Annotated in this window: 54 protein-coding genes, 1 tRNA gene and 1 pseudogene (1 of these 56 only partly in view); 30 read left to right on the top strand and 26 right to left on the bottom strand. The window is 60.5% G+C overall.

Annotated elements, in window-relative coordinates; genetic code table 11:
* Nucleotides 1-422 carry the 3' portion of a DMT family transporter gene (locus tag GDN47_RS29765; protein ID WP_113389985.1) on the top strand. Its footprint begins 10 nt before the window's first position, so only the last 422 of its 432 coding nucleotides appear in the window; its start codon lies off the left edge, out of view; the stop codon is at nt 420-422.
* 8 nt (nt 423-430) lie between these two features.
* Complete coding sequence (locus GDN47_RS29760) at nt 431-1,762, top strand: class I SAM-dependent methyltransferase (protein WP_371864876.1); 1,332 nt, start codon at nt 431-433, stop codon at nt 1,760-1,762.
* Here the strand turns inward: GDN47_RS29760 and GDN47_RS29755 are convergent.
* Nucleotides 1,703-2,551 carry a MipA/OmpV family protein gene (locus GDN47_RS29755; RefSeq protein WP_113352939.1) on the bottom strand — a complete coding sequence of 283 codons (849 nt, stop codon included), beginning with the start codon at nt 2,549-2,551 and terminating at the stop codon, nt 1,703-1,705. The two genes, GDN47_RS29760 and GDN47_RS29755, sit on opposite strands and share 60 nt — an antisense overlap.
* 402 nt (nt 2,552-2,953) lie before the next feature.
* Between GDN47_RS29755 and GDN47_RS29750 the strand changes: the two genes are divergently transcribed.
* Nucleotides 2,954-3,700, top strand: a complete 747-nt coding sequence (locus GDN47_RS29750; protein ID WP_145635933.1) for a phosphatase PAP2 family protein — start codon at nt 2,954-2,956, stop codon at nt 3,698-3,700.
* 21 nt (nt 3,701-3,721) lie between these two features.
* Here the strand turns inward: GDN47_RS29750 and GDN47_RS29745 are convergent, their stop codons facing one another.
* Nucleotides 3,722-4,363: a DUF1007 family protein gene (locus GDN47_RS29745; RefSeq protein ID WP_152094824.1), complete on the bottom strand. Its 642-nt coding sequence runs from the start codon at nt 4,361-4,363 to the stop codon at nt 3,722-3,724.
* A 194-nt stretch (nt 4,364-4,557) separates the two neighbouring features.
* On the opposite strand from GDN47_RS29745, the gene GDN47_RS29740 reads away from it, so the two are divergent.
* Nucleotides 4,558-5,172: a LysE family translocator gene (locus GDN47_RS29740; protein WP_152094823.1), complete on the top strand. Its 615-nt coding sequence runs from the start codon at nt 4,558-4,560 to the stop codon at nt 5,170-5,172.
* Nucleotides 5,173-5,298: 126 nt separating this feature from the next.
* On the opposite strand, the gene GDN47_RS29735 is transcribed toward GDN47_RS29740, so the two are convergent.
* Nucleotides 5,299-5,373 (bottom strand) — tRNA-Gly (locus GDN47_RS29735).
* Between the two features lie 244 nt (nt 5,374-5,617).
* On the opposite strand from GDN47_RS29735, the gene GDN47_RS29730 reads away from it, so the two are divergent.
* From GDN47_RS29730 to GDN47_RS29715, 4 genes are all read left to right on the top strand, one after another.
* Nucleotides 5,618-6,127 (top strand): prolyl-tRNA synthetase associated domain-containing protein, encoded by a 510-nt coding sequence (locus tag GDN47_RS29730; protein ID WP_113330885.1) that lies wholly within the window; start codon nt 5,618-5,620, stop codon nt 6,125-6,127.
* Nucleotides 6,128-6,286: 159 nt separating this feature from the next.
* Entirely contained in the window at nt 6,287-7,258 is a 972-nt protein-coding gene (gene trxA, locus GDN47_RS29725) for a thioredoxin (RefSeq protein ID WP_152094822.1), read from the top strand.
* Between the two features lie 253 nt (nt 7,259-7,511).
* Nucleotides 7,512-8,171: an LON peptidase substrate-binding domain-containing protein gene (locus GDN47_RS29720; RefSeq protein WP_113330883.1), complete on the top strand. Its 660-nt coding sequence runs from the start codon at nt 7,512-7,514 to the stop codon at nt 8,169-8,171.
* Nucleotides 8,172-8,180: 9 nt separating this feature from the next.
* Complete coding sequence (locus GDN47_RS29715; protein ID WP_037154712.1) at nt 8,181-8,369, top strand: Trm112 family protein; 189 nt, start codon at nt 8,181-8,183, stop codon at nt 8,367-8,369.
* Nucleotides 8,370-8,378: 9 nt separating this feature from the next.
* Here the strand turns inward: GDN47_RS29715 and GDN47_RS29710 are convergent, their stop codons facing one another.
* Nucleotides 8,379-9,629 (bottom strand): MFS transporter, encoded by a 1,251-nt coding sequence (locus tag GDN47_RS29710; protein ID WP_210386780.1) that lies wholly within the window; start codon nt 9,627-9,629, stop codon nt 8,379-8,381.
* Nucleotides 9,630-9,863: 234 nt separating this feature from the next.
* Here GDN47_RS29710 and GDN47_RS29705 point away from each other — a divergent pair, with 234 nt between their 5' ends.
* On the top strand, nt 9,864-10,742 hold the full coding sequence (locus GDN47_RS29705) for a LysR substrate-binding domain-containing protein (RefSeq protein ID WP_152094821.1): 879 nt from the start codon (nt 9,864-9,866) through the stop codon (nt 10,740-10,742).
* A gap of 39 nt (nt 10,743-10,781) precedes the next feature.
* On the opposite strand, the gene GDN47_RS29700 is transcribed toward GDN47_RS29705, so the two are convergent.
* Complete coding sequence (locus tag GDN47_RS29700) at nt 10,782-11,996, bottom strand: ubiquinone biosynthesis hydroxylase (RefSeq protein ID WP_233790190.1); 1,215 nt, start codon at nt 11,994-11,996, stop codon at nt 10,782-10,784.
* Between the two features lie 83 nt (nt 11,997-12,079).
* On the opposite strand from GDN47_RS29700, the gene tesB reads away from it, so the two are divergent.
* From tesB to GDN47_RS29670, 6 genes are all read left to right on the top strand, one after another.
* Complete coding sequence (tesB, locus tag GDN47_RS29695) at nt 12,080-12,964, top strand: acyl-CoA thioesterase II (RefSeq protein WP_152094819.1); 885 nt, start codon at nt 12,080-12,082, stop codon at nt 12,962-12,964.
* Nucleotides 12,965-13,177: 213 nt separating this feature from the next.
* Nucleotides 13,178-13,528: a P-II family nitrogen regulator gene (locus GDN47_RS29690; protein WP_015341499.1), complete on the top strand. Its 351-nt coding sequence runs from the start codon at nt 13,178-13,180 to the stop codon at nt 13,526-13,528.
* A gap of 27 nt (nt 13,529-13,555) precedes the next feature.
* Nucleotides 13,556-14,923 (top strand): ammonium transporter, encoded by a 1,368-nt coding sequence (locus GDN47_RS29685; protein ID WP_113330874.1) that lies wholly within the window; start codon nt 13,556-13,558, stop codon nt 14,921-14,923.
* Nucleotides 14,924-15,196: 273 nt separating this feature from the next.
* Nucleotides 15,197-17,866, top strand: a complete 2,670-nt coding sequence (locus GDN47_RS29680) for an FtsK/SpoIIIE family DNA translocase (RefSeq protein ID WP_152094818.1) — start codon at nt 15,197-15,199, stop codon at nt 17,864-17,866.
* Nucleotides 17,867-18,002: 136 nt separating this feature from the next.
* Nucleotides 18,003-18,671 carry an outer-membrane lipoprotein carrier protein LolA gene (locus tag GDN47_RS29675; RefSeq protein WP_145635958.1) on the top strand — a complete coding sequence of 223 codons (669 nt, stop codon included), beginning with the start codon at nt 18,003-18,005 and terminating at the stop codon, nt 18,669-18,671.
* Between the two features lie 202 nt (nt 18,672-18,873).
* Nucleotides 18,874-19,677 (top strand): exodeoxyribonuclease III, encoded by an 804-nt coding sequence (locus GDN47_RS29670; protein WP_145635961.1) that lies wholly within the window; start codon nt 18,874-18,876, stop codon nt 19,675-19,677.
* A gap of 119 nt (nt 19,678-19,796) precedes the next feature.
* Here the strand turns inward: GDN47_RS29670 and GDN47_RS29665 are convergent, their stop codons facing one another.
* Both GDN47_RS29665 and GDN47_RS29660 read right to left on the bottom strand, forming a co-directional pair.
* Nucleotides 19,797-20,252, bottom strand: coding sequence for a cyclic nucleotide-binding domain-containing protein (locus GDN47_RS29665; protein ID WP_145635963.1), 456 nt, complete (start codon nt 20,250-20,252; stop codon nt 19,797-19,799).
* A 7-nt stretch (nt 20,253-20,259) separates the two neighbouring features.
* Nucleotides 20,260-20,943, bottom strand: coding sequence for a response regulator transcription factor (locus GDN47_RS29660; protein WP_092717256.1), 684 nt, complete (start codon nt 20,941-20,943; stop codon nt 20,260-20,262).
* Nucleotides 20,944-21,091: 148 nt separating this feature from the next.
* Between GDN47_RS29660 and GDN47_RS29655 the strand changes: the two genes are divergently transcribed.
* Together GDN47_RS29655 and GDN47_RS29650 are read left to right on the top strand one after the other, a co-directional pair.
* Complete coding sequence (locus GDN47_RS29655) at nt 21,092-21,640, top strand: L,D-transpeptidase family protein (RefSeq protein ID WP_145635966.1); 549 nt, start codon at nt 21,092-21,094, stop codon at nt 21,638-21,640.
* A gap of 143 nt (nt 21,641-21,783) precedes the next feature.
* The gene (locus GDN47_RS29650) at nt 21,784-22,614 is read left to right on the top strand and encodes an aldo/keto reductase (RefSeq protein ID WP_145635969.1); all 831 of its coding nucleotides are present in this window, start codon (nt 21,784-21,786) and stop codon (nt 22,612-22,614) included.
* Between the two features lie 188 nt (nt 22,615-22,802).
* Here the strand turns inward: GDN47_RS29650 and GDN47_RS29645 are convergent, their stop codons facing one another.
* Complete coding sequence (locus GDN47_RS29645) at nt 22,803-23,462, bottom strand: NADPH-dependent F420 reductase (protein ID WP_267904852.1); 660 nt, start codon at nt 23,460-23,462, stop codon at nt 22,803-22,805.
* Nucleotides 23,463-23,528: 66 nt separating this feature from the next.
* On the opposite strand from GDN47_RS29645, the gene GDN47_RS29640 reads away from it, so the two are divergent.
* Nucleotides 23,529-24,425, top strand: coding sequence for a LysR family transcriptional regulator (locus GDN47_RS29640; RefSeq protein WP_145635976.1), 897 nt, complete (start codon nt 23,529-23,531; stop codon nt 24,423-24,425).
* A gap of 42 nt (nt 24,426-24,467) precedes the next feature.
* Here GDN47_RS29640 and GDN47_RS29635 read toward each other — a convergent pair whose 3' ends face one another.
* On the bottom strand, nt 24,468-25,922 hold the full coding sequence (locus GDN47_RS29635; RefSeq protein WP_233790189.1) for an MFS transporter: 1,455 nt from the start codon (nt 25,920-25,922) through the stop codon (nt 24,468-24,470).
* Between the two features lie 137 nt (nt 25,923-26,059).
* Between GDN47_RS29635 and GDN47_RS29630 the strand changes: the two genes are divergently transcribed.
* Nucleotides 26,060-26,989, top strand: coding sequence for a LysR family transcriptional regulator (locus GDN47_RS29630; RefSeq protein ID WP_145635983.1), 930 nt, complete (start codon nt 26,060-26,062; stop codon nt 26,987-26,989).
* Here GDN47_RS29630 and GDN47_RS29625 read toward each other — a convergent pair.
* A complete protein-coding gene (locus tag GDN47_RS29625) occupies nt 26,962-27,450 on the bottom strand; it encodes a MarR family winged helix-turn-helix transcriptional regulator (RefSeq protein ID WP_113330864.1) in 489 nt (162 codons plus the stop codon). The genes GDN47_RS29630 and GDN47_RS29625 overlap by 28 nt on opposite strands.
* 81 nt (nt 27,451-27,531) lie before the next feature.
* On the opposite strand from GDN47_RS29625, the gene GDN47_RS29620 reads away from it, so the two are divergent.
* On the top strand, nt 27,532-28,434 hold the full coding sequence (locus GDN47_RS29620; protein ID WP_145635986.1) for an EamA family transporter: 903 nt from the start codon (nt 27,532-27,534) through the stop codon (nt 28,432-28,434).
* Between the two features lie 139 nt (nt 28,435-28,573).
* Here GDN47_RS29620 and GDN47_RS29615 read toward each other — a convergent pair whose 3' ends face one another.
* From GDN47_RS29615 to ffh, 10 genes are all read right to left on the bottom strand, one after another.
* Nucleotides 28,574-30,454, bottom strand: coding sequence for an ABC transporter ATP-binding protein (locus GDN47_RS29615; protein ID WP_152094817.1), 1,881 nt, complete (start codon nt 30,452-30,454; stop codon nt 28,574-28,576).
* A 257-nt stretch (nt 30,455-30,711) separates the two neighbouring features.
* The gene (leuC, locus tag GDN47_RS29610) at nt 30,712-32,121 is read right to left on the bottom strand and encodes a 3-isopropylmalate dehydratase large subunit (RefSeq protein WP_069614781.1); all 1,410 of its coding nucleotides are present in this window, start codon (nt 32,119-32,121) and stop codon (nt 30,712-30,714) included.
* Nucleotides 32,122-32,389: 268 nt separating this feature from the next.
* Entirely contained in the window at nt 32,390-33,268 is an 879-nt protein-coding gene (locus GDN47_RS29605) for an amino acid ABC transporter permease (RefSeq protein WP_113352922.1), read from the bottom strand.
* Nucleotides 33,269-33,302: 34 nt separating this feature from the next.
* The gene (locus GDN47_RS29600; RefSeq protein WP_145635992.1) at nt 33,303-34,100 is read right to left on the bottom strand and encodes a transporter substrate-binding domain-containing protein; all 798 of its coding nucleotides are present in this window, start codon (nt 34,098-34,100) and stop codon (nt 33,303-33,305) included.
* Nucleotides 34,101-34,422: 322 nt separating this feature from the next.
* Nucleotides 34,423-34,959: a 50S ribosomal protein L19 gene (gene rplS, locus GDN47_RS29595; RefSeq protein ID WP_069614778.1), complete on the bottom strand. Its 537-nt coding sequence runs from the start codon at nt 34,957-34,959 to the stop codon at nt 34,423-34,425.
* Between the two features lie 268 nt (nt 34,960-35,227).
* Nucleotides 35,228-35,920: a tRNA (guanosine(37)-N1)-methyltransferase TrmD gene (trmD, locus tag GDN47_RS29590; protein WP_145635995.1), complete on the bottom strand. Its 693-nt coding sequence runs from the start codon at nt 35,918-35,920 to the stop codon at nt 35,228-35,230.
* A gap of 24 nt (nt 35,921-35,944) precedes the next feature.
* Nucleotides 35,945-36,526 (bottom strand): ribosome maturation factor RimM, encoded by a 582-nt coding sequence (rimM, locus tag GDN47_RS29585; RefSeq protein WP_145635998.1) that lies wholly within the window; start codon nt 36,524-36,526, stop codon nt 35,945-35,947.
* A 185-nt stretch (nt 36,527-36,711) separates the two neighbouring features.
* Nucleotides 36,712-37,071 (bottom strand): 30S ribosomal protein S16, encoded by a 360-nt coding sequence (rpsP, locus tag GDN47_RS29580; RefSeq protein WP_069614776.1) that lies wholly within the window; start codon nt 37,069-37,071, stop codon nt 36,712-36,714.
* Between the two features lie 124 nt (nt 37,072-37,195).
* Nucleotides 37,196-37,498, bottom strand: a complete 303-nt coding sequence (locus GDN47_RS29575; protein ID WP_069614775.1) for a chorismate mutase — start codon at nt 37,496-37,498, stop codon at nt 37,196-37,198.
* A gap of 15 nt (nt 37,499-37,513) precedes the next feature.
* Complete coding sequence (gene ffh, locus GDN47_RS29570) at nt 37,514-39,094, bottom strand: signal recognition particle protein (RefSeq protein ID WP_145636001.1); 1,581 nt, start codon at nt 39,092-39,094, stop codon at nt 37,514-37,516.
* 378 nt (nt 39,095-39,472) lie between these two features.
* Here ffh and GDN47_RS29565 point away from each other — a divergent pair, with 378 nt between their 5' ends.
* The gene (locus GDN47_RS29565; RefSeq protein WP_145636004.1) at nt 39,473-40,462 is read left to right on the top strand and encodes a hypothetical protein; all 990 of its coding nucleotides are present in this window, start codon (nt 39,473-39,475) and stop codon (nt 40,460-40,462) included.
* Nucleotides 40,459-41,476, top strand: a pseudogene (locus GDN47_RS29560) (MBL fold metallo-hydrolase). Before GDN47_RS29565 ends, GDN47_RS29560 begins: the two are co-directional and overlap by 4 nt.
* A 172-nt stretch (nt 41,477-41,648) precedes the next feature.
* Here GDN47_RS29560 and GDN47_RS29555 read toward each other — a convergent pair.
* Nucleotides 41,649-42,092 carry an SRPBCC family protein gene (locus GDN47_RS29555; RefSeq protein ID WP_162746327.1) on the bottom strand — a complete coding sequence of 148 codons (444 nt, stop codon included), beginning with the start codon at nt 42,090-42,092 and terminating at the stop codon, nt 41,649-41,651.
* A 429-nt stretch (nt 42,093-42,521) separates the two neighbouring features.
* On the opposite strand from GDN47_RS29555, the gene dapF reads away from it, so the two are divergent.
* The 5 genes from dapF to GDN47_RS29530 are packed head-to-tail and all read left to right on the top strand — an operon-like array spanning nt 42,522 to nt 47,567.
* On the top strand, nt 42,522-43,427 hold the full coding sequence (dapF, locus tag GDN47_RS29550; protein WP_145636009.1) for a diaminopimelate epimerase: 906 nt from the start codon (nt 42,522-42,524) through the stop codon (nt 43,425-43,427).
* The gene (gene mtaB / locus GDN47_RS29545) at nt 43,424-44,698 is read left to right on the top strand and encodes a tRNA (N(6)-L-threonylcarbamoyladenosine(37)-C(2))-methylthiotransferase MtaB (RefSeq protein ID WP_152094816.1); all 1,275 of its coding nucleotides are present in this window, start codon (nt 43,424-43,426) and stop codon (nt 44,696-44,698) included. The genes dapF and mtaB overlap by 4 nt, the downstream gene beginning before the upstream one ends.
* An 18-nt stretch (nt 44,699-44,716) precedes the next feature.
* Complete coding sequence (gene ftsY / locus GDN47_RS29540) at nt 44,717-46,264, top strand: signal recognition particle-docking protein FtsY (protein WP_152094815.1); 1,548 nt, start codon at nt 44,717-44,719, stop codon at nt 46,262-46,264.
* Nucleotides 46,261-46,980 (top strand): septation protein A, encoded by a 720-nt coding sequence (locus GDN47_RS29535; RefSeq protein ID WP_145636016.1) that lies wholly within the window; start codon nt 46,261-46,263, stop codon nt 46,978-46,980. The genes ftsY and GDN47_RS29535 overlap by 4 nt, the downstream gene beginning before the upstream one ends.
* Nucleotides 46,977-47,567: a DUF2585 domain-containing protein gene (locus GDN47_RS29530; protein WP_152094814.1), complete on the top strand. Its 591-nt coding sequence runs from the start codon at nt 46,977-46,979 to the stop codon at nt 47,565-47,567. Before GDN47_RS29535 ends, GDN47_RS29530 begins: the two co-directional genes overlap by 4 nt.
* Before the next feature lie 201 nt (nt 47,568-47,768).
* On the opposite strand, the gene GDN47_RS29525 is transcribed toward GDN47_RS29530, so the two are convergent.
* The 5 genes from GDN47_RS29525 to ccmA all read right to left on the bottom strand — a co-directional run bounded on the left by GDN47_RS29525 (nt 47,769) and on the right by ccmA (nt 51,037).
* Nucleotides 47,769-48,380, bottom strand: coding sequence for a DsbE family thiol:disulfide interchange protein (locus GDN47_RS29525; RefSeq protein WP_145636021.1), 612 nt, complete (start codon nt 48,378-48,380; stop codon nt 47,769-47,771).
* Nucleotides 48,377-48,550: a heme exporter protein CcmD gene (gene ccmD, locus GDN47_RS29520; protein WP_145322009.1), complete on the bottom strand. Its 174-nt coding sequence runs from the start codon at nt 48,548-48,550 to the stop codon at nt 48,377-48,379. Before ccmD ends, GDN47_RS29525 begins: the two co-directional genes overlap by 4 nt.
* 1 nt (nt 48,551) lies before the next feature.
* Nucleotides 48,552-49,310, bottom strand: a complete 759-nt coding sequence (locus tag GDN47_RS29515) for a heme ABC transporter permease (RefSeq protein WP_145322012.1) — start codon at nt 49,308-49,310, stop codon at nt 48,552-48,554.
* A 79-nt stretch (nt 49,311-49,389) separates the two neighbouring features.
* Nucleotides 49,390-50,049, bottom strand: coding sequence for a heme exporter protein CcmB (ccmB, locus tag GDN47_RS29510; RefSeq protein ID WP_145636023.1), 660 nt, complete (start codon nt 50,047-50,049; stop codon nt 49,390-49,392).
* 340 nt (nt 50,050-50,389) lie between these two features.
* Nucleotides 50,390-51,037, bottom strand: a complete 648-nt coding sequence (ccmA, locus tag GDN47_RS29505) for a heme ABC exporter ATP-binding protein CcmA (protein WP_145636025.1) — start codon at nt 51,035-51,037, stop codon at nt 50,390-50,392.
* Nucleotides 51,038-51,300: 263 nt separating this feature from the next.
* Between ccmA and acnA the strand changes: the two genes are divergently transcribed.
* The 3 genes from acnA to GDN47_RS29490 all read left to right on the top strand — a co-directional run bounded on the left by acnA (nt 51,301) and on the right by GDN47_RS29490 (nt 55,724).
* Nucleotides 51,301-53,991, top strand: a complete 2,691-nt coding sequence (gene acnA, locus GDN47_RS29500) for an aconitate hydratase AcnA (protein WP_113354348.1) — start codon at nt 51,301-51,303, stop codon at nt 53,989-53,991.
* Between the two features lie 256 nt (nt 53,992-54,247).
* Nucleotides 54,248-54,991, top strand: a complete 744-nt coding sequence (locus GDN47_RS29495; RefSeq protein ID WP_145636028.1) for a DUF1223 domain-containing protein — start codon at nt 54,248-54,250, stop codon at nt 54,989-54,991.
* A gap of 331 nt (nt 54,992-55,322) precedes the next feature.
* Entirely contained in the window at nt 55,323-55,724 is a 402-nt protein-coding gene (locus tag GDN47_RS29490) for a DUF2794 domain-containing protein (protein ID WP_145636030.1), read from the top strand.
* Nucleotides 55,725-56,079 lie beyond the last annotated feature (355 nt).

Here is a 56,079-nt window from a genome sequence, read left to right as displayed (position 1 = left end):
TGCGGTTTTTCTGGCTTGCCGTGCCGGTGTTGAGCACCCTGTACCAAGTCCTCATCAAGCTCGGTGCCGGGCAATTGCACGATGAAGGCATGCAGGCATGGCTGTGGCAGGCTCTCTCCTCTCCATGGATATTGGTGGCTATCGCCATCGAGATCGTCGGCTTCTTCATCTGGATGAATGTGCTGGCTGAGCTCGATCTAAGCCGTGCCTTTCCGCTGACGGGCATCAGCTATGTGCTGATCGTCGCGACCGGCTGGTTCGTCTTCGGCGAGCGGGTGGTCGCCCTGCAGATGGTCGGCAGCGGCTTGATCCTGACGGGCGTCTGGCTGATTGCAGGCGCCGGTGTCGAGACGGAGGAGCATCATGAGGAATTGGAGCCGAAGCAGGAGGAACTGCGTACGGGGACCGGTAAGGATAGGTGATGTCCAACATGCAAGCTGACAACCGCCCCAAGGGCAAAACCCCCGCCATTTTCTCCAGCCTTGTCGACTGGTGCCTGAAGCGTGGACTTTCCTCCATCGTCACGCGGGGCGCGCTGACCGTGACGACGGCCAGCGGCCGTGTGCTGACCTTCGGCGACGGCACGGGTGCGCCGGTCCATGTCCGTTTCACCGATGACCGTGCTGAATGGGCACTCCTCATCGACGCCGATAAGCGGCTGGGCGAACTCTATATGGATGGTCGCTTTATTGTCGAATGCGGCACGCTTTACGATTTCGTGGCGATGATGCTGCGTGAGGGGCAGAACAGCACCCACCCCCTTATTGCCCGCATCATCGATCATATCCGGACCAAGCTCAGGATCTTCCGCCATCGTAACCTGCCCGGGCGCTCGAAAGCCAATGTCGCCCATCATTACGATCTCGACGGCCGGCTCTACGAGCTCTTCCTCGATCCGGACCGGCAATATTCCTGCGCCTATTTCGAGCATGCCGACCAATCGCTTGACGACGCGCAGATCGCCAAGAAGCGGCATCTCGCCGCCAAGCTTTTGATCGAGCCGAACAACAGCATCCTCGATATCGGCTGCGGCTGGGGCGGCCTCGCGCTGCATATGGCCGAACATGCGCCGGGCGGTTACGTGCTCGGCGTGACCCTGTCAGAGGAGCAGCACGACTATGCCTCCAAGCGGGTTGCCGACAGGGCCAGGGGAACGCCGGCTGAGGTGCAATTTGCGCTGAGGGACTATCGCAGCCTGACCGGCCGCTTCGACAGGATCGTTTCCGTCGGCATGTTCGAGCATGTCGGGCTTGCGTCCTATCGCACCTTCTTCCGCAAGTGTGCTGAGCTGCTGGAGGATGACGGCATCATGGTGCTGCACACTATCGGCTGTTCGGCGACACCGGGCTTCACCACGCCGTGGCTCGACAAATACATCTTTCCAGGCGGTTATATTCCGGCCCTGTCGGAGATCGTGCCGGAGATCGAGGCGGCGGGGCTTGCCATCACCGATGTCGAGGTGCTGCGGCTGCACTATGCCAAGACGCTGGAGGCATGGCGGGAGCGTTTCATGGCGCGCTGGGATGAAGCCGCCAAGCTCTACGACGAGCGCTTCTGCCGTATGTGGGAATATTATCTTTCGACGGCGGAGGCCGCCTTCCGCTACGAGGATCTCGTCGTCTTCCAGATCCAGATCGCCAAGCGAAATGACATCATTCCGCTGACGCGCAATTATATCGCCGAGAATGAAGCGCGCAGCGCTTCAAAACTTGACGTTGAAGGTTCTATTGAGCGTAAAGCCGATGATGTTCTGGTCGGGTGAGCCGAAGCGCGAGGTGATCGGGCTGTCGGCCGCATCGCCCACCAGACGGTTATATTTTCCGTAAACCTGTACGCTCCATTCCGGCGAGATCGTATAGGTCGCAGCCACGGTGAAGCCGACCGATTTCACGCCGGCACCGGCATCGAAGGCATTGATATGGCCATGCCTCGCGGCTTCACTTTCCGAGATGCCGAAGTTGGTGCGCATATAGACCGAATTTGCCATCGACAGGCGAGGGCCGGCGGACAATAGCCATTTGTCTCCGAGCGGCTGGAACCAATCGAGGGCGAAATCGCCGACCAGTCCATCGCCGCCCCAAAGCGACTGGCGGATCTCCGTGCGGAAGCGGAGCCGATTATCCATGAGCCAATATTGGGCGAAGCCGCCCGCATCGAAATTCCAGCGCACCTTGCGCTGGCTTTGCAGATGCAAATCATTGAGATCGAAGCGATCGTCTCTCAAGCCGACCACAGGGCCGATTTCGAGGCCTCCGAGATCGAAGAGCTGGTAATCGAAATTGTCGTCCGGGGCACTGTATTCCTGCGCCTCACCCAAACGGTGAATATCGAAGGACGGCAGGGCACCGAAGGTATAATGCTTCGATCCCTCATAGCTCGGGCCATATTCCACGGTTGCGCCAAGCGTCACGACCCAGGTATCGGATGAGGATTTGGCTGCATCGTCCGCCCTGGATGAGGCGGGAAACATGCCGACAATAGACGCTGCCAGCAGCCCCGTTCCGGCCAGCGCAGACAGCCGGGCGGAGAAAGATGTCCCAACATTTAACACTCTGAAAACACCTGATGCCTGATCGCCCCTGCAGCACTACTAGCACAGCTCGCGGCCTGGAAAATAGCGGAAAGTTCGAAAGCAAACACGTCGTCTAACCTGTTGCCGAATTGCCTTTTGCACGGCTCGTGGAGGCGATGCTGGTCTGGTTCATTGACGGTATCCTTTATCGTGATCCTTGAGCAGGAAACGACGCCGACCACATCCTCCCTGCGCCGGCTGCAGCAAATTCGCGTCAAGATAGAGACAGTTTATTTCACGAACCTGAAGCGCCTGCGGCACCGAACATATCATCGCGGCTTTGATCGATTGGAACCCGCGCATTTTATTCCTAGATAGGGTTTGTCCGGGCTTTGTTCGTGGACGAAACGATATGAGAGCAGGCAAGGCGGGTTTTAGCGCATGAAGGATCGGCCGTTAGGCACATCGGGTATTCCTGGATGGTTGAACCGCTATGAGCCCTTGCTGCTTGTAATGTTCGCCGCGCTTTCGGGCGGAATTCTTCTTTTCATCTATCTCACAGGAGAGGTGCTCGAAGGCAGCACGAAGGGATTCGACGAGGCGATCCTGCTGGCGCTTCGTCAGCCCGGCGATCTCTCTGTGCCGATCGGTCCGGGTTGGCTGACCCATGCGGTCAAGGACATAACAAGCCTCGGCGGAACGACTGTGCTTGCGCTGATGACGGCACTGGTGACGATCTATCTGTTGCTCGACCGGCAGCGCGCCATCGCCATCTTTGTCCTCGCTTCGGTGCTGGGCGGATGGGCGCTGAGCACAGCCTTGAAGGTCGGTGTCGCGCGGGCGCGGCCCGATATCGTGCCGCATCTGGTCGAGGTTCACGATCTAAGCTTTCCGAGCGGCCATGCGATGGTGTCCGCCGTGACCTATCTGACCCTTGCCGCGCTGATCTCGGGCACGCGAAGCTATCGCTCGACGCGGGTCTTCACCGTCGCGGCCGGCATCCTGCTGACATTGATGATCGGCGCGAGCCGGATCTATCTCGGCGTGCATTACCCGACCGACGTCCTCGGCGGCTGGTGTGCCGGCGCGAGCTGGGCGCTCGCCTGCTGGATCATCGCCCGCCGCTATATATCGCCTGCCGTAAGCGGCAAGAGGCCTTCCGAAGACGACGGTCCGCCTTTCAAATGAGGGAAGGTGTCCTTGGCAGGATCAGCACTGGACTTCGAGCCGCGTCGCCACCAGCAGCGAGTAGTCCGTGCCCTTCGGATCGCTGAAGAACATGCTTGTCAGCGCGGCCTGGTTTTCCGCCATGACTTCCTTGGGATTGGGTCTGATGACCTTGCGCTTGCAGCGGCCGAAGGCCGGTCCCGATGTGCTCAAATCGTTGTCGGTGGCGAAATCGACCGCCGTATAGAGCGTCTTGTCGTAGATCCCGAAGATGGTGGTTCCCTTGAGGAAGGTCTTCTGCTCCGGCTTGAGCGAAAAGGTCAGCGTCAGCGAACCATCCTTGTAGTCCGCCTGGATCGCATCCGGCTTGGCCATCGGCACTGTTTTGCCGTTGCTGGTGACGTTCGTGTAGTAATCATACTGCGCCAGCGAATCCCGAACCGTCTTTCCCACCGCCTTGAGCTCGGTTGCGCTCAAAGCTTGGTCGCCGCTCTTGCCGTAATCCATAAGGACGGAAGAGGTGAACACTTCGTCGAAGCTCCAGACATTGCGCAGCTCGCTGATCGAGCCATCGGGCGCCGAGACGACCTCGAATTTGGCATCGATGAAGATATGCGGATGGGCAAATACGGGAACGGGCAGAAGCAAAAGCATCGCCATCAGCAGGGAGGTTTTTCTTTTCATGCGTGCAATACCAAGTTCCATAAGCCCATCCGATGCTCAGACCTGAACGTTAAATGAGACTGATTTGAGACCCGGCGCTTCGGCCGCCGGGCGAAGGTGGGTGAGGGGAGAAACATGCTTGCCGCCACCTCTGAGCATGTTTACGAATTAAGAGTTAAAATCGGTTTCCGGCATCGAAGAGGAACGGGAAGCAAATGACTCAGTCCGGATTCATCGCATATTCCAGTGCGCTGGCGATTGCAGCAATCATTCCGGGTCCGCAAATCGTTGCCATAGTGGCGCAAGCTTTGAAGAGCGGCTATCGGCGTGCAGCATGGATGACGGCCGGTATGGTGTTCGGCGACGTATTGTACCTCGCCGCGGTTCTTGCCGGACTGGCATTCATCGCGGAAACCTTCAGCTATTTGCTGATTGCGATCAAATGGGCAGGCGTCGCCTATCTTTGCTGGCTGGCTGTGCAATTCTGGCGATCCGGCGAGACCTTCGATGAAAGCCATGTGGCCCAGCCGGAGAGTAGCGCAAATGCATTCATTTCGGGCGTTCTGGTCACGCTCGGCAATCCCAAATCGATCCTGTTCTATATCTCCATCCTGCCGACGGTCGTGGACATCCGGGCGCTATCGGCCACCGACGTTCCGATTCTTCTGGCGATAACCGCCGTCATCCTGACCGCCGTGCAGTTCCCTTTCGCCATTCTCGGAGCGAAGACGCGCCGGTCCCTGCAATCGCCTCGGGCGATGCGCCTGATGAATCGCGGCGCAGCCTTCTGCATGGGAGGCGCTGCCGCGACGATCGCGGTTCGTAACTAGCACGAGTGCATTGCGCGGAGCGCGAGAGGAAAAGAAAACAGGCGCGTGAAAAATGCGCCTTCCAGTCGGAAAGACGCTTTTACGGCCAAGCCGTAGCGTCTTTATTCCATAGGAAAATTTGAAAACTGGAGCGGGCGAAGGGATTCGAACCCTCGACCCCAACCTTGGCAAGGTTGTGCTCTACCCCTGAGCTACACCCGCTCATTCCCGTCGCGATCCGGGGTAGTGTGTTGGACCGCTGGGCGTCGTCTTGCGGCGACGGGCGCTATATGGCCTAACCATTTTTCAAATGCAACAGGGAAATGACGAGTTCGCGAAGAAAAATTGCATCTTCTTTTCGCGAGCCATCGGAAAGCCCGGAAACGCCGGGCTTTGTCGTCTCGAAGATTGCAATGAAATTGTGGGCGACGTATCAGGGGCGAACCATTTTCGATTGCGAGACGCCATGACCGAGACCAGCCCGAAAAACCGCGACGATCTTTTCCGATTCCTGGATGGGCTCGGTATCAGCCATACGACCAAGGATCATGCTCCGGTCTTCACCGTCGCCGAATCGGTATCGCTGCGCGACGAAATTCCGGGCGGCCATACGAAAAACCTCTTCGTGAAGGACAAGAAGGACAATTTCTTCCTGCTGACCGTCGAGGAAAACGCGACGGTCGACCTGAAGACCGTGCACACGCTGATCGGTGCCGCAAGCAAGGTGTCCTTCGGCAAGCCGGAAAAGCTGATGGAATATCTCGGCGTCATCCCGGGCTCTGTCACGGCATTCGGCGCGATCAACGACGCAGGCAAGAATGTTACCTTCGTGCTCGATGCCGAGCTGATGGCGCATGACATCGTCAATTGCCATCCCTTGTCGAACGATGCGACGACGTCGATTGCCAGCGGCGATCTCCTGCGCTTCATGGAGGCGACGGGTCATACGCCGCTAGTCTTGAAAGTGACGAGCTAACGTACGATTTTAGCGCTAAGATTATAGCGGTCGGCTTCTCTTCGGATTGTCCGGTCGCTTTGGCCACTTCATGGAGCGTGCTGGCAGGCGAACCTCGTCGTCTCGTCTGGAGATCATGCTTCTCACAAAATCAAGGATGCCGGCAGGCGGGAGACACTCATGAGCGGTTCGAACAATCCCTATAACGCTTCCTTCGGCGGGCAGATGTCGGCCTCGGCATCCTTCGGCGCCACGCCAGCCGCTGGCGGCGCTTCGCCGATCAAGGATACGACGACAGCGACCTTCGCCAAGGACGTTATCGAGGAATCGCGCAACCAGCCGGTGCTGGTCGATTTCTGGGCGCCCTGGTGCGGCCCGTGCAAGCAGCTGACGCCGGTGCTCGAAAAGGTCGTCACCGAAGCCAAGGGCCGCGTCAAGCTGGTCAAGATGAATATCGACGATCATCCCTCGATCGCCGGCCAGCTCGGCATCCAGTCGATCCCGGCCGTCATTGCCTTCGTCAATGGCCGTCCGGCCGATGGTTTCATGGGTGCGGTGCCGGAAAGCCAGGTTCGCCAGTTCATCGATCGCCTCGGCGGTCCGGCAGGCGGCGACGATCCGGCAGCCGAGATTGCTGCCGTTCTGGAAGAGGCAAGCGGCCTGCTTGCCGCTGGCGACGTCAATGGCGCGGCCGAGCTTTTTGGCGCTGTGCTGCAGGCGGACCCGGAAAATGCTAAGGCGCTCGCCGGCATGGCCGAATGCATGATCGCCGCCGGCCAGAGCCAGCGTGCCCGCGAAGCGCTGACTGATCTGCCGGAAACGCTCGCCAACGATGCCGGTATCCAGGCCGTGGTCAAGAAGCTCGACCAGATCGACGAAGCCCGCAAGCTCGGCGATCCCGTGGCGATCGAACGGGAGCTGGCATCCAATCCCGACAATCACGAGCAGCGCATCAAGCTCGCCAAGATCCGCAATGTCGAAGGCAAGCGCGAGGAGGCGGCCGAGCATCTTCTGACCGTCATGCGCAAGGACCGCAGCTACGACGATGACGGCGCGCGCCGCCAGCTGCTAGAGTTCTTCGAGGTATGGGGTGCCAAGGATCCCGCCACGATCGCGGCACGGCGCAAGCTTTCCTCTATTCTGTTTTCATAACGGGTCGGTTGTCCTACGAGCATGGCGATCGCGCGGAACCTTCCGGGCGATCGCTTGTTAGACGGTCGTCCTATGTATCCGGCAAACGGCTCCCATCGGCGTTTTCATCGAAAATACTCTTGTGTTTTCGGCAGACGGGCTCACATTGTCGGTGACGCGGCGCGAAAAGGGGCGATGACCGCGAATGTGTGTCGTTCCTGCGCGGCTCACTGCGGCGCGCAGCGCGTCGGGGCGATCTAGCGGGATGGAAAAGATGCAAGTCGGCAATGCGAGATATCTGAAGCCGGGCGATCTGCCCGAATCGGTGGTCGTCTTTCCCTTATCCGGCGCGCTGCTGCTGCCCGGGGCGCAACTGCCGCTCAATGTCTTCGAGCCGCGCTATCTCGCCATGTTCGATGCGGCGATCGCCGGAAATCGTTTGATCGGCATGATCCAGCCGGCGCTGGGAGAGCCGCCGGATTCGTCCAATCTGGCGCATGTCGGCTGCCTCGGACGCATCACCTCCCTCTCGGAGACCGGCGATGGGCGTTATATCGCCGCGCTGACGGGCATATGCCGTTTCCGGCTGATGGATGAAATCACTGCCCACCAGCCCTATCGCACATTCCGCATCACCCCCTTCATCTCCGACCTGAAATCCCATCATGAGGAAGGCACGGTCGATCGCCCGGCACTGCTTTCGGCTTTCCGTGCCTATCTGGAGGCCAACAGGCTGGAGGCGGATTGGGAAAGCGTCGAGCGGGCCGACAACATGATGCTGGTCAATTCGCTATCGATGATGGCGCCCTTCGATCCGGCCGAGAAACAGGCCCTTCTTGAGGCGCCCGACCTGAAGACCCGGGCAGAAACCTTCATCGCCATCGTCAAGATCGTGCTCGCCGGCTCCGGCGACACCGATTCCCTGCTGCAGTAGGAGTTTCAGATGGATGTCACCGTCAGCAAGGTCGACCCGAAACTGCTCGATCTGCTCGTCTGCCCGCTGACCAAGGGGCGGCTGAGCTACGACCGGGAAAAGAACGAGCTGATCTCGGAAAAGGCGCGTCTCGCCTATCCGATCCGCGACGGCATTCCGATCATGCTGATTTCGGAGGCAAGACGTATCGAGGATTGAAGGGCAGTTTCAGTGCTGATGTGATGCGCGCTTCATTCGGCGGTGTACCAGCAAAAGACCGAGAAGCGCGCAATATGCAAAAATCGAGATTGCAAGGGCCAGCCACAGGGCGGCGTGGGCACCCGCTAATGTCATGATGGCGGTGAATGCCGGTGGCGCGGCCGCAAAGGAAAGATTGAGCGGCACGGCCAGCCGAGCAGATGCACGTGCATAGGTGTCAGCCGGGAAAATCTGCAATGGCAGCGTTGCGCGGGTGCCGGCGGTGATGCCGCTCGCCATGCCGTAGAGTGTGGCGAAAAGCATGGCGCCGGCGAAATTGCTGGTTAGCAGAAGAACGATGAAGCTCAGCGGAAACAAGGCAGAGGCCGCGAGGCCGGTGACGAAGCCCGACCAGTGCCGGCCGCCGAGGAAATCGACCATGCGCCCCGCCCATTGGGCGATACCAATGAAGGCCGCCGCTGCTAGCGCGCTGGCGTGATCGAGACCTGCAGCCTCGAACAGGACGATGATGGTGAGGGCAAATCCCCAGGTCACGAAGCCGTTGGCGGCGAAGCTTAAAGCCAGTAAAGTGAAACTCGGCCTGTCGATAGGGTTGGGTTCGGCTGTCGCTGTCACGGGCGATCGTTCCCTAGGGTGGCGGCCAAGCGCAATCCAATGCAGTGGAAGACAGACAAGCAGCATCAAAGCGGCATAGGTCAGGCTTGTCATGCGCCAGCCCCATTGCGCCTGGAGAAGCCCCGTCGTCGGCCAGACGATGGTCGATGTCAGCCCGCCGGCCAGTATCAATACCCCAAGTGCCTGGTGTGTTTTCTCGCCGGCGACCTCGCTCACCGCGATCTGCGCCGGCGTCGTCAGCATGCAGGCGCCGGCAAGGCCGAGAATGATCCACGGTAGGACATAAGACACCGGACCGTGGGCTAGGCTTATCAGCAGCAGGCCGATTGCGCCCATAGCAGAGCCGAAAGCCATGATCGGCCGCGCGCCGTGGCGTTCGATGATTGAGCTCAGCGGCAAGGACACCATCGCCATGACAATGAGCATGATCGTCGGTCCCGCCATGACCATGGGCAGACCAATGTCCAGCTCGCGAGCTATGGCAGGCCCAATCACCGCCGGCAGATAGAAGGTTGAGCCCCAGCCGATGAGCTGTGTGAGTGACAGCGCGGTAACGGCACGGACTATGGGCGAGTGGAATGGCATCCACGTAATCGGTGCGAAAAGCGTGATCGGGTCGCGGTAGCGATGTCGAAGAGGAGGCATCAAGGACCTTTGGTGGAGCAGCTTTTTGTTTCTGGCGGAATGAGAAAGATGGGCAGGTTGGTTAGTCGGTAAAATGAAAAGAAAGTAATGCTGCCTTAACCGGCAGCCATGCTATGGATTTGGACGGCTTGGTTTGGCCACGCCGCAGATCTATCGGCATTTTATGCGTATGCTTGTGCTGGATTTTCGCGTGATGCGCAAACGAGGAATTTGAGGGGAACCTGAGGAAAATTCATGCAGGGAAGGCATCGTGTTTCTCTCAACGCCATCCGGGTGTTTGCGATCGTTGCGCGTACCGGAAGCCTGACGGCCGCCGGCGCTGAGCTTGGTGTGACGTCCGGCGCGGTGAGCCACCAGCTCAAAAAGCTTGAGGACGAGTTGGAAGTGAGCTTCTTCCGCCGAGGTAACAACACCATCTCTCTTACCGAAATAGGGCGGCGGTTCTATCAGGAGGTCGCGCCGGCGATCGGGCTCATCGAGCGCTCGGCCGAGGCGCTTTATCGCGACGAAAACGAAATCGGCGTCCACGCCACCACGTCGCTTGCGCTGCGCTGGCTCATTCCGTCACTGGATCGCTTTCGCGCTCTCTGCCCACAGGTACGCGTCCGAGTGGAAACGAGTTCCGCACGCGGTTTTCCGGTCATTCCCGACTCGGATGTCAGCATTCGACATTTCCGGATAGGGGAAGTCGCCGAAGGATGGGAGTTCCTTGCGCGCGACTTGCGCCGCCCGGTCGTTTCCCCTGGCTTGCTGGCGAAAGATGCTAATCGTCGGGAGATTGCCGTTCCGCGCCTGCCGGCTTTGCAATGCTGTGTGGGTAACTGGGACTGGCGGCTCTGGTGCGAGGCGTTCCATCTTTTACCGGCAGATCTTTCCTTCGGCCATGCCTTCGACACGGACGACGCTGCGCTTCATGCCTGCGTCGCCGGTCTTGGCGTGCTGCTCGCACCGACCATCCTGACGGGCCGGGAAATGAAATCGGGTGCACTGGTAAACTTGCCTGGCTACGAACCGGTTGAAACCGGCACGTATCGCTACCGGCGCCGTTCGGAATCGAGAGCGGTCCGGCAATTCTGCAGCTGGATGGATGCCGAGATGCGGAACCTCGAATAGAGGTTCCGCTTCAGAGATTGTCGATTCGACCCCGACTCTTCAGATCGCCTCACCAGCCAACAGCCGCGGATTATCCCTTGCAGTCGTCCCCGCTGCCTGGCCGATGAAAAAGGATTTGAGGCTGGGCAGGCGGTCGACGATCCCCAGCCCGAAGTCGCGGGCGATGCGCAGCGGCGTGTTGTCGTTGGAAAACAGCCGGTTCAGCACGTCGGTCGTCACCCCCATGCGGAAGGTGTCGAAGCGGCGCCAGGTCTGGTAGCGTTCGAGGGTGTTGATCGAGCCGATATCGAGGCCGAGGCGGTCGGCCTCGACGATGGTTTCGGCAAGGGCCGCCACATCCTTGAAGCCGAGATTGAGGCCCTGGCCGGAGATCGGATGAATGCCGTGGGCGGCGTCGCCGGCCAGCGCAAAGCGCGGCGCGACGAAAGCGCGGGCAAGCGTCAAGCCGAGCGGGAAGGCGCGGCGGTCGCCGATCGTGCGCAGTGCGCCGAGCTTGTGGCCGAAGCGGCGCTCCAGTTCCTCTTCGAACAAGAGATCGTCGGAAGCCACGAGCCGTTCGGCGTCGGGGGTGCGCTCCGTCCAGACGAGCGAGGAGCGGTTGTTCTTCAAGGGCAGGATGGCGAAGGGGCCGGAGGGCAGAAAATGCTCCTCGGCACAGCCGCCATGCGGTCGCTCATGCTCGACGGTAACGACAATGCCGGACTGGCCGTAATCCCAATTGACGGTCTTGATACCCGCCATGTCGCGCAGCTTGGAGCGCACGCCGTCGCAGGCGACCAGAAGCCGCGTTTCCAGCGTGCTGCCATCCGATAGGGTGAGGGTGGTCTTGTTCTCTTCGGTTGTGAAGCCGGTGGCGCTGAGGCCATGCTTGATCGGTATGCCCAAGCGCTCGCAGGCGCCGCGAAGCGCCCCGACCATGGTGAGGTTCGGCACCATATGGGCGAAGGGCTGGCCGTCGGCCACTTCGCCGTCGAAGGTGAGAAAGACCGGGCGGACGGGATCGCCTGTGCGCGAATCGGTGACGATCATGCGGGTGATCGGCTCGGCCTCCGGCGCGATCTCGTTCCAGACACCCAGAACTTCAAGCATCTTGGAGGCGGCGGCGATGATCGCCGATGCGCGCATATCCTTCTTCCAGGCGGATTCCGGTGCGGCTTCCACGATCATGACATCGAGGTGGGGGGCTGCCTGCTTGACTGCGACCGCTGCGGCAAGACCCACATATCCGCCACCCACTACCAGCATGTCCAACATAGCGCTTCCCTGTGTCTTACTGTCACGTCCTGCTTTATATAGAGCATCCTGTTGACGGTTCCTACCATGGGAGTTCAAGCAAAATGTCGCGAGAGACCGAGAAGCTCACCCCGATGGACACCGTACTGGCGACCCTCGATCTCGAAACGATCGAGATGAACCTGTTTCGCGGCAATAGCCCGCAGGTCGGCTGGCAGCGCGTCTTCGGCGGGCAGGTCATCGGCCAAGCCTTAATGGCGGCGCAGCGAACGGTGGATGGCGATCGCTTCGCGCATTCGCTGCACGCCTATTTCATGCTGCCCGGCGATCCCTCGGTTCCGATCCTCTATCAGGTCGATCGCCTGCGTGACGGTTCGAGCTTCAATACGCGGCGTGTACTGGCCATCCAGCACGGCAAGGCGATCTTTGCGCTGACGGCGTCCTTCCAGGTCGACGAGCCAGGCTTCGATCATCAGGGCGACATGCCCGACGTGCCGATGCCGGAAGAACTGATGGACGAGGAGCAGGTGAAGCAGCGCTATCTTGCTCACGCGCCGGAGAATGTCCGCCGCTATTGGGAGCGCAAGCGGGCAATCGAGATCCGGCCCGTTTCGATCGAGAGCTATTTCTCGCGCGCGCAGCCGAGCCAGCGGCAGAATATCTGGGTTCGCCTCACGGGGCCGGTGCCGGATGACCGGCTTTACCAGAATGCCGTGCTCGCCTATCTCTCCGACATGACGCTGCTCGATGTTTCCCTGAATGCGCATGGCACATCGGTACTGGATCCGACCGTCCAGGTGGCGAGCCTCGACCATGCCATGTGGTTCCATCGTCCCTTCAAGCTCGACGACTGGCTGCTCTACAGCCAGGAGAGCCCGAGTGCCTCCGGCGCCCGCGGATTTACCCGCGGCAGCCTGTTTACGCGATCCGGTATCCTGATTGCGTCGGTAGCGCAGGAAGGGCTGATTCGTAAAAAGGCAAATGCTTAAATTTGTGGCAAATTTATAAATTTGCACTTTATTTGTGCGGCTCTCACAATGAGAAATGCCGCTTTATTGGGTCTGTGCAATAAAACTGTTTTATTTCAACACGTTATAAATGTGTCACGAATCTGGCACGTCCTTTGAATGTATATGGCCAGTCGCTGCAGAAACACTCGTCGGCGGCAAGGAGAGTCGGCTCCGTGCCGAGGCTAACAAAGGATGGGAAACCAGATGAAAATTGTGATGGCCATTATCAAGCCGTTCAAGCTCGATGAGGTCCGTGAGGCCCTCACGGCTGTCGGCATCCAGGGCCTGACTGTGACCGAAGTGAAGGGTTACGGGCGCCAGAAGGGGCATACCGAGATTTATCGCGGCACCGAATATGCCGTCAGCTTCCTGCCGAAGCTGAAGATCGAGGTCGCAGTCGCATCCGAAACCGTTGACAAGGCCGTCGAGGCCATCGCGTCGGCAGCCAAGACCGGCCAGATCGGCGATGGCAAGATCTTTGTCTATTCCATTGACCATGCCGTACGCATCCGTACGGGCGAAACCGATTCAGAAGCGCTGTAAGACACGGCGGATCAGGGAGTTATTTGCATGTCATTTTCTAAGCTTTCCTCCGCCTTGACACGGGTGGGTGCGCTTTCTGCGGCCTTGCTTGCGCCGGCGATCGCCTTTGCGCAGGAGACCGCTCCGGCTGCAGCCGCTGCGACCGCCGCCGCACCGGTTCCGGACAAGGGCGACACCGCCTTCATGTTCATCTCCACCATTCTCGTGCTCTTCATGCTGGTGCCGGGTCTGGCGCTGTTTTACGGCGGTCTCGTCCGCGCCAAGAACATGCTCTCGGTTCTGATGCAGTGCACAATGATCGGCGCGGTCGTGATGATCCTTTGGGTTCTCTACGGCTATTCCTTCGCCTTCGGCGGCGGTTCGAGCCCTTATTGGGGCGGCACGGCCAAGATGTTCCTGTCGGGCGTCTCGACTTCGACGACGGCATCGACCTTCACCAAGGGCGTGGTCATCCCTGAATTCATCTTCATGCTGTTCCAGATGACCTTTGCCGCCATTACGCCGGCGCTCATCATCGGCGCCTTCGCCGAGCGCATCAAGTTCGGCGCAGCCGTGCTCTTCTGCGCGCTGTGGGCGACCTTCGTCTACTTCCCGATCGCTCACATGGTCTGGGATTCCAACGGCATGCTCTTCAAGATGGGTGCACTCGACTTCGCCGGCGGCACCGTCGTTCACATCAATGCCGGTATTGCAGGCATCGTCGGCGCCATTCTCGTCGGCAAGCGCGTCGGCTTCGGCAAGGACATGATGGCTCCGCACTCCATGACGCTCACCATGGTCGGCGCATCGATGCTCTGGGTCGGCTGGTTCGGCTTCAATGCCGGCTCCAACCTCGAAGCTTCCGGCGGCGCGATGCTCGCAACCGTCAACACCTTCGTCGCAACGGCAGCCGCCATCATCTCCTGGTCGCTGGTCGAAACCTTCACCCGCGGCAAGGCTTCCATGCTCGGTGGCGCTTCGGGCATGGTTGCCGGCCTCGTCGCCATCACGCCTGCAGCCGGCATCGCCGGTCCGATGGGCGCTATCGTCATGGGCCTGATCGTCTCACCGCTCTGCTACTTCTTCGTCTCGGTCGTGAAGAACAAGTTCGGTTACGACGATACGGCTGACGTCTTCGGCGTACACTGCATCGGTGGTATCTTCGGCGCCATCGCAACCGGCATCTTCGCCAGCGCCTCGCTCGGCGGCGTCGGCTATGCCGATGGTGTCACGATGAGCAGCCAGGTCGTTGTCCAGCTGACCGCCGTCGTCACGACAATCCTGTGGTGCGGCATCGGCTCGGCTATCCTCTACAAGGTCGTCGACGTCATCATCGGCCTGCGCGTCGCTCCGGAAGCCGAACGCGAAGGCCTCGACCTCGCCTCGCACGGCGAAGCCGCCTACCACAATTCCTGATCGGAGCTTGCGAAACCGGAGCAAACTCTCCGGTTTCGCTCAACATCCCGTCGCGTCCTATTTCATCGCAAATAGGCGCCCTTGGCCCGGACCTTGGTTCGGGCCCTTTTCGTTCGTGCACAGCCATTTTTCTTCAGACGACAGGCGATTCATGAGGTTGGCGTGCATGGTTAACATGCCATTAACCCTCCTCTGATTAGGTATGGCTAACCTGCCGGCGAGTGGGCATGGACCGATTCGTTTGCGCTTTGGACAGGAACGGGGCTGGATATCATGGGCAGAAGCAATTCGGCGGCGTTGAGCGGTCGCCCCGACCGTTTATCGCTTTCGAGCGTGGTTTGGCGTCAGATCAAGGGGCTGACAGGTTTCGCGATACTGTTCCTGCTGGCGCTTGCGGTTGCAGCGCTGGCGACCTGGAACGTCATGGACCCGAGCTATTCCTACGCAACTGCCAATGCGCCGACCAACCTGCTCGGTTTTCCCGGCGCCGCTTTTGCCGATATCATGATGCAGTCGCTCGGCCTCACCTCGATCCTGGCGATGCTACCCGTCGTCGCCTGGGCCTTCGCGCTGATTGCCAACCGCAAGCTTCATCGTGTGCCCTCGCGCCTCGGCGCCTGGTTCGGCGGCTGCATCGTCGCGGCCGGCTCCATCGCCTGCTTCCCGGCGCCGCCCACCTGGCCGATTCCTAACGGTATCGGCGGTGTCGTCGGCGATCTTCTTCTGCGTCTTCCAGCCCTCTTCATCGGTACCTATCCGAGCGGTGTCGTCGCCATCATCATCGGTTCGGTCCTCGCCGTTCCGGCCATTTGGCTCATGCTCTTCGCCTCGGGCGTCATCGGCGAAAACCTCGTGGAAGACGAAAGTGATGAGGACGATTACGAGGAAACCCGCAGCCGTGCCCGCCGGGTCGGCGATGAGGACGAGGATGACGACCGTGGCGGTTTCCTCGCCAATTTCATGGCCTATGGTGCGGTCATGCATGCCTGGTACAACACGCAGGCTCGCCTGCGCCGGCTGTTCGGCATGGGGCCGCGCAAGCGCCGCGACCATGCCTTCGATGCGCCTTATGATTTCAACGACGACGAATTCGGTACGCTGAACGAGCCGGTGCGCGCCAAGGCACCCATGGCTCGGGGCGACCGTCTGGAGCCGTCCATGGATGGTCCGGCGCGCCGCGTCGTTTCCGCGCCGTCGATCAGTCTCGGCGATGACGAGGATGAAGACGAGGATTCGATTTATGATCGCGATCCGCGGCGCCCGGCCGATATCCTGCCTGACGATGAGGATGACGAGTGGCCGTTGGCCCCGGCTGCTCCAAAGGGAGCCGCTGCCGGCCATCGCGTCACTCCGGCCGCGCCGCGTCCGAAACCGGGTGCGCGGGCGGAACGCGAGGCGCAGACCTCCTTCATCCGTCCCTATGGCTTCCAGCTCCCCGGCGTCCATCTGCTTGCCGAGCCGAAGGCCGTCGCCCGCGATGCGACGCTCTCGGCCGATGCGCTGGAGCAGAATGCCCGCATGCTCGAAGGCGTGCTCGAGGATTTCGGCGTCAAGGGCGAGATCATTCACGTCCGCCCCGGCCCGGTCGTCACGCTCTATGAGCTGGAGCCGGCGCCAGGCATCAAATCGTCCCGCGTCATCGGCCTTGCCGATGATATCGCCCGTTCGATGAGCGCGATTGCCGCCCGTGTCGCCGTCGTTCCCGGCCGCAACGCCATCGGCATCGAGCTGCCGAACTCGACGCGCGAAACGGTCTATCTGCGCGAGCTCATCGCCAGCCGCGATTTCGAGACGTCCAAGGCGAAGCTTGCCATGTCGCTCGGCAAGACGATCGGCGGCGAACCCGTGATTGCCGATCTCGCCAAGATGCCGCATCTGCTCGTGGCCGGCACCACCGGCTCGGGTAAATCCGTTGCGATCAACACCATGATCCTGTCGCTGCTCTACCGCATGACACCGGAGCAGTGCCGCCTGATTATGATCGATCCAAAGATGCTCGAACTCTCCGTCTATGACGGCATTCCGCATCTGCTCTCGCCCGTCGTCACGGATCCGAAGAAAGCCGTCGTTGCGCTCAAATGGACCGTCCGTGAGATGGAAGAGCGCTACAAAAAGATGTCGAAGATCGGCGTGCGCAACATCGACGGCTTCAATACGCGCGTCGAGCAGGCCGTCGCAAAGGGTGAGGCGATCAGCCGGACCGTGCAGACCGGCTTCGATCGCCAGACCGGCGAGGCGATCTATGAGACGGAAGAATTCGACCTAAAGCCGATGCCCTACATCGTCGTCATCATCGATGAAATGGCCGATCTGATGATGGTCGCCGGCAAGGATATCGAAGGCGCCGTGCAGCGTCTGGCGCAGATGGCGCGTGCCGCCGGCATCCATGTCATCATGGCAACGCAGCGTCCGTCCGTCGACGTCATCACCGGCACGATTAAGGCGAACTTCCCGACCCGCATCTCCTTCCAGGTGACGTCGAAGATCGACAGCCGCACCATTCTCGGCGAGCAGGGTGCGGAACAGCTGCTCGGCATGGGCGACATGCTCTACATGGCCGGCGGCGGGCGCATCCAGCGCGTTCACGGCCCCTTCGTCTCCGATGGCGAGGTGGAGGATATCGTCGCCTATCTGAAGACGCAGGGCGCACCGCAATATCTCGATGCCATCACCGCCGATGATGACGAGGATGATGACGGCCACGGTCCGGTTGGCACGTCCAATCTCTCCGATTCGGAAGATCCCTACGATCAGGCTGTTGCGATCGTGCTGCGCGACGGCAAGGCTTCGACCTCCTATATCCAGCGGAGACTGGGCATCGGCTACAATCGTGCAGCGTCGCTGATCGAGCGCATGGAGCAGGAAGGTGTGATCGGCCCGGCCAACCACGCCGGCAAACGTGAGATCCTCGTTCCCACCGAAGCCGATATTCTCGATCGCTGAGGCAATCAGCCTTTCCGTGTCGCATATCCCGTCTATGTTCAGGGAAATTTGATTGCCGCCCCTTACCGGCCTTGGGCCGTTGCGCCATGAAGACGCCGATTTTGCGCGCCATGGACGAAGCATGAAGGAGAATTCGATGACGAAATTTGATGCGCAGCCGTCTAGCCGACTGTCCCTGACCCGCCGGCACCTACTCGGCGCCGTGCTCGCCGTCGGCGGGGCAGGCGCTCTGCCGGTTTCGGCTTTCGCGCAGGCTCAAGCACAGACGCAGGCAGCTGCAGCGACCCTCAATCCCGGTATCGCCCAGGCCATTGCCGATCATTTCTCATCCATCAAGTCGATGAAGGGCGGTTTCCTGCAGATCGGACCGCGCGGCGATCAGATGAGCGGCGCATTCTTCATCCAGCGGCCCGGCAAGATGCGTTTCAACTACGATCCGCCGTCGCGCATGCGCGTAATCTGCGACGGCAATAACGTACAGGTCATCAACGACCAGACGCAGACAAGAAATATGTATCAGCTATCGAAGACGCCGCTGAGCCTGCTGCTCGCCAACAAGATCGACCTTTCGGCCGACATGGTGCGCAATGTCGATTCGCAGCCGGATCTGACCAAGATCACGCTCGGCAACCGCACCGTTTTTGGCGATTCGACGATCACGATGATCTTCGATTCGAAAAGCTACGACCTGCGCCAATGGACCGTTATCGATCCGCAGGGCAAGACAACCGATGTTATCATCAACAACGTGAAGACGAACGTCGCCTTCGACGACAGCGTTTTCCGCATCGACTATACGCGCTGACGGTCGACTCCATCCCGAGCCATAGATAAGCGGCGAATGGCGCTTTTCTTTCCACTACAGCCGGTCTAAAGCCTTACGCTGACCGGAGAGAGCGGTGATTCATCGAATCGCCGAGTCGCTCCGACTGTCTGTTTTGACGCAATTCCGGACGGAAAACCGCTGCGCACTTTTCCTCGAATTGCTCCAAGGAAAAGGCTCGGGTATGGGATTTTCGATTGCGACCTGGAATATCAATTCGGTGCGGCTGCGTATGCCGATCGTCGAGCAGTTCGTCATGCAGGCCCGGCCCGATATTCTCTGCCTGCAGGAAACCAAGGTTCCGAACGAGCTTTTCCCCCATGCGCCGCTCCGGGCGCTTGGCTATGAGCACATCATCATTCATGGCCAGAAGGGCTATCATGGGGTGGCCATCGCATCGCGTTTCCCGCTGACCGAGGATCATCGCCAGGATTATTGCAATGTTGGCGACAGCAGGCATATCTCGGCCATCTTCGAGCGCGGCGGCCGGCGCATCCGCCTGCACAATTTCTATGTCCCGGCGGGTGGCGATGAGCCGGATCGAACGATAAATCCGAAATTCGGCCACAAGCTTGATTTCATCGAGGAGATGAAGAAGCTGCATGCCAATGCCGAGCAGAACACCTCTGCGATCCTCGTCGGCGATCTCAATATCGCTCCGCTGGAGCACGACGTCTGGTCGCACAAGCAGCTCCTGAAGATCGTCAGCCATACGCCTGTAGAGACCGAAGGGTTGCTCGAGGTGATGAAACGCGGCGCTTGGCTCGACCTGATGCGCCAGCAGGTGCCGGAAAGCGAGAAGCTCTATACATGGTGGAGCTATCGCGCCAAGGATTGGGAGGCTGCCGACCGCGGTCGCCGCCTCGACCATATCTGGTCCTCCTCCGATCTGGGTCCGCATCTGCAGCGGATCGAGATTCTGAAGGCGGCGCGCGGCTGGGATCGTCCGTCCGACCATGTGCCGGTCGTGGCGCATTTCAATCTCTGAAGCGGGATTGAACTTGCTAGAGCGTTTGCGCTTTTCTTTGAATCGCGAAAACGCTCTATCCTTTTGTATTTACGCAATTCCGGACGGAAAGCCGCTTCATACTTTTCCTGGAATTGCTGTCAGGAGAAGCGGCCGAGCATTGCGGCTGCCTGCCTGGCAAGGGCGGCGAAGTTTTCGCGGATACGGTTCTGGATCAGCAGGCCGGCGTCTGGATATTCCTCGATCAAGCGGTGAAAGAGGGCGCGGGTGATGCGGATCACGTCGGATTCTTCGGCGGCAACGGCCGTGTATTTCCGCTCTACCAAGGTCACCATCGCCAGTTCCGAAAGCATGGTGCCTGCCTGGACCACCGCTTCCACCTGTGTCTGGCCGTTTGCATCGATGGTGCTGAGCTCGAAACTGCCGCGCGTGATGACATAGGCGCATTCAGCGGGCGATTTTTCCCGGAACAGCGTCTGGCCCTCATTCACATGGCGGCGGTCGGCGCCGAAGGCGATCAGCCGCAACGGCTCATCGCCCATGCCGTGAAACAGCGGCAGTTGCGACAGCAGTCGGATATCGTCGTTCAGCGCCATCGATCGCCTATGGAATGATCTTGTAGCCGCCGTTTTCCGTGACAAGGATTTCGGCGTTGGAGGGATCGCGCTCGATCTTCTGGCGAAGGCGGTAGACGTGGGTTTCGAGCGTATGGGTGGTCACGCCGGAATTGTAGCCCCAGACCTCTTCGAGAAGGATATCGCGGGTCACGACCTTCTGGTCGGCGCGATAGAGATACCGGATAATGGCGGCTTCCTTTTCGGTGAGCCGGATCTTTTGTCCGTCTTCCGTGGTGAGCAGCTTCTGGCTTGGCTTGAAGAGGTAGCGTCCCACCGTGAAGGTCGCATCCTCGCTCTGCTCGTGCTGGCGCAATTGTGCGCGGATGCGGGCGAGCAGGACGGCGAAGCGGAAGGGCTTCGTCACATAGTCGTTGGCGCCGGCTTCAAGCCCGAGGATAGTGTCGGAATCCGTGTCATGCCCCGTCAGCATGATGATCGGCGCCTTGAAGCCGTTCTTGCGCAGCAGCTTCACGGCTTCGCGGCCATCCATATCGGGCAGGCCGACATCCATGATGAGGAGATCGACGGGTACGGTGCGCGCGGTCTGCACGCCTTTTCCGGCGGTCGCCTCCTGCAGGACGTTGAATTCCTCGTAAAGCGATAATTGCTCGACCAACATTTCACGCAGGTCGTTATCATCGTCCACCAGGAGAATGGTGCGTGCGGTCATGCCGTTCGGGTCCTCGTTCTAATCCCACTTAAGTCCTACGCCAAATTGCATTTTTAGCAAGTCGCGACGCGGCTCAGGCTTGGTCGTTTGGTTGAAACTGCTATGATTTCAAATGAAATCACGCGCAAAGCAAAAACATGTGAGGAAAATGCAAAAGACAAGGGCGGGGGCAGGGCGGACCGCTTCGACAATCGTCGTGCGTCCTGCGCCGGGTAAGAAAACGCGGGCGCTGGTACAGGTGGGGAGCATGACGGTACCGGCGGCGATCGGCAGATCCGGGCGCAGCATATTGAAGCGAGAGGGCGACGGCGCGACGCCAATTGCGGATATGAAGTTGCTTCACGGCTTCACGCGCGGCGATCGGGTCCGCTTTTTGCGGACGGCGCTGCCGATGCGGCATATCCGGGAGGATATGCTCTGGTGCGACCAGCCCGGCGATCCCAACTACAACAGGCTGGTGAAGGCTCCCTTCGGGCCGAGCCATGAGGAATTGCGGCGAGGCGACGGCCTCTACGACGTCTGCCTGGTGCTCGACTGGAATGTGAGCTCTCGCAGGCGCAACCGCGGCTCGGCGATCTTCTTTCACCTGATCAGGCCGGGATATGAGCCGACGGCCGGGTGCATCGCGGTCAGCCTGCGCGACATGAAGCGCATCCTGCCATCATTGCGAAGAGGTATGACGGTCCGGGTTGTCTGAAAGGTCGCCCGGGGTTAACATCCCGATATTCTCCACTATATGGGATTTCGACCGGTCGCCTGTGCGGACCAGGCCGGCCCTTTCCTTTCAGAATTTAAATCACGCCTTCACTCCACCCACTTATCATCCTTTGGAGACTTATCGTGACCACGCAACCGACAATCACGTTCAATGACGGCCATTCCATTCCGCAGGTCGGCCTCGGCGTCTGGCAAACGCCGGAGAATGTTGCGCCGATGGCCGTCAGCACGGCTTTGAAAGCCGGCTATCGCCATGTCGATACCGCAGCCATCTATGCCAACGAGGATGGGGTCGGCGAAGGCATGCGCCAGTCCGGCGTCGCCCGTGAGGATATCTATCTCACAACCAAGCTCTGGAACGAGGCGCAGGGCTTCGATTCCACGCTGAAGGCCTTCGACGAAAGCCTGAAGCGGCTCGGCACCGATTATGTCGATCTCTACCTGATCCATTGGCCGTCGCCGCACCGCAACCGTTACCTCGACACCTGGAAGGCTTTCGTGCGCCTGAAGGAAGAAGGCCGCGCCCGTTCGATCGGCGTTTCCAATTTTGCCGCCGCGCATCTCGAACGTATCATCGGCGAGACCGGCGTGACGCCTGTGCTGAATCAGATCGAGCTGCATCCCACCTTCCAGCAGAAGGAACTGCGTGCCGTTCACGACAAGCTCGGCATCAAGACAGAATCCTGGAGCCCGCTCGGCCAGGGCAAGCTTCTCACCAACGCCGCCATCGGCAAGGTCGCCGCCAAACATGGCCGCACGCCAGCGCAGATCATCATCCGCTGGCATATCGACAACGGCCTGATCGTCATCCCGAAATCGGTGACGCCGAGCCGCATCGAGGAGAACTTCAAGGTTTTCGATTTCAAGCTCGACGGCGAAGACCTGGCCGAGATGGCCAAGCTCGATTCGGCCAGTGGCCGCATCGGCCCGGACCCGCTGACGGCGAGTTTCTGATCGCAGGTTGCGATCCGCTTATGCAAAGGGGCTCGGAGTGAAGGCTCCGAGCCCTTTTTTCATCCTAAAGCATGTCGCGCAAAAGTGCGCGGCGGTTTTGCGACAACGACATGCACAAAATCAAAGACCTAAAGCGTGGGAAACGACTCTGAAAGATCGCGCGACGCGCTTTAGAGTCCTGAGTGCCGTCAGAGCTGGACCCAGGCCGGTGCCACCGTCGGACCTTTGCCGAGGAAGAAGCCGAAGTGGATGTTCATCTCGCCGATCGGTTCGATGAAACGGGCATTGCGGAGCGGACCCGCGTCGACCGGCTCGAAGCCGATGGATTTGACGAGGCTGGATACGGCGCGCTTGGCCTTCTCGTCGTCTCCGGCAATGAGGACCTGCAGCACCTTGCCGTTACGTCCTTCGGCGGGCAGCAGCGGTGCGAAAATTGTATTAAAAGCCTTCACCACCGTCGCCTCGGGCGCAAGCGCCTGGATTTCTTCGGCGGCCGAACTCGAGTGCCCGACGACGAGGCCGCTGAAATCTGCGGTGACGGGATTGCTGATATCGATCAGCACCTTGCCCTTGAGATTTCCGGCTTCCTTCAGCGTTTCCGCGATAACGCTATAGGGCAGCGCCAGTATGACGATATCGGCAAGCTTGATAGCGGCGGCAACTCCGCCCGCTTCGACGCCAGCGCCCAGTTCGGCGGCAAAGGCTGCTGCCTTTGCGGGATCGCGATGGCCAATGACCACGTCAGACCCTGCTTGGGTCAGCAGACGAGCCAGTCCCGCCCCCATATTTCCGGTACCAATGACAGCGATTTTCATGTTCGTCAGCTCCTTGTTGTGACTGACAAACACATAAAATTATATCCATATTCAGATAAATGATCTAGATATATCGATACTTGAAATGGATTGTTTCTAATGGATCGTTTGTCCGGCATGAGCATCTTCGTCAAGGCAGTCGAGCTCGGCTCGTTCAGCGCCGCGGCAGAGGCCTTGAACATGTCGCCGCAGCTTGTCGGCAAACATGTACAATTTCTCGAACAACATCTTGGTGTTCGGCTTCTCCACCGCACCACGCGCCGTCAGCACCTGACGGAGGTCGGCAGCCAGTTTTACGAGCGCTCGCGCAATATTCTGGCAGAAGTCGAGGCAGCGGAGGCGTTGGCGGCGGAAACCCGGGCCGTGCCGCGCGGCAAGCTGAGGGTCAATGCCCCGGTCACCTTCGGTATCCATGCGCTCGCGCCGGTGCTTCCGAAATATCTGAGTGCGAATCCGGAAGTTTCTATCGATCTGTCGCTGACGAACCGCATGGTGGATCTAATCGACGAGGGCTATGACGCGGTCTTTCGAATCGGTGAGCTCGCTGACAGCGGATTGATCGCCCGCCGTCTAGGGCCTTATCGCCTGGTGATCTGTGCTGCGCCGAGCTATCTGCGCGCCCACGGCACCCCCTCCACACCGAACGATCTCCGAAATCATGAGTGCCTGATCTTCTCGCATACAATGTTGAGGACTCATTGGGATTTTGAAGGACCACAGGGGAATGTGAGCGTTCCGATTTCCGGCCGGCTGATGATCGACAATGGTGAGGCGCTGCTGAAAGCCGCGCTGGCAGGGCTCGGTATCGTTCTGCAGTCGTCCGAACTCATTCAGTCGAGCCTGGAAACCGGAGCACTGGTGCCGCTTTTGCCCGGGTACAGCGTGCCGACGCGCCAGCTGCATGTTCTCTATGCGCCGGATCGCCGCATCACGCCGAAGCTCCGCAGCTTTCTCGATTTCGTTTCGGCGCAATTCGGCGGCCACGGACCGGTGTGACCGGATGGCGGGATTATCCTCCGCCATCCTCTCGGCTCATTCTCACGAGACCTCTTGCGCAAGGGCGCCACGCCTTGAACGTGCCATGCCTGTGACGGCGATGGCCAGCGTCGCGACGATCAGCAGGGCGCCGACCACAAAGGTGATCTGCATGCCTGTTGCAATGGCCTCCGGGCGTGCTGTGATAATATCGCTCGTTCCCGATCCTAGTGTGAAGATGGCGCCCATGACAGACGCGCCCGTTATCAGCCCGAGGTTTCGCGACAGGCTCAGCATGCCTGAAACGACGCCGCGTTGCTCGGAGCCTATGCCCTTCATGATCGCGGTGTTGTTGGATGCCTGAAACATCGCGTAGCTGGAGGTGATGATGACCAGCGGCCCGATATAGCCAGCGGCTCCGAATCTGCCTTGCAGTGCTGCCATCAGGACCAGGCCGATGATCATGCCCACAAGACCTGTCATAGTCATGCGGTGGCCGCCGAAGCGATCGACGATGCGACCGGCCGGCACTCCCGTCAGCGCTGACACCAGCGGGCCGACGGACATGATGGCGCCGACCTGGGCCGCATCGAAGCCGAGAGCGCGGGAGAGATAGAAAGGCCCGACCACCAGCGTCGTCATGATGACGGTGGAAACGAGGGTGCTCATGACAAGACCCGTGCTGAGCTTAGGATCGCGGAACATAGAAAGGCGCAGCAGCGGCGACTTTACCTTCGTTTCGGTGAAGGCAAACAGGGCGATGCCTGAAGCTGCGGCCAACAGCAGGCCGATATTCAAAGCGCCAAAGCTTCCATGCCCGATCGTCATTGCCAGCGCATAGGCAGCCAGCGTCAGAGCCAGCAGAAAAGTGCCGATTTCGTCCGGGCGTCCCTGAGCTCTTTTGCTGTTTTGCCGCTCAGTTGGCAGGAAAAGCGCAGCGAGCAGGAAATTCACGATCCCGAGCGGCACGTTGACAAGGAAGATGGTTTCCCAGCCGAGGCTGGCGATCAAGATGCCACCGAGCGACGGGCCGAGCGTAGTGCCGATCGCAGACATTGTGCCGAGCAGGCCCATGGCGCTGCCTGTGCGCTCTTTCGGCACGGTTTCACCGACCATCGCGACAGTGAGCGCCATCATCATGGCGGCGCCGAGACCTTGCAGACCTCTGGCGGCGAGCAATAGCCAGAGTGTCGGCGCAATGCCGCAGAAGAGCGAGGCGAGGGTGAAAAGGCTGATACCGATCAGCAGCAGGCGCCGCCTGCCGAAAATGTCACCCAGCCGTCCGACGCTGACGATCAGCGTGGAGATGGCAAGCAGATAGGCAAGCACGATCCACTGCACCTGCTGAAAGGAGGCGCCGAATGCCTGGGCGAGCGTTGGCAACCCGACATTGGCAATGCTGGTATCGAGCGAAGGCATCAGCATGGACAGCGATAGGCTGGTAAGGGCCCAGCGGATGCAGGATGTGGACTTTGTGTGGCCGGCTTTGTCCGGATCTTCAATGATTGGCTGCAACATGAGCTCCATTTCTAGTGACGTAATAAAACTTCCGGCAGAAAGGTAGCTCTCGGCATGATATGGCGGAATACGCAGCATTTGCACTTGATCAGTGCATTTGACGCTATGCATCAAGAAAACCATGTTATGGTCGCATCATGTCCACGCCTGATCTCAACCTGCTCGCCACTCTCAATGTCCTGCTTGCCGAGGGCAGCGTCGCGCGCGCCGCCCGGCGATTGCGATTGAGCCCGTCCGCCATGAGTAGGCAGCTGGCGCGGCTGCGCGAGACGACGGGCGATCCATTGTTGGTCAGGGCTGGGCGCGGACTGGTGCCAACACCGCGGGCGCTGGAGCTACGCGAGCGCGTCGGTCATCTTGTTCAGGAGGCGGAAGCGACCTTGCGGCCCGCCGAAAGCCTCGATCTGAAGCAGCTTGCTCGAATCTTCACGTTGCGCACCCGCGAAGGCTTCGTGGAGAATTTCGGCGCCGAACTGATCGCACGCATTGCCGAGCAGGCGCCTGGCGTTCGGCTCTACTTCACTCAGAAGCTGGACAAGGACAGCATGCCTCTGCGCGACGGCACGATCGATTTCGAGACCGGCGTGGTGGGAGACGATACCGGTCCGGAGCTCAGGACGCAGGCGCTGTTTCATGATCGCTTCATCGGCGTGGTCCGAAGCGGGCATCCCTTGAGCGAGGGGGAGATCACCCCGGAGCGTTATGCCGCCGGCCGGCATATTCTCGTTTCGCGGCGTGGCCTGCAGAAGGGTCAGATCGACGAGGTGCTGGAGAAACTGGGGCTGGCGCGGCAGATCGCAACGATTGTCGGCAGCTTCTCGGCGGCGCTGGCCTTGGCGCGCGCCTCCGACCTGATCGTCAGTGTGCCGGAGCGCTATACGGGCAATCTGCGTGTCGGCATGCATAGTTTCGCGCTGCCGATGCCGACATCCGATGTGACGATCTCGCTGCTCTGGCATCCGCGCATGGATGCGGACCCGGCGCACCGCTGGCTGAGGGGCTGCATTCGCGACGTCTGCGCCGGATCGCGTCGGAGCGATCAATCAGATTCGAAGTCGGCTAAATAATTGCGCAGCAGGCGGTCAAGAGCCATGCGTTCGCCTTCGGAAAGGGTGGAGATCAGGCGTTTCTGTGTTTCGACATGCGCCGTCACCGCCGCATCGATAAGCTCGAAGCCTTTCGGCGTCAGAGATATCAGGAAGCTGCGGCCATCATCTGGGTTCTGGCTGCGAGCGACGAGGCCGGCCCTCTCCAGCTGATCGATGCGATTGGTCATCGTGCCCGACGAGACCATCATCGTCTCCATAAGGTCGCTGGGGGAGAGAGTATAAGGCTCGCCCGAGCGACGCAGGGTCGCCAGCATGTCGAAATTTGCCGAGTTCAGGCCGAAGCGGCCGAAGGTCTTCTCCATCTCGCGCGAGAGATGGAGCGCGAGATTGCGCAAGCGCCCGAACAGGCCCATGGCCGTGGTGTCGAGATCCGGTCGTTCGCGGCGCCACTGGGCGAGAATTTTGTCGATGCGATCCATGCCGGAACTTCGCCATGAATTTATCTTGACGTCAAGGTATTTCAGGTTATCTTGAGGTCGAGATAAATTGAGGCCAAGATCATGAACCGCAATCTCGACCTGTTGCTGACCGCCATCGCGCCGGCGATCTGGGGCAGCACCTATCTGGTAACGACGCAACTGCTGCCGGCGGGCTATCCCCTCACGGTCGCGATGCTGCGCGCCCTGCCGGCCGGGCTGCTGCTGCTTGTGATCGTGCGGCGGCTGCCGCGCGGGATCTGGTGGTTGAAAACGCTGGCCCTCGGCGCACTGAACTTCTCCGTCTTTTGGTGGCTGCTGTTCATTTCGGCCTATCGCCTGCCCGGTGGTGTGGCAGCGACGGTCGGTGCAGTCCAGCCGCTGATCGTCATCGTGCTGGCGCGCTTGCTGCTGGGATCGCCCATCCGCGGCCTTTCGATTGTTGCCGCCATTGCCGGCATCGGCGGTGTCGCACTGCTGATTCTGACGCCGAATGCGACGCTCGATCCGATCGGCATCGCTGCGGGTATTGCCGGTGCCTTCTCCATGGCGGCGGGAACCGTGCTCAGCCGCCGCTGGCGGCCCGATGTCTCGCCGCTGACCTTTACGGCATGGCAGCTGACGGCCGGCGGCATGCTGTTGCTGCCGGTGGCGCTGCTGCTTGAGCCACCGCTGCCGCATCTGACCGGCGCCAACATTCTCGGCTTCGCCTATCTCGGGCTGATCGGCGCAGCACTCACCTATATTCTCTGGTTTCGGGGTCTCTCGCGGCTCGAGCCTTCGATGGTCTCGCCGCTCGGCTTCCTCAGTCCGACAACGGCGGTGATCCTGGGGTGGGTCGTGCTCGGCCAGCAGCTGAGCACGATGCAGATGTTCGGCATCGTCATCGTGCTCGGCAGCGTCTGGCTGAGCCAGCGGGCGCAGCAGGCCCCATCCACCAAAAAATCAGCACCCGCCAGGCACCCAGCAACCGCGCCGAGAGGATAGAAGGCTGCTAAGGCGCGTGGCGATCTTTCAGATTCGCTTGCCGCGCTTGGGCTCGTGATTTTGCGCATGTCGTTATCGCAAACCGCTTCGTATTTTGCGCGACATGCTTGAGGCAGCAGTTGCCTCCGGACTTCTGATATCAGATGGTAGACGATGTCGGCAGAAGTTCGTTGATGTCTTCAGGAATGAAGCCGCCAGTCTGGCGTTTCCACAGGCGGGCAAACAGGCCATTCTGTTCGGCCAGTTCCTCGGGCCTGCCTTCTTCCACGATGCGCCCGTGATCAAGCACGACTATGCGGTCCATCTTGGCAATGGTTGAAAGGCGATGAGCGATGGCAATCACCGTCTTGCCCTCCATCACCAAATTGAGCTTATCCTGGATGGCGGCTTCGGATTCGCTGTCCAGCGCCGAGGTTGCCTCATCCAGCACCAGGATCGGTGCGTCTTTCAACAGGGCGCGGGCGATGGCCACGCGCTGGCGCTGGCCGCCGGAAAGCTTGACGCCGCGGTCGCCGACGAAGGCGTCATAGCCCTTGCGGCCTTCGCTATCTGCGAGATCGGGAATGAAGGCATCGGCGCTAGCCATTTTCGCGACCTCCTCAATTTCGTCCTTGGTCGCCTCCGGCCGTCCGTAGCGGATATTGTCGCCGACCGAGCGATGCAGCAGCGCGACATCCTGCGCGATGACGCCTATCGCGCGGCGAAGACTTGTCTGCGTGATGGCGCGGATATCCTGCCCGTCGATCAAGATCGCGCCGTCCTTAATATCGTAGAAGCGCAGGAGCAGGTTGGCGAGCGTCGTCTTACCCGCGCCTGAGAGGCCGACGAGGCCGACCTTTTCGCCCGGCCGCACCGTCAGCGAAAGGTCATTGATGACGGGCTTGCCAGATTTGTAGGCGAAACGAACATTCTCGAAGCGGATTTCGCCGTTCGGGACGACAAGATCCCGCGCGTCCGGCCCGTCGGTAATGGTGGGCGGCGTCGTCATGACTGGCATGGCGTCCTTGATCGTGCCGATCGCCTGGAAGATCTGCTGGCCCATCTGCAGGAAAGTAAATGTGTGACCGGAGAGGCGGTTGAGAACATAAACGGCGGCGGTGAATTCGCCGATCGTGACGAAGCCATCCACGAGCCCGGTAAAGCCGATCGACAGGATAGCCAGCCAGTGCATCATGTTGAGAACGACGACGATGACCTCAGCGGTACGGTAGATGCGTTGTTCGCTCTGCTGAGCTTCGATAGCCTTGCCGATTATGCCTCTGATGGCGCCGGCCTCGCTGTCTTCCGCGGCGAATTGCTTGACCATTTGCATATTGGCGTAGAGATCGGTAATCGCGCCGGAAATCAGGCTGCGACGCTTGGCCGAGCGGCGTGAGCGCTCAGTGAAGACAGGTGCCAGCCTGACGGCGAGAAGCACGTTGAGCGTGATCCAGATGATGGACGGAAGGGCAAGCTGCCAGGAGAGCGCGCCCAGAAGGATGACGGAGCCGACCATCTGCATGATAAAGCGCGGAATGGACTGGAAGGCCGAAACGACCTGCTGCTGGACGGCTGAGGCTACCTGCTGCAGGCGCGAGGCGACCTGGCCGGCATAGAGATCGTGGAAGAAGGCGAGATCCTGCCGCTCCACCGCCCTGTGGCCCTGCCATTGAATGGCGGCCGGCATGCCGATCCCAAGCGTATGCGAGTTCAACGTATTGACGAGGAAAGAGCCAATCGGGATGCAGGGGAAAAGCATCAGCCCAAGGAAGATCAGCAGCATCCGGTCGTTATGCAGGAAAGCGGCAGCACCCTGCTGCGTGACACCATCAACAATGACGGACAGGCCCCAAACGATGGTCAGGCTCATGACTTCAATCGCCATGGTGCAGAGGGCGAGCGTGATCAGAATGCCGCGAAACATGAGGATGAAGTGAAGAAGAACGGCCAGTGGCCCCGAGGGAGGCAGTGGCCGGTAGGGGATGTCGAGCGGCCGGATCAACCTTTCGAAAGGGCGGTAGATCTTATCTGAAATCGACATGGGCCTCTCGGATCAAAAATCGGGAGGAGCGCGGGGAATGAGTCAGACGGGCCGCATAAAATCATCTTCCGGCTGCAATCTCAAATAGAAATTTCAGAAATATAAGACGAGCGGGTGTCGCGAAAACCGGGCCTGAGGCGGTACGGCTAAGAGCTGTCGCTGAATTCCGAGATAGACGGCTCAGGTGGGAGAATTTTCACAGCAGAGAAAAAAGGCGGCTCTGAGGCCGCCTTTTGCAGTCAATCAATCGAAGCAGATCATTTCCACTCGCGGATATCGACGAAGTGGCCGGCGATCGCGGCGGCGGCGGCCATAGCCGGCGAAACCAGATGCGTGCGGCCCTTGAAGCCCTGGCGGCCTTCGAAGTTGCGGTTCGAGGTCGAAGCGCAGCGCTCGCCCGGCTTCAAGCGGTCGTCGTTCATGGCGAGGCACATGGAACAGCCAGGCTCGCGCCAATCGAAGCCGGCAGCCTTGAAGATCTTGTCGAGACCTTCAGCTTCCGCCTGTTCCTTCACGAGGCCGGAGCCCGGAACGATCATGGCGTCGACGGTCGAAGCCACCGTCTTGCCTTCGACGACTTTGGCAACGGCGCGCAGGTCTTCGATGCGTCCATTGGTGCACGAGCCGATGAAGACGCGATCGATGTTGATCTCGGTCATCGGCGTGCCCGGCTTCAGGCCCATATAGTCGAGCGCACGCCACTTGGAAGCGCGCTTGGTTTCGTCCTGGATCTCATCCGGGTTCGGAACAATACCCTGAATAGAGATGACGTCCTCCGGAGAGGAGCCCCAGGAAACGATCGGCGGCAGGTTGGCGGCATCAAGCTTGACGATGCGGTCGTAATGTGCGCCCTCATCCGACTTCAGCGTCTTCCAGTAGGCGATTGCCTGCTCCAGCGCCTCGCCCTTCGGCGCGCGCGGCTTGCCCTTGATATATTCGAAGGTGACCTCGTCCGGAGCGATCAGGCCGGCGCGGGCGCCGCCTTCGATCGACATGTTGCAGATGGTCATGCGGCCTTCCATCGACAGCGAGCGGATGGCTTCGCCGGCATATTCGATGACGTAGCCGGTGCCGCCTGCGGTGCCGATTTCACCGATGATGGCGAGGATAATGTCCTTGGCGGTGACGCCCGGCGGCAGCTGGCCGTCGACCTGCACCAGCATGTTCTTGGCCTTCTTCTGGATCAGCGTCTGCGTGGCGAGCACATGCTCGACCTCGGAGGTGCCGATACCATGGGCGAGCGAGCCGAAGGCGCCGTGGGTCGAGGTGTGGCTGTCGCCGCAGACGATGGTCATGCCGGGCAAGGTGAAGCCTTGCTCGGGGCCAATGATGTGGACGATGCCCTGACGCTTGTCGTTTTCGGAGTAGTATTCCACGCCGAATTCAGCGGCATTCTTGGCGAGCTGTTCGACCTGGATGCGGCTTTCCTCGTTCTTGATGCCGAGGTGGCGATCCGGCGAGGTTGGCACGTTATGGTCGACGACGGCCAGCGTCTTCTGCGGCGCGTGAACCTTGCGGCCGGACATGCGCAGACCTTCGAAAGCCTGCGGCGACGTCACCTCGTGAACGAGATGACGGTCGATATAGAGAAGACAGGTGCCGTCGTCTTGGGCGTCGACCAGATGGTCGTCCCAGATTTTGTCGTACAGTGTGCGTGGAGCGCTCATGGCTACAGATCCATATTGGCATTATCGAAGATGGGGGGTGACGGATCAGGACCGCCGGCCTCGGGTGTGATCAGCGAAGTCGGCTGTTGAGCGCGCCCGAAATCATCGCAAAGAAACGTGCCGGCAGGCGCTTATGGTCCTGCAGCACGAAAGCCGTGACGTAACGTCCGTCTTTGCTCATGATCTTACTCATGGCCATGCTCATATCAATTTTCAAAACCTTCGGCAATGGCGACGATAGGCAGTATCGGTACGGTCGCCTTGGCCATCACACCTGCGCACCGGGTGGCTGGCCCGCGGCCAGACGGGGGAAGGCGGAGCGGTCGCTGCCGGAGCGGCGGCGCATCCAGGCTTCGAGCTGCCGGAGTAAAAGCGAGAGACCGATCGTCAGCAGCAGATAGATGAAGGCGAGGATCGACAGCGTTTCGAAGTAGCGGAAATTGGCCGAGTAATAGAGCTTGGCGAGCTGACTGATATCGGCGACGCCGAGCACGGACACGAGCGAACTGTCCTTCACCATGGCGATGAAATCGTTCGACAGCGGCGGCAAGATGACGCGGATCGCCTGGGGGAAGACGACGAGCCGGAAGCGCTGGAAGCGGCTGAGGCCTAGCGCTTTTGCCGCTTCGATCTGGCCCTGGTCGACGGCCTGGATGCCGGCGCGAAAGATTTCAGCGATGAAGGACGAATAGCCAATCGTCAGCGCGATGATCGTGCGCCAGACGAAAGGCACATCGCGGGTGACGAGCGGTGTCGTCCAGCCAGCGGAGGCCAATGGAGACGTGATGAAATTATAGACAGCGACGAAGGCCGGCGTGCCGACGAAGGCGACATAGGAGAGCAGCACCAGCATCGGGATGCCGCGCACGATCTCGATATAGAAGCGCGCCATCTGCCTGAGCACGAGGAAATCGGAAAGGCCGAGCAGCGCCAGTGCCAGGCCGAGCAGCATGGCCAGCGTAAAGGCGACCAGCGTCACGAAGACCGTGACGCCGATGCCATTCAGCAGAAGAGAGAAAATCTGGGCATAGAGGCCGTTCGCTGCAATTGCGAATGAGGCGGCGATGCCGAGGATAGCGAGGGCGACCAGCCACCAGGGAAAGTCTTCCTTGCCGCGGTGCCCGCCCGGACCTGCCAAAGGTGCCATCAGAGCGGGCTTCCAATATATCGGTCTTCAGAGCTCATTGGCCCATCTTGTAGTCGAGGAACCACTTCTTGTTCAGCGCGTCGAGCGTGCCATCGGCCTTGAGGCTGGCGATGGCGGTGTTGATCGGGGCGACGAGATCGGAACCCTTCTGGAAGATGAAGCCGAAATCCTCGGTGCCGAGCGGGCCGCCGACCAGCTTCAGACCGCCGTTGGAGGCATCGACATAGCCCTTGCCGGCGGTGCCATCGGTCAGCACCATGTCGACGTCTCCCGTCTTCAGTGCCTGCACTGTCGCACCGAAGGTTTCGAAGGTCTTGATGCGCGGGTTCTGCTCGTTGCCGTCGAGGACTTCATAGACGGCGGTGTAGAAGGGCGTCGTGCCCGGCTGCGCGCCGATCAGGGCCTCCTTGACCGCGGCGAAGCTCTTGGCATCCGTGAAGCGCTTCTCGTCGCCACGCACGAGCATGAACTGCTGCGAGCGCATATAGGGATCAGAGAAATCGACCTTCTGCTTGCGGTCTTCCTTGATGGTGATGCCGGTCATGCCGATGTTGTATTGGCCTTCGGAAACGGCCTGGATCATCGCGTCCCAGCTGGTGTTCTGGTACTCGACCTTGAAATTCAGACGCTTGGCGATCTCGTTCATCGCGTCATATTCCCAGCCGATCGCCTTGTTCGTCTTGGGGTCGATGAACTGCAGCGGCGGATAGGCATTCTCTGTGACGACGACGACGGTCCTGCCGTTCAGGTTCGGCAGATCGGCGGCGAAGGCGGCGAAAGGTGCAAGCACGAGGGCGCCAAGGCCCAGAAGGAACGAACGACGGAATGCCATGAAAATCTCCCCGATTAGAGCATGATGCCGAAAAGTGTCAGCGGTTTTCGGACGACATCATGCTCTCCTTATTTGATTCTGGCGCGGATTTAGATTTCAGGTCGATTCGACCTGAAATCATCCGGCGCCAGGCTGGCGGAAAACTGTCATATTTGGAAAGTGAATGGCAAGGCCATTGCCATGGCTGCGATCATAAAAATGGAAAAGCAACTCTAAGCGGGGAGCCGGCGGAGAAAATTTCTTTCGTGTGGGCGTGAGCCGGACAGCAAAAAGGCGACCCGAGGGCCGCCTTCAAGCTTTGCGATCCCAAGTGGATCGAAACTTATTCTGCTGCCGGCTCGGCTGCAGCAGCAGCTTCGGCAGCTGCCTTTGCTTCTGCGGCTTCGGCTGCGGCCTTCTCGGCTGCGAGCGCTTGAGCGGCTGCAACCTTCTCGGCTTCGATGCGTGCCTTCTCATCGGCCAGAGCCTGACGCTCGGCATCGTTGAGCTTGCGGGCGCGGGTGCCGGTGTTTTCGACGATACGGGCAGCCTTACCGCGCAGGTCGCGCAGGTAGTAGAGCTTGGCGCGACGGACCTTACCGCGGCGAACGACTTCGACGCTTTCGATCATCGGCGAGTAAACCGGGAATACGCGCTCGACGCCTTCGCCGTAGGAGATCTTGCGAACCGTGAAGTTTTCCTGCAGACCGCCGCCGGAGCGAGCGATGCAAACGCCTTCATAGGCCTGAACGCGGGTACGGTTGCCTTCCGTGACCTTCACGTTGACGCGAACGGTGTCGCCAGCGGAAAATTCGGGAAGCGTGCGCTTGGCTTCGATCTTGGCAGCCTGTTCGGCTTCCAACTGCTGAATGATGTTCATAGTATCAACCTCGTTGTTGGTTCAACAGCCAGAGCGCTCATCATTCTATCTTTGGTCGGACCCGGAGATCACGCCTCGGATATATGCCCGTTCAGGCAGGAGCGAATACGTCTGCTCTTCTTTGCTGGTTGATGGGAAATTTCCCATGCCGGGCGCGCACATACCCTATTGTCACGCCTTTGTCACCCCTTGCGGCTGAATTAAGTGGCGATTAGCGCCAGTTTTGCGGCGCGCTTGAACCAATGTCGTTCATCCAGACGTGTTGTCGCTACTTCTTTCGCAACTCGTCCAGCAAATCCGGCCGCCGCTCTTTCGTCAGCTTCTCAGCCTGCTCCCTCTGCCATTTGGCGATCGCCGCGTGATTGCCAGAGGTGAGAATGGCGGGGATCTCTCGGCCCTCCCAGATTTGCGGGCGGGTATAGTGCGGGTGTTCCAGCAGGCCGCCTTCGAAGCTTTCGTGCAAGCCGGAAAGATCATTGCCCATGACGCCGGGCAGGATGCGAACGATAGCGTCGAGCAGGATGAGGGCGGCCGGCTCGCCGCCCGAGAGGATATAGTCGCCGATCGAGACTTCTTCGAGGCCACGGCCGTCGATGACGCGCTGGTCGACGCCTTCGAAGCGGCCGCAGACGATGATGACGCCATCGCCGCCTGCAAGCTCGCGCACGCGCTTTTGCGTCAGCGGCTTGCCGCGAGGGCTCATCAGCAGGCGGGGGCGGCCGTCGTTTTCGCTGGCATGGTCGATGGCGCGGGCAAGCACATCCGGTTTCAGCACCATGCCGGCGCCGCCGCCGGCCGGCGTGTCGTCGACGGTGCGGTGCTTATCGGTGGCGAAATCACGGATCTGCACGGTGTCCAGCGACCATTGCCCGCGTTCCATCGCCTTGCCGGCAAGCGACGTGCCGAGATGGCCGGGGAACATCTCGGGATAGAGCGTCAAGATAGTCGCTCGAAAACTCATGGCGCGGTCACTTCCCAATAAGGATCACTTCTTCGGCTTGCCTTGGGGCTTTTCCGGCTTTGCCGGCTTGCCGATAAGATCGTCGGGGTTGTCGATCAGGCCGGCGGCCAGCGGATCGATCAGGATCTTGCCGCCCTCGAGATCGATTTCGAGCACGGCGGCTTCGGAAAAGGGGATCAGCACGGGCCGCTTGCCCGGCCCCTTCAGCTCCAGCAGGTCGCCCGCACCGAAATCATAGATGCCGCTGACAGTGCCGTAGCCGACGCCTTGGTCGTCGACGGCTTCCAGCCCTTCGAGATCGGTGTAGAAGAATTCGTCGTCGTCGAGCTCATCATCCGGCAGGTGGTCGCGCTCGATATAGAGTTCCAAGCCGTTCAGTGCCTCGGCGGCATTGCGGTCGTTGATGCCGCGGAAACGCACGATGACGACATTCTTGGCCTCGCGGATTTCCAGAACTTCGAAGCTGCGGCCATCCATGCTGTGCAGGTGGCCGTAATCGCCAAGCGCGGTCGGATCGGATGTATAGGCGCGGGCACGCACCTCGCCCCTCAGGCCCTGTGCGGCGCCGATGGTGGCCATCAATACCGGATTTTGCAGTTTCGTCATGGTCTCTTCGCCGATTGCCGGGATTATGCAGCAGATCCAAAATGCTACAGCGACCGACCTTGGCACTCATCTGTGACACGCGGCGCTGTCTTTGGTTCTCTCATAGGCTGAACATTTGCCGATGGGAAACAAAAAACGGGCGGCATGTCGCCATGCCACCCGTTTTCAATCAATGCGGGGTCCGATTACTCGGAAGCAGCAGCGGCGTCAGCAGCCTTCTGTGCCTTTTCGGCAGCGCGCTCCTGAGCCTTCTTGCCCGGCTTTGCCTTTTCCGGGTTATTCTTGGCTTCGCGCTTTGCGATGCCGGCTTCGTTGAGGAAGCGCAGAACGCGGTCGGTCGGCTGTGCGCCGTGGTCGAGCCAGTGCTTGATGCGTTCGACCTTCAGTTCAACGCGCTTGGCGTCGTCCTTGGCAAGCATCGGGTTCCAGGAGCCCAGGGTCTCCAGGAAACGGCCGTCGCGCGGCGAGCGAGCGTCGGCTACGACAACGTGGTAGTACGGGCGCTTCTTGGAGCCACCGCGGGCGAGACGAATTTTCAATGCCATGTTCATTCTCCTTAGGCTTTTCTTGACCGCTTCGTTGTGCGGTATGGTTACGTCGCGCTGCTTTTTTCTTGCTGCGTGATCCCCTGAAAACGTCCTGCGTCTTCGGGATCATGCGGCCAGGGGGTTACCCTTTGAAATCCGCAGCGATCTGTTCATGATGCCGGATGACTTCCTTGATGACGAAGTTCAGGAACTTCTCGGCGAAATCCGGGTCCAGATTGGCGTCCTTTGCCAGGCGGCGCAGACGCTCGATCTGAAATTCTTCGCGTGCCGGGTCGGCCGGCGGCAGGTCGTACTTGGCCTTCAGCACGCCGACCTCTTTGGTGCAGCGGAAGCGCTCGGCCAGCATGTGCACCAGTGCAGCATCGATATTGTCGATCGACTGGCGGTATTTGCCCAGTTGGGCTTTGACGTCTGGATCAATCATGGTCAGCGATCCCTCTCACTTCTTCTTCGGCAAACCGGGGAGGCCCGGGAAACCACCGCCGAGACCAGGCAGCTTGGCGCCGCCGAGGCCCGGCAAACCGCCCCCGCCGCCCAGGCCAGGCAAACCACCCGGCAGGCCGCCGGGACGGCCGAGGCCTGCTGCTTCGGCCTGCTTCTGCAGGGCTTCGAGCTGCTTGGGGTCCATGTTCGACAGGTCAGGCATTCCCCCCATACCGCCGCCGAGGCCCATCTTACCGGCAAGGCCGCCCATCAGCTGCTTCATCATGCCGCCTTTGCCCTTGCCGCCCATCATCTTCATCATGTCCGCCATCTGGCGGTGCATCTTCAGAAGCTTGTTGATGTCGGAGGCGTCGGTGCCGGAACCGGCGGCGATACGCTTCTTGCGGGAATGCTTGAGGAGATCCGGATTGGCGCGCTCGGCCTTGGTCATCGAGGAGATGATGGCGAGCTGGCGCTTGAACAGGCGGTCGTCGAGGCCGGCGGCAGCCATCTTGTCCTTCATGCCGGACATGCCGGGCATCAGGCCCATGATACCGCCCATGCCGCCCATCTTCTGCATCTGCTGGAGCTGATCGGCGAGATCGTTGAGGTCGAACTTGCCCTTGGCCATCTTGGCAGCCATGGCGGCTGCCTTCTCGGCGTCGATATTCTCGGCAGCCTTCTCGACGAGGGAGACAATGTCGCCCATGCCGAGGATGCGGTCGGCGATACGGCGAGGATGGAATTCCTCCAGCTCGCCCATCTTTTCGCCGACGCCGATCAGCTTGATCGGCTTGCCGGTCACGGCGCGCATCGAAAGGGCGGCACCACCGCGGCCGTCGCCGTCCATGCGGGTCAGCACGAGGCCGGTAATCCCGACGCGCTCGTCGAAATTGCGGGCGAGATTGACGGCGTCCTGACCGGTCAAGCTATCGGCGACCAGCAGGATTTCGTGCGGATTGGATTTCTTCTTGATATCCGCCATCTCGACCATGAGCGGCTCGTCGATATGCGTACGGCCGGCGGTGTCGAGGATGACGACGTCATGGCCGCCGAGCTTGGCGGCCTGCACGGCGCGTGCGGCAATATCGGTCGGCGACTGGCCTGATATGATCGGCAGCGTGTCGACGCCGGTTTGCACGCCGAGCTGGCGCAGCTGCTCCTGCGCGGCCGGACGGCGCGTGTCGAGCGAGGCCATCAGGACCTTCTTACGGTCGCGGCTGGTCAGGCGGTTGGCGATCTTGGCCGTGGTAGTGGTCTTACCCGAGCCCTGCAGGCCGACCATCATAACGACGACCGGGGCGGGGGCATTCAGGTCGATGCCGACACCTTCGCCGCCGAGCATCTCGATCAGCTCGTCATGGACGATCTTGACGACCATCTGGCCGGGCTTGATCGACTTCAGGATCTCGGCGCCGACGGCCTTTTCGCGGACGCGATCGGTAAAGGAGCGCACGACATCCAGCGCCACGTCGGCTTCGAGCAGCGCACGGCGAACCTCGCGCAGTGCCGCGGAAACATCGGCTTCCGAAAGCGCGCCGCGGCCTGTCAGTCCATTCAGAATGGAACCAAGACGGTCCTGGAGGTTTTCAAACATCGTTTCTTCCTTATCGATCGCTTGGGATTTGGATTTGGCGCAAGTTTGCGCGGTTCCTCGCCCGAAAACGTCGTGCTTTTCCATGACGAAAACAAGACGCAAAGCCAAAAAGCACCCGAGGGCGCATCGCGCTGTCGGGTGTTGACCTCCGGGATCTCTTTATACCTTAATGGGTCCCGGTCGGTGGCTCGGAGGCTTGTGCTCGTCGCAGATTGCGGACGATAAACAGGAAAAGGCCGGCAAAGTCAACCCAATGCGGCCGAAATGCCTGAAATGCACGGATGACATCACGATATCGATGTCGATTTGACCATACCACCGTCTTCGAATTGTTGTATCGATCCCCGGCCGCCAAATGATTCCCCGAGACAGCTCCGAATGAATGATGCAGCCCTGACCGATCTCCTCGCCGCCTGCCGAAACTATGCCGGTGGCCGGGTCGACGCCCGTTTCAACGCGGTGGCGCAGACCTTCTACGCGGGGGCGATGGCGCAGCCGAAGATCGCGGCGCGGGCAGCGCGCGAGCTTGGCCGCCTGCCGCCACCGGGTGCTGCGATCCTTGCCAATATGCTCGGCACCATCGTCGAGAAGGGTGGCGCGGTGGAGCGCAGTGGTCCGGCCGTATGGGAGCTTTATCTGGCCTGGCTGCCGCAGATCCATCGCGGCTTTGCCGGCCGCAAGGAGCTGAGCCCGCGGCAAAGGCAGCTGCTGGATGCATTTCAGCTGCTTGGCCAATCGGCGGTTTCGCATCTTTCCGGCATGCCGGAGCAGCGTAAGCTTGCGGCTGGCGACAAGGCGCTGATGGCGCAGCTTGCCGAACTGCAGGATTATACGCCGGGTGCCGCCTGGGTCCGTCAGGTGCTGTTGAGCCGCAGCGACGATCTGCTGGTGCTGCATCTACCGAGCCGCCAGGGCTTTCGTCTGCGGTATGAGAATATCGTCAATTGCTTTCATCTGTTCACGCTTATCCAGGCAGCCTTCGGCGAGAGATTGCCGGGCGGCCGTACGCCCAACAGGTTCATTGTCGATATGGCGCGCTGCGTGACCGTGGCAGAAGAGGGCAATGACGAGCCTTGGTGGTGCTATCAGACGATGCGGCCGGATGAGTCAGCTCTTGTCGACATTTCCGGCGAGGCCTCTGTCGAGACGATTTCGCGCATCGATGGCCGGCGGGTCATCCTGCTTTCCCCGCCGGTGGCAGGCGCGGCATTGTGGGACACGAGTTTCTTCACGCCGCAGCTATTCGCAATGCCGGCGAACGTCGTGGTCGATGAGGCGCTGACGACGCAGGAGGTGGTGGAATGGCTCGCCAGGATTGGTGTGCCGGCCGGCGAAGCGACGGGCGCGCAAGGAGCGGACAAGGCATGACAAGCTCATCCCGCTCGGCTAGGAAAAACCCCTACTATCAGGGTCCGGTATCCGACCACTTCGATGGCCAACGTTTCTTCAATCCTGGTGGTGTCGCGCCCGGCGATGCGTTCGATCTTTTGCGCTGGCAGCTCGGCGGCGGGAGGGTGCGCTGGCCCAATCCCGTCATCAGCGCCTTTCCGCTGGCCAAGCCCGATCGGCATGTCTTCGGCAATCAGATGCGGGTGACTATGGTCGGGCACGCCTCGATGCTGGTGCAGATTGCAGGACTGAACGTTCTGACTGACCCGGTCTGGTCGGAGCGGGTGAGCCCCTTCCGCTCCGTCGGGCCGAAGCGCGTGGTGCCGCCTGGCATCCGCTTCGAGGACCTGCCGCATATCGACCTCGTGCTGGTGACGCATAATCACTACGACCATCTCGATCTCGTGACCCTTGCCCGCCTGCAGCAGGCGCACCGGCCAAAGATCGTCACGCCGCTCGGCAACGACACGATCATCCGCCGTGCCGTTCCCGATGCCGACATCACTGTTGTCGACTGGGGCGATCGTATCGCCCTCAAGGCCGGTGTGACCATCGATGCCGAGCCTTGCCATCACTGGTCGGCGCGGGGCATGGGAGACCGGCGCATGGCGCTCTGGGCGGCATTCGTGCTCAACACGCCAGCGGGCAAGATCTACCATGTCGGTGATACCGGCTTTCACGACGGCATCAATTATGAGGCCGCCCGGCAAAAGCATGGAGGCTTCCGCCTCGCAATCCTGCCGTTCGGCGCCTATGAGCCGCGCTGGTTCATGAAGGGCCAACATCAGAATCCAGAAGAAGCAGTCAAGGGCATGAAGCTCTGCAATGCAGCCTATGTCGCCGGTCATCATTTCGCGACCTTTCAGCTGACGGACGGAAGGGATCGATGCGCCGGTGCAGGCGCTGGATGTCGCGCTGAAGGCCGAGGGCGTGGAGCCGGATCGCTTTCGCCCGCTCCGGGCTGGCGAAGTCTTTGACGTGCCGATTGTGTGAGGGGGCGCCAAATATCCCTTCTCCCCCTGGGGAGAGGTGGCCCGAAGGGTCGGATGAGGGGGTTAAGTCGCCTCGAATTCATTGAGTTCAGCGTGCTCGGGCAAGCCCCCTCATCCGCCTGTCGGCACCTTCTCCCCGAGGGGAGAAGGATTGCGTCGTGCGTCGGCGAACCTTACTGCTTAATCTCAGGCTCGACCAGTTTCGCCAGATTGATCAGCGATTCCTGCCAGCCGAGATAGCAGGCTTCCGGCGGGATGACATCGGGTACGCCCGCCTGTGTGATGTTGACCTCAGTTCCGACGAGGACTTTCTTCAAGGTCACGGTCACTTCCATTTCGCCGGGTAGGTTCGGGTCGTCGAACTTGTCGGTGTAGCGCACAAGTTCGCCCGGGATCAGTTCGCGAAAATCGCCGCCGAAGGAATGACTCTCGCCCGTCGTGAAGTTGCGGAACGACATCTTGAACGTGCCGCCGACTTTCCCTTCGAAGTGATGCACGCTGCAGGTAAAGCCATTCGGCGGCAACCACTTGGCAAGTGCGTCGGCCTCGATAAATGCGCGATAGACCTTTTCCGGGCTGGTGGCCAGAACGCGGTGCAGGCGTATGGTGTTCGGCATGGTCATAATCCCTATGGTTTGACGGAGTGGACGAGCCTAGGACGTGGCAGCTTTTGATATTCCGACATCGAGAATGATTTTTTCTCAAAATGAATTCCGTCAAGGTTTCTGGGTGAGGTCTTCGCTGTGGTCAAAGGACGAGCCACCCGCCCTCGTGGTTCGAGACGGCCCTGCAGGCCTCCTCACCATGAGGGCTAATCTCTTGTGTCGACCATACATTTCCGGAAACTAGGCACTGCAGCACAAATCATGGCGCAGCGACGATGTTAACCCCGCCTCATCCTGAGGTGCGGAGCTCGAAGAGCGAAGCCTCGAAGGATAGAGACGGCCCGGATCACTCTGGTAAATCTTGAAAGTGCCGTCCTTCACGCACCACTGGTAATTCCCCCGCATTTCCGCCATATACAGCTCGACAACAGGAATGATCTCATGAGCAACACGGTCGAATTCGCGAGGATGAACGGGCTTGGCAACAAGATCCTGGTCGTCGACATGCGCGGCCGCAAGGATGTGGTGACGCCCGCGGCGGCGATCGCGCTCAATGCCGATCCGGCCACCCAGTTCGACCAGATCATGGCGATCCACGATCCGAAGCTGCAGGGCACCGATGCCTGGATCGACATTCTGAACTGCGACGGCACCAAGGCGCAGGCCTGCGGCAACGGCACGCGCTGCGTCGTACAGGCGCTGGCGGCCGAAACCGGCAAGAAGGTTTTCACCTTCCAGACCGTCGCCGGAATCCTCAATGCCAGAGAGCATGAGGACGGCACGATCTCGGTCGATATGGGCACGCCCGTTTTTGACTGGGACAAGATCCCGCTTGCCGAGGAATTTTCCGATACCAGCCGCATCGAGCTGCAGATCGGGCCGATCGACAATCCGGTCCTGCATTCGCCTTCGGCGATGTCGATGGGCAATCCGCATGCGATTTTCTGGGTCGACAAGGACCCGATGTCCTTCGATCTCGATCGTTTCGGCCCGCTGCTCGAAAACCACCCGATGTTTCCCGAGCGCGCCAATATCACGCTGGCGCAGGTGCTGTCGCCGACCTCGCTGCGCACCCGCACCTGGGAGCGCGGCGCCGGCCTGACACTTGCCTGCGGTTCGGCCGCTTGTGCTGCCGCCGTCAGCGCCGCGCGCACCGGCCGCACCGGCCGCAAGGTGACGATCGAGGTTGCCTCAGCACCCGCGCCGGGCAAGCTCACCATCGAATGGCTAGACAGTAACGACCATGTGGTCATGACCGGGCCCGCCGAATGGGAATGGTCCGGCACGGTCGATCCGGTCACTGGCAGCTTCTCGCGCGATCCGGAGCAGGGGGCTCAGGCGCGGTGAGCGGGGTCGAGGTCATTACCTTCGGCTGCCGTCTCAATACCTATGAATCCGAAGTGATGAGGGCCGAGGCGGAGAAAGCCGGGCTCAACAATGCCATTCTGGTCAATACCTGCGCCGTGACGGGCGAGGCCGTGCGCCAGGCGCGCCAGGCAATTCGCCGTGCGCGGCGCGACAATCCGCATGCCCGCATCATCGTCACCGGCTGCGCCGCGCAGACCGAGAAGCAGACCTTCGCCGAAATGGCGGAAGTGGACGCCGTGCTCGGCAACGAGGAGAAGCTGAAGAGCGCCTCCTACCGCGCGCTTCCGGATTTCGGTGTGTCGGCCGAAGAGAAGCTGCGTGTCAACGACATCATGAGCGTGCGGGCGACCGCGCCGCAGATGATCCGCCATATCGATGGCCATGTGCGCGCCTTCATCCAGGTGCAGAACGGCTGCGATCACCGCTGCACCTTCTGCATCATTCCCTATGGCCGGGGCAATTCGCGTTCGGTGCCGATGGGTGCTGTGGTCGATCAAGCCGGTAAGCTGGTCGAAAGCGGCTATCGCGAGATCGTGCTGACCGGCGTCGATGCGACGAGCTATGGCGCCGACCTGCCGGGAACGCCGACGCTCGGCCTGCTTGGGAAGACGCTGCTGAAGCAGATTCCGGAGATCCGCCGGCTGCGTCTCTCCTCCATCGATAGCATCGAGGCCGATGGCCACCTGATGGATCTCATTGCCGACGAGCCGCGCTTCATGCCGCATCTGCATCTCTCGCTGCAGCATGGCGATGACATGATCCTCAAGCGCATGAAGCGGCGGCACTCGCGCACCGATGCTATCCGTTTCATCGAGGATGTGCGCCGTCTGCGCCCAGAGACGAGCTTCGGCGCCGATATGATCGCCGGCTTTCCGACAGAGACGGAAGAGATGTTTGTCAATGCTATCGGTCTGGCGGAAGAAGCCGGCATCGCGCATCTGCACGTCTTCCCTTACAGCCCGCGCCCCGGCACGCCGGCCGCCCGCATGCCGCAGCTCGATCGCGGCGTGATCAAGGAGCGCGCCGCCCGCCTGCGCGAGGCCGGGCTGAGATTGCACCAAGCCCATTTGGACAAGATGGTCGGCACACGGCAATGGCTGCTTGTGGAGAATGGCGGACTGGCGCATACGGAGAACTTCACGCTTGTCGCCGCTCCTGGCCTTTGCCCGCGCGACCTTGTGCAGGTCGCAATCACCGGCCACAATGGCAAGCATCTCGACATGCAACTTCTGGCCGCCGACGCGGCTTAATGCTTCAACGGACACTTCATGGCGCTTGGTTTCATAAAAAAAGTCTTCACCTTCGGCCGTGAGAAGCCGGCTGAGGAGCAGACGCCTGCGGAGGATTCTCAGAAGGTTGAGACGCCTGTTGTAGAACAGGAAGCGCCTGCTGTAGATGTTTCGCCGGCTTCAGAACCTGCAGAGATTGCGTCGCCCCCCTCTGTCCCTTCGGGACATCTCCCCCACATGGGGGGGGATCGGTTGGAGGATGCCGCGCCGGCTGAGCAGGAAGAAAGGGCTGAAGGCCAGGCAGATGTTTCCGACGCGAAAGAGATTGAGGCCGCTGAAGCTGCCCGTTCCCTCGAATCCGAATCGCAAGAACAGCACGACGATCTTCAAGCGATCGAACCGGAGCAACCTGCTGATCCTGAAGCGAATGTAATTTCGGAAGAGCGCCCCAACGAACCAATCTCCCCCCTTGTGGGGGAGATGTCCGACAGGACAGAGGGGGGTGAGGAAGCTACAGCAAACTCAGAATTCTCGTCGAAAGACTCCGAATCTCATTTGGAAGCTAGCGACACTCCGACCGCCACCCCCATCCTCCCCAAGGGCTTCTCCACAGCCGCTTCCGCGCCAGCTCCCACCCCCGAAGCGCCAAAACAAAAACTCTCCTGGTTCCAGCGCCTGCGCGCCGGGCTTGCGCGCACCTCGTCGCAGCTGACCGGCCAGATCGCGGCGCTTTTTACCAAGCGCAAGCTCGACGATCAGACGCTGCAGGATCTGGAGGATCTGCTGATCCAGGCCGACCTCGGCGTCGAAACGGCGATGCGCGTCACGGATACGCTGGCCTCCGAACGCTACGGCAAGGATGTGACGGGCGAAGATGTCGGCCGCATCATGGCGCAGGAAATCGCCAAGGTGCTGAAGCCGGTTGCGAAGCCCTTGCAGCTCGATCTCAGCCACAAGCCACATGTGATCCTCGTCGTCGGCGTCAACGGCACCGGCAAGACGACGACGATCGGCAAATTGGCGGCGAAGCTCTCCGGCGCGGGACTGAAGGTCACGCTGGCCGCCGGCGATACGTTCCGCGCCGCTGCGATCGAGCAATTGAAGATCTGGGCTGAGCGCACGAAATCGGACTTCATCGGCACCAAGCTCGGCGCAGACGCTGCCGGCCTCGCCTTCGATGCCTTCCAGCAGGCCAAGGCCAACAAGAGCGACGTGCTGATCATCGATACCGCCGGCCGCCTGCAGAACAAGGCGGAGCTGATGGCCGAGCTCGAAAAGATCGTGCGCGTGCTCGGCAAGCTCGATCCGGATGCACCGCATACGGTTTTGCAGACGCTCGATGCGACGACCGGCCAGAATGCCTTGAACCAGGTGGAAATCTTCCGCAATGTTGCCGGCGTCAACGGGCTCATCATGACCAAGCTCGACGGCACAGCGCGGGGCGGCATCCTTGTTGCCATCTCGGCCCAGCACAAGTTGCCGGTCTATTTCATCGGCGTCGGCGAAGGTGTAGAGGATCTCGAGCCGTTCGAAGCCGAGGATTTTGCTCATGCCATTGCCGGTACGGGGGCTGTAAACAGCCAATGAATGACAAGAATAAGTTTGATGACAGGGAAAGTGCCGCAATGACGACCAGCGACAGCGATCTCACCCCAAGTGCCGCCGACAGGCACCATCCGATGCTGAAGCTGGTGCTGGAACTCGGGCCTTTGCTGGTGTTCTTCTTCGGCAATCTGCGCGGCGAGTGGCTGGCGCAGCATTTTCCGCAACTGGCGGCGCTCGGCGGCCCACTCTTCGTCGCCACCGGCCTGTTCATGGCAGCGACGGTGATCTCGCTCATCGTTTCGAAGGTCATGCTCGGCCATTTGCCGCTGATGCCCTTCGTCTCCGGCATTGTGGTGCTGATTTTCGGCGCGCTCGGCATCTACCTTCAGAACGAAACCTTCATCAAGATGAAGCCGACCATCGTCAATGCGCTGTTCGGCATTGTGCTGCTCGGCGGACTTGCTTTCGGTAAGTCGCTGCTCGGCTATGTCTTCAATGCCGCCTTCCAGCTCGATGCCGAGGGCTGGCGCAAGTTGACGCTGCGCTGGGGTATCTTCTTCTTCGTTCTCGCCGTGCTCAACGAAGTCGTCTGGCGCGGCTCGAACTGGCTTTATCTTCCGGACACCAAGGCGGCGGATAATCTCTGGGTGAACTTCAAGGTCTGGGGGACGATGCCGATCACCATCCTCTTCACGCTGTCACAGATGCCGCTGATCATGAAGCACACGGTCGAGCCGCCGGCGGAAAACGGTAAATGAGCCAAGCCATCGACGCCCAAAGCCGCTATCGGCAACAGAGCTTCTGGTTCATCGCCTGCGTTGTCGTTCTGCTCGTGCAGATCGTCACCGAATACATGATGGGCCGTGTGCCGATCTGCACCTGCGGCTACGTGAAGCTATTCGAGCCAGTGGTGAAATCCAGCGGCAATTCGCAGCATATCGCCGACTGGTACACGCCGTCGCACATCATACACGGCTTTCTCTTCTTCGGGCTCACGCATCTGATCATGCGCGGCAAGCCGCTGTCGATGCGGCTCTTCGTTGCCATGCTGATCGAATCCGGCTGGGAGATCCTGGAAAATTCCCCGATCATCATCAACCGCTATCGCGCCGCGACGATCTCGCTCGATTATGTCGGCGACAGCATCCTCAACTCGTCGATGGATGCCGTGTTCATGGTGGTCGGCTTCCTGTTTGCCTGGCGCGCACCGGTGCTGGTGACGGTCGCCATCGCCATCTTCTTTGAGCTGCTCACCGGATATTTGATCCGCGATAATCTGACGCTCAACGTGCTGATGCTGGTCTGGCCGGTCGAGGCGATCAAGACGTGGCAGGGCGGGATTTAATCTTTTAACCCTCGCCCCTGCGGGGAGAGGGTGGCGCGATAGCGCCGGGTGAGGGGGCGCTACCGGGAGAGTGCTGACTTTCGCTCGCCGCTCAGGGCCTTTTTGCTTCGTGCCCCAGCCCCTCATCCGCCCTTCCGGCACCAACCAGGGTCGAGCCGCTGATCTCAACCCATCCTTCGGCCCCCCGAGGGGAGAAGGGAGTTAAGACGCCGGCTTCCCCTGCGCCTTGGCTATGGCCGGATAAAGCCCTTCTTTCAAACTTGTCGGCGTGAACGGGCCGACCTGCTTGTAGAGGATCGTACCGTCGGGGGAGACGAGGTAGGATTCCGGGATGCCGTAGACGCCCCAGTCGATGGCGGCGGAGCCGTTCGGGTCGATACCGATGGCGTTATATGGGTTGCCGAGTTCGCCGAGGAAGCGAAGGGCGTTCTCGCTTGTGTCCTTATAATTGATGGCCACGATGTTGAGCTGACCGCTCCTGGCAAGCTCCTTCAGCACCGGATGCTCATCTCGGCAGGGAATGCACCAGGAGGCGAAGACATTGACGAGCGTCAGCTTGCCTTTGATGGCGTCGTCGGTGAGCGCCGGCAGGTTGGAGCCTTCGAGAGGCGCGAGCGCGAGCTTCGGCGCCTTGGTGCCGATCAGCGCCGAGGGAATGGCCGAAATATCGGTGCCGTGCACTTCCTGGTCGTACATGACCTTTCCGACGGCGAATGCGATGCAGGCAAAGACGATCAGCGGAATGAGCGCCAGCAGATAGCGTGCGGTGCCGCTCGATTTCGGCTGATCCTTGTTATCGGCATCCGCGGTCATTTCGTCTCGCTTTCCGCCGCGCGCTGCGAGCGGCGGCGGAGGCCGGAGGCTTCCAATGCCGCGAGCTCGCGACGTCGTAGGCGTCCGTCGATCCAGATCCAAGCGATAAGAGCGAGCACGACGACCGCCGCAAAGCCATAGGAGCCGAAGACATAGAAGGGATGCGTCATTCTAGCCCTCCCGGCCTGCCATGCGCGCGGCCATGCGACGCTGCGTGGCGATGCGGCGACGCCAGATTTCGTTGCGGATCGCCATCAGGTGCAGCGTGAAGAACAGCAGCGTGAAGGCGAGCGCCATGGTGAAGAGCGGCCAGAGGAATTCCGCGGCGATGGCCGGGCCATCCATGCGCATGATGCTTTCCGACTGATGCAGTGTGTTCCACCAGTCCACGGAGAACTTGATGATCGGGATATTGATGAAGCCGACCAGTGTCAGGATCGAGGCGACGCGGGCAGCTTTCGATGGATCGTCCATGGCGCGGTTCAGCGCGATCAGGCCGAGATACATCAGGAAGAGGATGAAGACCGAGGTCAGGCGTGCATCCCAGACCCAATAGGTGCCCCACATCGGCTTGCCCCAGAGCGAACCGGTGACCAGCGCGATCAGCGTGAAGGCGGCGCCGAGCGGGGCCGCCGTCTTGCCGGCGACATCGGCGAGCGGATGGCGCCAGACCAGCGTGCCGATCGCCGACATGCTCATGATCGTGTAGCACATCATCGACAGCCAGGCGGCCGGAACGTGAATATACATGATGCGGACCGTATCGCCCTGCTGATAATCGCCCTCGGTCGTAAAGGACAGATAGAGGCCGATCGCGAAGAGCACGGCCGAAATGGCCGCTAGCCAGGGAATGAGACGCGCCGAGAAAGCCAGGAACCGCGTGGGATTGGCAAGGTCGGAAAATCGGCTGATCGCAGTGATATCGCTCATGCGGCTTGTTTAACCCGATATGGCATTTCCGGCAATCGACCGCATTGTCCCGGATGGACGAAACAGTATCTTATTGCGATCAATCAGTCGTGTTCCGCAGGGCAAGAGCAGCAGCGGCCGGGCCGAGGACGGCGAAGAACAAGGTGAGCGCGATCAGGATCAGGAAGGGCGGCAGGAACGGCTGCGGCCCTTCGACGGCGGCATAGGTGGCGCTGACGCCGAAGATCAGCACGGGAATGGTGAGCGGCAGCACGAGAATGGAGACGAGCAGCCCGCCGCGCGGCAACGCCACGGCGACCGCAGCACCGACCGCGCCGACGAAGGTGATCGCTGGCGAGCCGACGAGCAGGGTCAGGGCCGTCGCACCGATCGCCGTCTCGTTCATATTCATAAAGAGGCCGAGCAGCGGCGAGGCGATGACGAGGGGCAGGCCTGTCGCCACCCAATGTGCCGCGCATTTGATGAAGACCGTCAATACCAGCGGTGTTTCCTGCATGACGAGCAGATCGAGCGAACCGTCGTCGCGCTCGGCCTGGAACAGCCGATCAAGGCCGAGCAGGCTTGCGAGCAGCGCGCCGATCCAGACGATGGCCGGGCCGATGCGCGAGAGAAGTTTGAGATCAGGCCCGACACCGAAGGGGATGACGGCGACGACGGTGAGGAAGAAGAGGATACCGATGAGAGCGCCACCGCCGGCGCGCATCGAAAGTTTGAGATCGCGGAGGAAGAGGGCGGTCATGGGGAACGGCTTTCGACGTGAGTCAGGGAGTTGCCTTTCGCTTGGCTCAAGGCGCGAGAAGCTTTCGCTTCCCGCCACCCCCCTCTGCCCCTTCGGGGCATCTCCCCCACATGGGGGGAGATTGGTAACTCGCCGCTCGCTCGCAGCCAAAGAGTGTCTTTCAGTGCTCGCAGATCATGTCGAAGTTGCTTTGGGCAAGCAATCGCCGCCCACAATCTCCCCCCTTGTGGGGGAGATGTCACGATAGTGACAGAGGGGGGTAACTCGTCGCATAGCGACGAGCTTTTCCGAAGTGACAGAGGGGGGTGACGAAGGTGCGGCATAAGAGGAAACATCTGCATCATCCCCACACCCCCACACTCGCCGCTGCAAACCCCGTCATCCGCATCTCCTGCACATTCTCCAAGCCGAGCGGCTGGTGCGTTGCCGCAACAACGATGCCGCCGCTCTTTTGGTGGGCTGTGATGAGATCGGCGAAGAGTTGGTCGGCGGAGCTGTCCAGTGCTGCCGTCGGTTCGTCGAGGATCCAGATCGGGCGATGGGCGACCAGAAGTTTGGCGAAAGCGATTCGCCGCTGCTGGCCGGCGGAGAGATAGCCGAAGGGCAGATGCGTGATGCCGGTAAGCCCGACGGCGTCAGCAGCTTCCTCGACGTCCAGGCTGGAGCCGCCTGGCATATCGCCGAGGAATGTTTTCCAGAAGGTCAGGTTTTCGGCCACCGTCAGCTCGGATTTCATCGCATTGCGGTGGCCGAGATAGTGGCTGGCTTCACCGGCCGGCCGGCCCGATTCGCCGTCATTTCCGGTAAATGTGATAGTGCCTTTTTCCGGCCTCAGCAGGCCTGCCACAACGCGCAGAAGCGTCGATTTTCCCGACCCATTACGGCCAGTTAAAACGAGTGCATCTCCATCCGCCAAGTTGAAGGAAACATTCAAGAAAATCAGGTCTTCGCCCCGCCTTGCCGCCAGATTTTCAGCGCTTAGATGCATTCGCTCAGGCTTTCCCCGTTTTCGTTGCTGCAACGCGCAAAAAATTGTCCAAAATTGCGCTTTGTCACTCTGGCAAGTCTTTACGAAATTATCTATAAGACCTGCAACCACGCCAGCGGTCGGCGTGAATTCAATCCTTGCGCCGAACTTAAGGTTTTAAACCTTACGTGCGGACAGCGGAAATGGCCGTACCCGCATCCTGATGTGCATAAAGTGCATAGGCGTTCGCACGACTGTGTTGGCTATCAGAAACGGGGTATCTCGTGTCTAAATCTCTTGACAGTTTCAATTGTCGTTCCACGCTGACCGTGGGCGGGAAAGACTATGTGTATTTCAGCCTTCCCAAGGCTGAAGCCAATGGTCTGCCCGGTGTTTCCAAGCTGCCTTACTCCATGAAGGTGCTTTTGGAAAACCTGCTGCGTTTTGAAGACGGGCAGTCGGTCACCAAGGAGCATATCCTTGCCGTCGCCGAATGGCTGACCAACAAGGGCACCGTCGAGAACGAAATCGCCTATCGCCCGGCGCGCGTGCTGATGCAGGACTTCACCGGCGTTCCGGCCGTCGTCGACCTTGCTGCCATGCGCGACGCGATGGTTTCGCTTGGCGGCGATCCGGAAAAGATCAACCCGCTCGTTCCCGTCGATCTCGTCATCGACCATTCCGTCATCGTCGACGAATTCGGCACGCCGCAGGCTTTCGCCAAGAACGTCGAGCTGGAATACCAGCGCAACGGCGAGCGCTACCGCTTCCTGAAGTGGGGCCAGCAGGCATTCAAGAACTTCCGCGTCGTTCCTCCCGGCACCGGCATCTGTCACCAGGTGAACCTCGAATATCTCGGCCAGACCGTCTGGACGAAGGAAGAAGACGGCGAAACGATCGCTTATCCCGACACTTGCGTCGGCACCGATTCGCACACGACCATGATCAACGGCCTCGGCGTTCTCGGCTGGGGTGTCGGCGGCATCGAGGCTGAAGCCGCCATGCTCGGTCAGCCGGTCTCCATGCTGCTGCCGGAAGTCATCGGCTTCAAGCTGACCGGCAAGCTCAAGGAAGGCGTCACCGCGACCGACCTCGTTCTGACCGTCGTGCAGATGCTGCGCAAGAAGGGTGTCGTTTCCAAGTTCGTCGAATTCTTCGGCCCCGGCCTCGACAACATGCCGCTCGCCGACCGCGCCACCATCGGCAACATGGGTCCGGAATATGGCGCGACCTGCGGTTTCTTCCCGGTCGACAAGGAAACGCTGAACTACCTCAACATGTCCGGCCGCGCCAAGGACCGTATCGCACTCGTCGAAGCCTATTCCAAGGCCCAAGGCATGTGGCGCGACAATGACGGTTCCGATCTCGTTTTCACCGACACGCTGGAACTCGACCTCGGCGACGTCGTGCCGTCGATGGCCGGTCCGAAGCGTCCGGAAGGCCGCATCGCGCTGGAAAACATCGCTTCCGGCTTCGCAACCTCGCTCGAAACCGAATACAAGAAGCCGGGCCAGCTCTCCAACCGCTATGCGGTCGAAGGTACGGATTTCGACATCGGCCATGGCGACGTTGCCATCGCTGCCATCACCTCCTGCACCAATACCTCCAACCCGTCGGTGCTGATCGCTGCCGGCCTTCTGGCCCGCAACGCCGTTGCCAAGGGCCTGAAGAGCAAGCCGTGGGTCAAGACCTCGCTGGCGCCGGGATCGCAGGTCGTCGGCGAATATCTTGCCAAGTCCGGCCTACAGGCTGATCTGGACAAGCTCGGCTTCAACCTGGTCGGCTTCGGCTGCACCACCTGCATCGGCAATTCCGGCCCGCTGCCGGCGCCGATCTCGAAGACGATCAACGACAAGGGCCTGATCGTTGCCGGCGTCCTCTCCGGTAACCGCAACTTCGAAGGCCGCATCTCGCCCGACGTCCAGGCGAACTATCTCGCTTCGCCGCCGCTCGTCGTCGCTTACGCGCTCGCAGGCTCGGTGCAGCTCGACCTGACGAAGGAGCCGATCGGCGAAGACCAGAACGGCAAGCCGGTCTATCTGAAGGACATCTGGCCGACCTCGCACGAGGTTCAGGAGTTCATCCAGAAGTACGTCACCCGCGAGCTTTATGAAACCAAGTATGCCGACGTCTTCAAGGGCGACGCCAACTGGCAGGCCGTGCAGGTTCCTCCGGGCCAGACCTATGCGTGGGACGACAACTCGACCTACGTGCAGAACCCGCCCTACTTCGTGGGCATGGGCAAGAAGGGCGCCGGCGTTTCCGACATCAAGGGCGCGCGCGTTCTCGGCCTCTTCGGCGACAAGATCACCACCGACCATATTTCTCCGGCCGGTTCGATCAAGGCGGCCTCGCCGGCCGGTTCCTACCTCCTCGGTCATGGCGTCGGCGTTGCCGACTTCAACCAGTACGGCACGCGCCGCGGTAACCATGAAGTCATGATGCGCGGCACGTTTGCCAACATCCGCATCCGCAACCACATGCTCGGCCCGAACGGCAAGGAAGGTGGCTACACCATCCATTATCCGTCCAAGGAAGAGACGTCGATTTACGATGCGGCCATGCAGTACAAGGCCGAGGGCGTTCCGCTCGTCATCTTCGCAGGCGTCGAATACGGCAACGGCTCTTCGCGCGACTGGGCTGCCAAGGGCACGAACCTGCTCGGCGTGCGCGCCGTCATCGCCCAGTCCTTCGAGCGCATCCACCGTTCGAACCTCGTCGGCATGGGCGTCATCCCGTTCGTCTTCGAGGAAGGCACCACCTGGGCAAGCCTCGGCCTGAAGGGCGACGAACTCGTGACGATCGAAGGCCTGGAGAACATCAAGCCGCGCGAGCGCAAGATCGCCAAGATCACCTATGGCGACGGTTCGGTGAAGGATGTTCCGATCATCTGCCGTATCGATACGCTGGATGAGGTCATCTACGTCAACAACGGCGGCATCCTGCAGACCGTTCTGCGTGATCTCGCTGCCTGATAGGCATTAAACGCTGTTATGGGAGGCCGCCGGAAAACTCTTCCGGCGGCCTCTTGTTTTTCACGGTGATGTGTACTGCGAGACTTCTGCTCACCCCGGCCTCACCCCATCGTGACTTTGCGTCATCGCGTTAAACTATTATCTCTTGTTTCAGATTTTTCGGGCTTGATGTGGCCTGGTCGCCCCAAGAAGCGCGAGTTTTGCAGAGCCCGTGTAGGCAGACGGCGCTCGAGATTGGATGCAGAGGTAAGATAGAATGCGCCTTCGATTTTTGGCTCCACTTCTGGCAGGCATTGGGCTCGCAAGTTCGCTGCATGCGCAGGAGGCTCCGAAGATCAAGGGCGTCGTCGAACTCTTCACCTCGCAGGGCTGCGCTTCCTGCCCTCCCGCCGATGCTGCCTTCCGTAAGCTGATCCGCCAGGGCAATGTCGTGGCGCTCGCCTATCACGTCGATTACTGGAACTATCTCGGCTGGAACGACACGATGGCATCCAAGGACAATACGGCGCGGCAATACGCCTATGCCCGCACGATGGGGCGCAGCGGGGTTTATACACCGCAGGCGATCGTCAATGGCAGGGACCATATGAACGGCGCCGATCTCAATGGCATCAACGTCAAACTGGATGACTTTGTGCGCCTTGGCGAGGGGCTGACGGTTCCGGTGAATGCTGCCATGAAGGGCGACGAGCTCGAGATCAAGATCGGCGCTGGGCAGGGCAAGGCGAATGTCGTTGCCGTCTATTTCGATAAGGAACAGATGGTGGCACCGAAGGGCGGCGAAAATACCGGCCAGCAGATTGCCTATATGCACGCGGTATCCGATGTCGAAACAGTCGGCATGTGGGACGGCAAGGCCATGAGCCTCGTGCTGCCGTCCACCGTGCTGGATAAGGCTGGCCGGCGAGGCCTTGCGATTCTGCTGCAGTCGTCGACATCTTCAGGCGATCCGGCTGCCATTCTCGGGGCGACTGTTCTGACGGTAGGCTCGGACGGCTGAACGATTTTTCCAGCTTTGCCGGAGGTCTTCCATTTTGAACTGATGCCAAAAGGGGTCCCTATTTTGGCTGGCGCCAAAAAGGGAGGTGCCCGGCGAGGACGCATTCGGGGCTGGGGTTTAATCGATGCGCCCCAGCCGGGCCGTTTGACGCGGCGGCGCCAAACGGCTGCCTATACTTCCTGTAAATTGGGCGTCGTTTTGTCTGAAATGCGGCGTTGACGAGGTGCTTTCACAGCCGGGAAAGAAATTGTGAGCCGTCAGCCGTCTTGCAATTTGATGCGGCTGAGGCAAACTGTCATTCTCCTGTCATGAGATAGCCCCTGGGGGATTGATGACTGATCAGCCGGATTTGAGACACGGTGAAAGCCGTTCCGTCGATACCAATTCATCCGTCGTCGTTGATCTCAGAGAATACAAACAGAGCAAGGACCCGCTGCCGGTGACCTTTCATCGCCGGGAGCTTGATGCGATTCTCTGGATCTATGGCCGCATGGTCGGCGAGGGCGAGTGGCGCGACTACGCCATCGACCATTTGAAGGACAAGGCGGTTTTCTCCGTCTTCAAACGCTCCGGCGAAATGCCGCTCTTCCGCATCGAAAAGAATCCGAAGCTTTCAGCCAAGCAGGGCGCCTTCTCAGTCGTCAATACCAACGGCATGATCCTGAAACGCGGTCATGAGCTGAGCCAAGTGTTGAAGGTTTTCGACAAGCAGCTGAAGTTGGTAGAGAAGTAGTTTCTCGTCGTTGGCTGTGTGCTGGCTGATAGTGCCACACCCCCTCTGTCCCTATCGGGACATCTCCCCCACAAGGGGGAGATTGGTAATTTGGAGCAGCCTCTTCGCCTCATGGTACATCGAGTCTGCCGAAATCACGCCTTATTGTCTGTGATGGGCGAGCGGCAAACTCCCAGCTATCTCCCCCCTTGTGGCAGGGCTATCGCATATGAGCGGAGATCGCCGCCGTCCCCTTCTCCCCAGCGGGGAGAAGGTGCCGCCAGGCCGATGAGGGGGTGCCCGCCAAGACCACAAAAATCCATGAATTCAAATCGATAACCCCCTCATCCGACCCTTCGGGCCACCTTCTCCCCAA

The organism is Martinezella dioscoreae (assembly GCF_009176305.1).
Taxonomy (GTDB): Bacteria; Pseudomonadota; Alphaproteobacteria; order Rhizobiales; family Rhizobiaceae; genus Rhizobium; species Rhizobium dioscoreae.
The sequence above is the reverse complement of the archived record's forward strand: the minus strand, read 5'-3'. Positions and strand labels throughout refer to the sequence as shown.

Bases quoted from the DNA above. Each gene is read 5' to 3' on its own strand.
- GDN47_RS29535 (WP_145636016.1), top strand. From the start codon at position 46,261: ATGAATGACAAGAATAAGTTTGATGACAGGGAAAGTGCCGCAATGACG.
- GDN47_RS29525 (WP_145636021.1), bottom strand. From the start codon at position 48,380: ATGACCGCGGATGCCGATAACAAGGATCAGCCGAAATCGAGCGGCACC.
- GDN47_RS29750 (WP_145635933.1), top strand. From the start codon at position 2,954: ATGAAGGATCGGCCGTTAGGCACATCGGGTATTCCTGGATGGTTGAAC.
- GDN47_RS29660 (WP_092717256.1), bottom strand. From the start codon at position 20,943: ATGACCGCACGCACCATTCTCCTGGTGGACGATGATAACGACCTGCGT.
- GDN47_RS29490 (WP_145636030.1), top strand. From the start codon at position 55,323: ATGACTGATCAGCCGGATTTGAGACACGGTGAAAGCCGTTCCGTCGAT.
- GDN47_RS29635 (WP_233790189.1), bottom strand. From the start codon at position 25,922: ATGTTGCAGCCAATCATTGAAGATCCGGACAAAGCCGGCCACACAAAG.
- GDN47_RS29605 (WP_113352922.1), bottom strand. From the start codon at position 33,268: ATGGCACCTTTGGCAGGTCCGGGCGGGCACCGCGGCAAGGAAGACTTT.
- GDN47_RS29710 (WP_210386780.1), bottom strand. From the start codon at position 9,629: ATGCCTCCTCTTCGACATCGCTACCGCGACCCGATCACGCTTTTCGCA.
- GDN47_RS29675 (WP_145635958.1), top strand. From the start codon at position 18,003: ATGACGAAATTTGATGCGCAGCCGTCTAGCCGACTGTCCCTGACCCGC.
- GDN47_RS29760 (WP_371864876.1), top strand. From the start codon at position 431: ATGCAAGCTGACAACCGCCCCAAGGGCAAAACCCCCGCCATTTTCTCC.
- GDN47_RS29705 (WP_152094821.1), top strand. From the start codon at position 9,864: ATGCAGGGAAGGCATCGTGTTTCTCTCAACGCCATCCGGGTGTTTGCG.
- GDN47_RS29720 (WP_113330883.1), top strand. From the start codon at position 7,512: ATGCAAGTCGGCAATGCGAGATATCTGAAGCCGGGCGATCTGCCCGAA.
- GDN47_RS29495 (WP_145636028.1), top strand. From the start codon at position 54,248: ATGCGCCTTCGATTTTTGGCTCCACTTCTGGCAGGCATTGGGCTCGCA.
- leuC (WP_069614781.1), bottom strand. From the start codon at position 32,121: ATGAGCGCTCCACGCACACTGTACGACAAAATCTGGGACGACCATCTG.
- GDN47_RS29740 (WP_152094823.1), top strand. From the start codon at position 4,558: ATGACTCAGTCCGGATTCATCGCATATTCCAGTGCGCTGGCGATTGCA.
- tesB (WP_152094819.1), top strand. From the start codon at position 12,080: ATGTCGCGAGAGACCGAGAAGCTCACCCCGATGGACACCGTACTGGCG.
- GDN47_RS29640 (WP_145635976.1), top strand. From the start codon at position 23,529: ATGGATCGTTTGTCCGGCATGAGCATCTTCGTCAAGGCAGTCGAGCTC.
- GDN47_RS29600 (WP_145635992.1), bottom strand. From the start codon at position 34,100: ATGGCATTCCGTCGTTCGTTCCTTCTGGGCCTTGGCGCCCTCGTGCTT.
- GDN47_RS29700 (WP_233790190.1), bottom strand. From the start codon at position 11,996: ATGTTGGACATGCTGGTAGTGGGTGGCGGATATGTGGGTCTTGCCGCA.
- trmD (WP_145635995.1), bottom strand. From the start codon at position 35,920: ATGAGTTTTCGAGCGACTATCTTGACGCTCTATCCCGAGATGTTCCCC.
- rimM (WP_145635998.1), bottom strand. From the start codon at position 36,526: ATGACGAAACTGCAAAATCCGGTATTGATGGCCACCATCGGCGCCGCA.
- rplS (WP_069614778.1), bottom strand. From the start codon at position 34,959: ATGAACATCATTCAGCAGTTGGAAGCCGAACAGGCTGCCAAGATCGAA.
- GDN47_RS29530 (WP_152094814.1), top strand. From the start codon at position 46,977: ATGAGCCAAGCCATCGACGCCCAAAGCCGCTATCGGCAACAGAGCTTC.
- GDN47_RS29680 (WP_152094818.1), top strand. From the start codon at position 15,197: ATGGGCAGAAGCAATTCGGCGGCGTTGAGCGGTCGCCCCGACCGTTTA.
- GDN47_RS29620 (WP_145635986.1), top strand. From the start codon at position 27,532: ATGAACCGCAATCTCGACCTGTTGCTGACCGCCATCGCGCCGGCGATC.
- GDN47_RS29715 (WP_037154712.1), top strand. From the start codon at position 8,181: ATGGATGTCACCGTCAGCAAGGTCGACCCGAAACTGCTCGATCTGCTC.
- GDN47_RS29565 (WP_145636004.1), top strand. From the start codon at position 39,473: ATGAATGATGCAGCCCTGACCGATCTCCTCGCCGCCTGCCGAAACTAT.
- GDN47_RS29690 (WP_015341499.1), top strand. From the start codon at position 13,178: ATGGGAAACCAGATGAAAATTGTGATGGCCATTATCAAGCCGTTCAAG.
- ccmA (WP_145636025.1), bottom strand. From the start codon at position 51,037: ATGCATCTAAGCGCTGAAAATCTGGCGGCAAGGCGGGGCGAAGACCTG.
- GDN47_RS29615 (WP_152094817.1), bottom strand. From the start codon at position 30,454: ATGTCGATTTCAGATAAGATCTACCGCCCTTTCGAAAGGTTGATCCGG.
- ccmD (WP_145322009.1), bottom strand. From the start codon at position 48,550: ATGACGCATCCCTTCTATGTCTTCGGCTCCTATGGCTTTGCGGCGGTC.
- rpsP (WP_069614776.1), bottom strand. From the start codon at position 37,071: ATGGCATTGAAAATTCGTCTCGCCCGCGGTGGCTCCAAGAAGCGCCCG.
- ccmB (WP_145636023.1), bottom strand. From the start codon at position 50,049: ATGACCGCCCTCTTCCTCCGCGATCTCAAACTTTCGATGCGCGCCGGC.
- trxA (WP_152094822.1), top strand. From the start codon at position 6,287: ATGAGCGGTTCGAACAATCCCTATAACGCTTCCTTCGGCGGGCAGATG.
- GDN47_RS29730 (WP_113330885.1), top strand. From the start codon at position 5,618: ATGACCGAGACCAGCCCGAAAAACCGCGACGATCTTTTCCGATTCCTG.
- ftsY (WP_152094815.1), top strand. From the start codon at position 44,717: ATGGCGCTTGGTTTCATAAAAAAAGTCTTCACCTTCGGCCGTGAGAAG.
- GDN47_RS29630 (WP_145635983.1), top strand. From the start codon at position 26,060: ATGTCCACGCCTGATCTCAACCTGCTCGCCACTCTCAATGTCCTGCTT.
- ffh (WP_145636001.1), bottom strand. From the start codon at position 39,094: ATGTTTGAAAACCTCCAGGACCGTCTTGGTTCCATTCTGAATGGACTG.
- GDN47_RS29685 (WP_113330874.1), top strand. From the start codon at position 13,556: ATGTCATTTTCTAAGCTTTCCTCCGCCTTGACACGGGTGGGTGCGCTT.
- GDN47_RS29670 (WP_145635961.1), top strand. From the start codon at position 18,874: ATGGGATTTTCGATTGCGACCTGGAATATCAATTCGGTGCGGCTGCGT.
- GDN47_RS29625 (WP_113330864.1), bottom strand. From the start codon at position 27,450: ATGGATCGCATCGACAAAATTCTCGCCCAGTGGCGCCGCGAACGACCG.
- GDN47_RS29655 (WP_145635966.1), top strand. From the start codon at position 21,092: ATGCAAAAGACAAGGGCGGGGGCAGGGCGGACCGCTTCGACAATCGTC.
- GDN47_RS29745 (WP_152094824.1), bottom strand. From the start codon at position 4,363: ATGAAAAGAAAAACCTCCCTGCTGATGGCGATGCTTTTGCTTCTGCCC.
- GDN47_RS29575 (WP_069614775.1), bottom strand. From the start codon at position 37,498: ATGATTGATCCAGACGTCAAAGCCCAACTGGGCAAATACCGCCAGTCG.
- dapF (WP_145636009.1), top strand. From the start codon at position 42,522: ATGAGCAACACGGTCGAATTCGCGAGGATGAACGGGCTTGGCAACAAG.
- GDN47_RS29515 (WP_145322012.1), bottom strand. From the start codon at position 49,310: ATGAGCGATATCACTGCGATCAGCCGATTTTCCGACCTTGCCAATCCC.
- GDN47_RS29555 (WP_162746327.1), bottom strand. From the start codon at position 42,092: ATGCCGAACACCATACGCCTGCACCGCGTTCTGGCCACCAGCCCGGAA.
- GDN47_RS29665 (WP_145635963.1), bottom strand. From the start codon at position 20,252: ATGGCGCTGAACGACGATATCCGACTGCTGTCGCAACTGCCGCTGTTT.